This is a genomic window from Streptomyces sp. NPDC027663, assembly GCF_055566415.1.
Genome location: NZ_JBVHSK010000015.1, coordinates 114,666 through 170,529 on the forward strand (window position 1 = coordinate 114,666; position 55,864 = coordinate 170,529).

At 72.0% G+C, this 55,864-nt stretch carries 53 protein-coding genes (2 of these 53 only partly in view); 31 read left to right on the forward strand and 22 right to left on the reverse strand.

What is annotated here, in order from left to right:
- The 4 genes from folB to ACZ4SF_RS30930 form a co-directional block, all read right to left on the reverse strand.
- Positions 1–94, reverse strand: the start of a protein-coding gene (gene folB / locus ACZ4SF_RS30915; protein ID WP_468390802.1) for a dihydroneopterin aldolase. It extends 266 nt beyond the left edge of the window; only the first 94 of its 360 coding nucleotides appear in the window; the start codon lies at positions 92–94; its stop codon lies beyond the left edge, outside the window.
- A gap of 282 nt (positions 95–376) precedes the next feature.
- A complete protein-coding gene (locus tag ACZ4SF_RS30920; protein ID WP_468390805.1) occupies positions 377–913 on the reverse strand; it encodes a nuclear transport factor 2 family protein in 537 nt (178 codons plus the stop codon).
- Positions 910–1,887: a dihydropteroate synthase gene (folP, locus tag ACZ4SF_RS30925; RefSeq protein WP_468390808.1), complete on the reverse strand. Its 978-nt coding sequence runs from the start codon at positions 1,885–1,887 to the stop codon at positions 910–912. The genes ACZ4SF_RS30920 and folP overlap by 4 nt, the downstream gene beginning before the upstream one ends.
- A 73-nt stretch (positions 1,888–1,960) precedes the next feature.
- Complete coding sequence (locus tag ACZ4SF_RS30930) at positions 1,961–3,775, reverse strand: phosphatidylglycerol lysyltransferase domain-containing protein (protein ID WP_468390810.1); 1,815 nt, start codon at positions 3,773–3,775, stop codon at positions 1,961–1,963.
- A 228-nt stretch (positions 3,776–4,003) separates the two neighbouring features.
- Here ACZ4SF_RS30930 and ACZ4SF_RS30935 point away from each other — a divergent pair, with 228 nt between their 5' ends.
- Both ACZ4SF_RS30935 and ACZ4SF_RS30940 read left to right on the forward strand, forming a co-directional pair.
- Positions 4,004–5,131 (forward strand): alpha/beta hydrolase, encoded by a 1,128-nt coding sequence (locus tag ACZ4SF_RS30935; RefSeq protein WP_468390813.1) that lies wholly within the window; start codon positions 4,004–4,006, stop codon positions 5,129–5,131.
- Between the two features lie 99 nt (positions 5,132–5,230).
- Positions 5,231–6,799 (forward strand): hypothetical protein, encoded by a 1,569-nt coding sequence (locus tag ACZ4SF_RS30940; protein WP_468390816.1) that lies wholly within the window; start codon positions 5,231–5,233, stop codon positions 6,797–6,799.
- 288 nt (positions 6,800–7,087) lie between these two features.
- On the opposite strand, the gene ACZ4SF_RS30945 is transcribed toward ACZ4SF_RS30940, so the two are convergent.
- Both ACZ4SF_RS30945 and ACZ4SF_RS30950 read right to left on the reverse strand, forming a co-directional pair.
- On the reverse strand, positions 7,088–8,485 hold the full coding sequence (locus ACZ4SF_RS30945) for a PH domain-containing protein (RefSeq protein WP_468390977.1): 1,398 nt from the start codon (positions 8,483–8,485) through the stop codon (positions 7,088–7,090).
- 128 nt (positions 8,486–8,613) lie between these two features.
- Positions 8,614–9,117, reverse strand: a complete 504-nt coding sequence (locus ACZ4SF_RS30950; protein WP_468390819.1) for a PH domain-containing protein — start codon at positions 9,115–9,117, stop codon at positions 8,614–8,616.
- 31 nt (positions 9,118–9,148) lie between these two features.
- Between ACZ4SF_RS30950 and ACZ4SF_RS30955 the strand changes: the two genes are divergently transcribed.
- The gene (locus tag ACZ4SF_RS30955; RefSeq protein ID WP_468390822.1) at positions 9,149–10,300 is read left to right on the forward strand and encodes an NADH-quinone oxidoreductase subunit D; all 1,152 of its coding nucleotides are present in this window, start codon (positions 9,149–9,151) and stop codon (positions 10,298–10,300) included.
- Positions 10,301–10,459: 159 nt separating this feature from the next.
- On the opposite strand, the gene ACZ4SF_RS30960 is transcribed toward ACZ4SF_RS30955, so the two are convergent.
- Entirely contained in the window at positions 10,460–11,533 is a 1,074-nt protein-coding gene (locus ACZ4SF_RS30960) for an SAM-dependent methyltransferase (protein ID WP_468390825.1), read from the reverse strand.
- A gap of 118 nt (positions 11,534–11,651) precedes the next feature.
- Here ACZ4SF_RS30960 and ACZ4SF_RS30965 point away from each other — a divergent pair, with 118 nt between their 5' ends.
- Both ACZ4SF_RS30965 and ACZ4SF_RS30970 read left to right on the forward strand, forming a co-directional pair.
- The gene (locus tag ACZ4SF_RS30965) at positions 11,652–12,857 is read left to right on the forward strand and encodes a sensor histidine kinase (RefSeq protein WP_468390828.1); all 1,206 of its coding nucleotides are present in this window, start codon (positions 11,652–11,654) and stop codon (positions 12,855–12,857) included.
- Positions 12,858–12,960: 103 nt separating this feature from the next.
- Positions 12,961–13,632, forward strand: a complete 672-nt coding sequence (locus tag ACZ4SF_RS30970) for a response regulator (RefSeq protein ID WP_468390831.1) — start codon at positions 12,961–12,963, stop codon at positions 13,630–13,632.
- A gap of 88 nt (positions 13,633–13,720) precedes the next feature.
- Here ACZ4SF_RS30970 and ACZ4SF_RS30975 read toward each other — a convergent pair whose 3' ends face one another.
- Complete coding sequence (locus ACZ4SF_RS30975; protein WP_468390835.1) at positions 13,721–14,827, reverse strand: DUF5937 family protein; 1,107 nt, start codon at positions 14,825–14,827, stop codon at positions 13,721–13,723.
- A gap of 193 nt (positions 14,828–15,020) precedes the next feature.
- Here ACZ4SF_RS30975 and ACZ4SF_RS30980 point away from each other — a divergent pair, with 193 nt between their 5' ends.
- The gene (locus ACZ4SF_RS30980) at positions 15,021–15,230 is read left to right on the forward strand and encodes a hypothetical protein (RefSeq protein WP_468390838.1); all 210 of its coding nucleotides are present in this window, start codon (positions 15,021–15,023) and stop codon (positions 15,228–15,230) included.
- A gap of 88 nt (positions 15,231–15,318) precedes the next feature.
- Here the strand turns inward: ACZ4SF_RS30980 and ACZ4SF_RS30985 are convergent, their stop codons facing one another.
- A complete protein-coding gene (locus tag ACZ4SF_RS30985) occupies positions 15,319–16,503 on the reverse strand; it encodes a threonine aldolase family protein (RefSeq protein WP_468390841.1) in 1,185 nt (394 codons plus the stop codon).
- 185 nt (positions 16,504–16,688) lie between these two features.
- Here ACZ4SF_RS30985 and ACZ4SF_RS30990 point away from each other — a divergent pair, with 185 nt between their 5' ends.
- From ACZ4SF_RS30990 to ACZ4SF_RS31035, 10 genes are all read left to right on the forward strand, one after another.
- The gene (locus tag ACZ4SF_RS30990) at positions 16,689–17,714 is read left to right on the forward strand and encodes a Rossmann-like and DUF2520 domain-containing protein (protein WP_468390844.1); all 1,026 of its coding nucleotides are present in this window, start codon (positions 16,689–16,691) and stop codon (positions 17,712–17,714) included.
- Entirely contained in the window at positions 17,711–18,706 is a 996-nt protein-coding gene (gene panC, locus ACZ4SF_RS30995) for a pantoate--beta-alanine ligase (RefSeq protein ID WP_468390847.1), read from the forward strand. The genes ACZ4SF_RS30990 and panC overlap by 4 nt, the downstream gene beginning before the upstream one ends.
- A complete protein-coding gene (locus ACZ4SF_RS31000; protein ID WP_468390850.1) occupies positions 18,703–20,424 on the forward strand; it encodes an L-aspartate oxidase in 1,722 nt (573 codons plus the stop codon). The genes panC and ACZ4SF_RS31000 overlap by 4 nt, the downstream gene beginning before the upstream one ends.
- Positions 20,425–20,429: 5 nt before the next feature.
- On the forward strand, positions 20,430–21,416 hold the full coding sequence (gene nadC / locus ACZ4SF_RS31005; RefSeq protein ID WP_468390853.1) for a carboxylating nicotinate-nucleotide diphosphorylase: 987 nt from the start codon (positions 20,430–20,432) through the stop codon (positions 21,414–21,416).
- A 5-nt stretch (positions 21,417–21,421) separates the two neighbouring features.
- Complete coding sequence (locus tag ACZ4SF_RS31010; protein WP_468390856.1) at positions 21,422–22,219, forward strand: type III pantothenate kinase; 798 nt, start codon at positions 21,422–21,424, stop codon at positions 22,217–22,219.
- A 158-nt stretch (positions 22,220–22,377) separates the two neighbouring features.
- Positions 22,378–23,043 (forward strand): hypothetical protein, encoded by a 666-nt coding sequence (locus ACZ4SF_RS31015; protein ID WP_468390980.1) that lies wholly within the window; start codon positions 22,378–22,380, stop codon positions 23,041–23,043.
- Positions 23,044–23,160: 117 nt separating this feature from the next.
- A complete protein-coding gene (locus tag ACZ4SF_RS31020) occupies positions 23,161–23,337 on the forward strand; it encodes a hypothetical protein (RefSeq protein WP_468390859.1) in 177 nt (58 codons plus the stop codon).
- 208 nt (positions 23,338–23,545) lie between these two features.
- Positions 23,546–23,968 carry a BlaI/MecI/CopY family transcriptional regulator gene (locus ACZ4SF_RS31025; RefSeq protein WP_468390983.1) on the forward strand — a complete coding sequence of 141 codons (423 nt, stop codon included), beginning with the start codon at positions 23,546–23,548 and terminating at the stop codon, positions 23,966–23,968.
- Positions 23,969–23,977: 9 nt separating this feature from the next.
- Entirely contained in the window at positions 23,978–24,511 is a 534-nt protein-coding gene (locus ACZ4SF_RS31030; RefSeq protein WP_468390862.1) for an amino-acid N-acetyltransferase, read from the forward strand.
- Between the two features lie 204 nt (positions 24,512–24,715).
- Complete coding sequence (locus ACZ4SF_RS31035; protein WP_059251614.1) at positions 24,716–25,051, forward strand: histone-like nucleoid-structuring protein Lsr2; 336 nt, start codon at positions 24,716–24,718, stop codon at positions 25,049–25,051.
- On the opposite strand, the gene ACZ4SF_RS31040 is transcribed toward ACZ4SF_RS31035, so the two are convergent.
- Positions 25,030–25,638, reverse strand: coding sequence for an SCO3374 family protein (locus ACZ4SF_RS31040; protein WP_468390865.1), 609 nt, complete (start codon positions 25,636–25,638; stop codon positions 25,030–25,032). The genes ACZ4SF_RS31035 and ACZ4SF_RS31040 overlap by 22 nt on opposite strands.
- Before the next feature lie 448 nt (positions 25,639–26,086).
- Between ACZ4SF_RS31040 and ACZ4SF_RS31045 the strand changes: the two genes are divergently transcribed.
- The gene (locus ACZ4SF_RS31045; protein WP_468390868.1) at positions 26,087–28,612 is read left to right on the forward strand and encodes an ATP-dependent Clp protease ATP-binding subunit; all 2,526 of its coding nucleotides are present in this window, start codon (positions 26,087–26,089) and stop codon (positions 28,610–28,612) included.
- A gap of 345 nt (positions 28,613–28,957) precedes the next feature.
- On the opposite strand, the gene ACZ4SF_RS31050 is transcribed toward ACZ4SF_RS31045, so the two are convergent.
- Positions 28,958–29,110: a hypothetical protein gene (locus ACZ4SF_RS31050; protein ID WP_468390989.1), complete on the reverse strand. Its 153-nt coding sequence runs from the start codon at positions 29,108–29,110 to the stop codon at positions 28,958–28,960.
- A gap of 39 nt (positions 29,111–29,149) precedes the next feature.
- Positions 29,150–29,773, reverse strand: coding sequence for an HAD family acid phosphatase (locus ACZ4SF_RS31055; RefSeq protein WP_468390871.1), 624 nt, complete (start codon positions 29,771–29,773; stop codon positions 29,150–29,152).
- Positions 29,774–30,227: 454 nt separating this feature from the next.
- Between ACZ4SF_RS31055 and ACZ4SF_RS31060 the strand changes: the two genes are divergently transcribed.
- The gene (locus ACZ4SF_RS31060) at positions 30,228–30,779 is read left to right on the forward strand and encodes a M23 family metallopeptidase (RefSeq protein ID WP_468390874.1); all 552 of its coding nucleotides are present in this window, start codon (positions 30,228–30,230) and stop codon (positions 30,777–30,779) included.
- A 1-nt stretch (position 30,780) separates the two neighbouring features.
- Here ACZ4SF_RS31060 and ACZ4SF_RS31065 read toward each other — a convergent pair whose 3' ends face one another.
- Positions 30,781–31,380: a TetR/AcrR family transcriptional regulator gene (locus tag ACZ4SF_RS31065; RefSeq protein ID WP_468390877.1), complete on the reverse strand. Its 600-nt coding sequence runs from the start codon at positions 31,378–31,380 to the stop codon at positions 30,781–30,783.
- A gap of 126 nt (positions 31,381–31,506) precedes the next feature.
- Here ACZ4SF_RS31065 and ACZ4SF_RS31070 point away from each other — a divergent pair, with 126 nt between their 5' ends.
- The 3 genes from ACZ4SF_RS31070 to ACZ4SF_RS31080 all read left to right on the forward strand — a co-directional run bounded on the left by ACZ4SF_RS31070 (position 31,507) and on the right by ACZ4SF_RS31080 (position 34,216).
- On the forward strand, positions 31,507–33,078 hold the full coding sequence (locus tag ACZ4SF_RS31070; RefSeq protein WP_468390880.1) for an MDR family MFS transporter: 1,572 nt from the start codon (positions 31,507–31,509) through the stop codon (positions 33,076–33,078).
- 230 nt (positions 33,079–33,308) lie between these two features.
- Positions 33,309–33,785, forward strand: a complete 477-nt coding sequence (locus ACZ4SF_RS31075) for a helix-turn-helix transcriptional regulator (RefSeq protein WP_468390883.1) — start codon at positions 33,309–33,311, stop codon at positions 33,783–33,785.
- Positions 33,782–34,216, forward strand: coding sequence for a VOC family protein (locus ACZ4SF_RS31080; RefSeq protein ID WP_468390886.1), 435 nt, complete (start codon positions 33,782–33,784; stop codon positions 34,214–34,216). The genes ACZ4SF_RS31075 and ACZ4SF_RS31080 overlap by 4 nt, the downstream gene beginning before the upstream one ends.
- A 310-nt stretch (positions 34,217–34,526) precedes the next feature.
- On the opposite strand, the gene cseC is transcribed toward ACZ4SF_RS31080, so the two are convergent.
- From cseC to ACZ4SF_RS31105, 5 genes are all read right to left on the reverse strand, one after another.
- Entirely contained in the window at positions 34,527–35,879 is a 1,353-nt protein-coding gene (cseC, locus tag ACZ4SF_RS31085; protein WP_468390889.1) for a two-component system sensor histidine kinase CseC, read from the reverse strand.
- A gap of 13 nt (positions 35,880–35,892) precedes the next feature.
- Entirely contained in the window at positions 35,893–36,594 is a 702-nt protein-coding gene (gene cseB, locus ACZ4SF_RS31090) for a two-component system response regulator CseB (RefSeq protein ID WP_468390892.1), read from the reverse strand.
- A gap of 39 nt (positions 36,595–36,633) precedes the next feature.
- Positions 36,634–37,290: a hypothetical protein gene (locus ACZ4SF_RS31095; RefSeq protein WP_468390895.1), complete on the reverse strand. Its 657-nt coding sequence runs from the start codon at positions 37,288–37,290 to the stop codon at positions 36,634–36,636.
- Positions 37,278–37,817 (reverse strand): SigE family RNA polymerase sigma factor, encoded by a 540-nt coding sequence (locus ACZ4SF_RS31100; RefSeq protein ID WP_055703482.1) that lies wholly within the window; start codon positions 37,815–37,817, stop codon positions 37,278–37,280. Before ACZ4SF_RS31100 ends, ACZ4SF_RS31095 begins: the two co-directional genes overlap by 13 nt.
- Before the next feature lie 276 nt (positions 37,818–38,093).
- Positions 38,094–38,969 (reverse strand): HhH-GPD family protein, encoded by an 876-nt coding sequence (locus tag ACZ4SF_RS31105; RefSeq protein ID WP_468390898.1) that lies wholly within the window; start codon positions 38,967–38,969, stop codon positions 38,094–38,096.
- Positions 38,970–39,150: 181 nt separating this feature from the next.
- Between ACZ4SF_RS31105 and ACZ4SF_RS31110 the strand changes: the two genes are divergently transcribed.
- Entirely contained in the window at positions 39,151–39,960 is an 810-nt protein-coding gene (locus ACZ4SF_RS31110; RefSeq protein ID WP_468390901.1) for a hypothetical protein, read from the forward strand.
- A 141-nt stretch (positions 39,961–40,101) separates the two neighbouring features.
- On the opposite strand, the gene disA is transcribed toward ACZ4SF_RS31110, so the two are convergent.
- On the reverse strand, positions 40,102–41,226 hold the full coding sequence (gene disA, locus ACZ4SF_RS31115) for a DNA integrity scanning diadenylate cyclase DisA (protein ID WP_073901036.1): 1,125 nt from the start codon (positions 41,224–41,226) through the stop codon (positions 40,102–40,104).
- 80 nt (positions 41,227–41,306) lie between these two features.
- Positions 41,307–42,716 (reverse strand): DNA repair protein RadA, encoded by a 1,410-nt coding sequence (gene radA / locus ACZ4SF_RS31120; RefSeq protein WP_468390904.1) that lies wholly within the window; start codon positions 42,714–42,716, stop codon positions 41,307–41,309.
- Between the two features lie 219 nt (positions 42,717–42,935).
- On the opposite strand from radA, the gene ACZ4SF_RS31125 reads away from it, so the two are divergent.
- Complete coding sequence (locus ACZ4SF_RS31125; protein ID WP_468390907.1) at positions 42,936–44,663, forward strand: BACON domain-containing protein; 1,728 nt, start codon at positions 42,936–42,938, stop codon at positions 44,661–44,663.
- A gap of 284 nt (positions 44,664–44,947) precedes the next feature.
- Here ACZ4SF_RS31125 and ACZ4SF_RS31130 read toward each other — a convergent pair whose 3' ends face one another.
- Positions 44,948–45,787, reverse strand: coding sequence for a DUF3109 family protein (locus ACZ4SF_RS31130; protein ID WP_468390910.1), 840 nt, complete (start codon positions 45,785–45,787; stop codon positions 44,948–44,950).
- A 71-nt stretch (positions 45,788–45,858) separates the two neighbouring features.
- Here ACZ4SF_RS31130 and ACZ4SF_RS31135 point away from each other — a divergent pair, with 71 nt between their 5' ends.
- The 4 genes from ACZ4SF_RS31135 (at position 45,859) to ilvD (ending at position 50,408) form a co-directional block, all read left to right on the forward strand.
- Complete coding sequence (locus ACZ4SF_RS31135; protein WP_468390912.1) at positions 45,859–46,791, forward strand: Ppx/GppA family phosphatase; 933 nt, start codon at positions 45,859–45,861, stop codon at positions 46,789–46,791.
- 191 nt (positions 46,792–46,982) lie between these two features.
- On the forward strand, positions 46,983–47,804 hold the full coding sequence (locus ACZ4SF_RS31140; protein WP_468390915.1) for a sugar phosphate isomerase/epimerase family protein: 822 nt from the start codon (positions 46,983–46,985) through the stop codon (positions 47,802–47,804).
- The gene (locus ACZ4SF_RS31145) at positions 47,801–48,409 is read left to right on the forward strand and encodes a TetR/AcrR family transcriptional regulator (RefSeq protein ID WP_468390918.1); all 609 of its coding nucleotides are present in this window, start codon (positions 47,801–47,803) and stop codon (positions 48,407–48,409) included. Before ACZ4SF_RS31140 ends, ACZ4SF_RS31145 begins: the two co-directional genes overlap by 4 nt.
- 145 nt (positions 48,410–48,554) lie before the next feature.
- A complete protein-coding gene (gene ilvD / locus ACZ4SF_RS31150) occupies positions 48,555–50,408 on the forward strand; it encodes a dihydroxy-acid dehydratase (RefSeq protein ID WP_468390921.1) in 1,854 nt (617 codons plus the stop codon).
- 289 nt (positions 50,409–50,697) lie between these two features.
- Here ilvD and ACZ4SF_RS31155 read toward each other — a convergent pair whose 3' ends face one another.
- Entirely contained in the window at positions 50,698–52,806 is a 2,109-nt protein-coding gene (locus tag ACZ4SF_RS31155) for a protein kinase domain-containing protein (RefSeq protein ID WP_468390924.1), read from the reverse strand.
- Between the two features lie 153 nt (positions 52,807–52,959).
- Between ACZ4SF_RS31155 and ACZ4SF_RS31160 the strand changes: the two genes are divergently transcribed.
- From ACZ4SF_RS31160 to ACZ4SF_RS31175, 4 genes are all read left to right on the forward strand, one after another.
- Positions 52,960–53,277 carry an SH3 domain-containing protein gene (locus ACZ4SF_RS31160; RefSeq protein WP_468390927.1) on the forward strand — a complete coding sequence of 106 codons (318 nt, stop codon included), beginning with the start codon at positions 52,960–52,962 and terminating at the stop codon, positions 53,275–53,277.
- Between the two features lie 72 nt (positions 53,278–53,349).
- Positions 53,350–53,907, forward strand: coding sequence for an EamA/RhaT family transporter (locus tag ACZ4SF_RS31165; protein WP_468390930.1), 558 nt, complete (start codon positions 53,350–53,352; stop codon positions 53,905–53,907).
- 411 nt (positions 53,908–54,318) lie between these two features.
- Positions 54,319–55,113, forward strand: coding sequence for a class I SAM-dependent methyltransferase (locus ACZ4SF_RS31170; protein WP_468390932.1), 795 nt, complete (start codon positions 54,319–54,321; stop codon positions 55,111–55,113).
- A 222-nt stretch (positions 55,114–55,335) separates the two neighbouring features.
- A protein-coding gene (locus ACZ4SF_RS31175; RefSeq protein WP_468390936.1) for an ABC transporter ATP-binding protein crosses the window boundary here: on the forward strand, positions 55,336–55,864 show its 5' portion. Its footprint extends 299 nt past the window's final position; the window shows 529 of its 828 coding nt (coding positions 1–529); it begins with the start codon at positions 55,336–55,338; its stop codon lies off the right edge, out of view.

Consider the following 55,864-nt stretch of genomic DNA (forward strand, 5'->3'; position numbering starts at 1 on the left):
GGTCCACGATGAAGGTCTGGCCCTCCTCGCGCTCCTTGGGGAACACACCGTGGTGCCCGCGGGCCTTCAGGCCGCGCAGCGCGACACGATCCACGCGAATCACTCCTGCAATCGTCGGGAACGGCCGAGGCGTACCGCGTGCGGGCGGCACGCCGGCCTCAGACGAATCTACCTGCGGACACTGACAAAGCCGGGTCATGGCGGCGTGGGGCCGGGCGGGGTCCTGGAGGGTTCACCGGGTGTTTCCCCTGGGGAACCCGGCCGTGTCATGGACTGGTAGCCGCTCGTACCCGCGGGTAGGTGATTCCAACCACTCCTCCGGTCCTCGCTCGGTCCTCGACCGCCTCTGTGCTGCGGCTGTGGTGTGTCTACCCGGTCAGGCGAGGGGGCCGTCGTCCGGATTCACGCCATTCACGCCGGTGTCGTCCTCGTCGCCGTCGTCGCTCTCGGCCAGCACCGGGGAGGCGTGGTGCGACCAGATCTTCCAGCCGGAGGGAGTACGCCGGAACACGTTCGTGGCGACCACGAGCTGCCCGACCAGCGGGCCCAGCTCCGCGCCGTCCTGCGGGGCGGGGCCACCGCTGAGGATGTTCTCCGTGCAGGTGACGAGTGCGGTGTCGCCGGTGACCGAGACGTGCACGTCGGTGAGGAAGAACTGGATGTAGTCGGTGTTGGCCATGATCAGGGCGTACGACCGGAGGACCTCGCCGCGGCCGGTGAGCACGGGCCAGCCGGGGTGCACGCAGGAGATCACGCCGACGTCCGCCGGGTCGTGGTAGGTCTCGTCCACACCAAGGTCGGCGGGGGTGAGCCAGAGTGAGGAGACCTCTTCGAAGTCGCCGCGTTCCAGTGCCTCGTAGAAGGCGGTGTTGGCAGCCTCCACCTGCTCGACGTCGGTGTGTGGGGCGCTCACCGGTCTCCTTCCGCCCGGCGCTCGTTCCCGGCGCCCGGCGCGTTGCCTGTTCCGTGCGCCTCGTGCCCGCTCTGTGACCCGCGCTCGCTGTCCGTGCCGGGTGCCGGTACCGCCGTCCGCGCCCCTTCCACGGCCCGTGCGACCCGCACCGCGTCGGCGGTGGCACGTACCTCGTGCACGCGTACCGCCCATGCGCCGGCGTGCGCCGCGAGTGCGGAGACGGCCGCCGTGGCCGCGTCGCGCTCCCGGGCGGGCGGGGGCGCCGCTTCGGGGCCGGCCAGGACGCGGCCGAGGAACCGCTTGCGGGAGGCAGCGACCAGGAGGGGGTGGCCGAGTGCGTGCAGGCGGTCGAGGTGGGCGAGGAGGGCGAGGTCGTGGTCGGCGTCCTTGGAGAAGCCGAGACCGGGGTCGACGACGACGCGGTCGGGGGCGATGCCGCCCGCGAGAACGGCCTCCACGCGCGCGTGCAACTCGTCCATGACCTCGGCGACGACGTCCTCATAGGCGCCCCGGACGTTGCCGCCCTGCAGGAAGCCGCGCCAGTGCATGACGACGAAGGGGGCGCCCGCGTCGGCGACCACCGGGATCATCGCGGGGTCGGCGAGGCCGCCGCTGACGTCGTTGACAAGGGCGGCACCGGCCGCGAGGGACTGTTCGGCGACGCAGGCGCGCATCGTGTCGACGGAGACGACGACACCCTCGGAGGCGAGGCCGCGTACGACGGGGATCACCCGGCGCAGTTCCTCGGCCTCGTCCACGCGCGTGGCGCCGGGCCGGGTGGACTCGCCGCCGACGTCGACCAGATCCGCGCCCTCGGCGACGAGGTCCAGGCCGTGCTTGACGGCGGCGGTCGTGTCGAACCAGTGGCCGCCGTCGGAGAAGGAGTCCGGGGTCACGTTCACGACGCCCATGACGGCACACCGGTCCCATGCCGGAAGGCCGGCCACTCGGCCCCGCCCGCTGTGGTTGTTCATACGTTCAGCGTAGGCCCAGGGCGGTGCCGGGAACGCGCGGCAGCCGGGGTGCCGCACGGGTCCGGCCGTCCGGTCAGGCCGCTCGGACGTCCCGTTCACCCATGGCGTGGGCACACGGGCGCTGGGCGGCGGCCCGGCGCCGGCGCAGGAACCGAGGCAGCGGCAGGGCGAGGTCGACGAAGCCCTCCGCCTGCATGGCGGCGAAGCCGATGCGGGGCAGGTCCCCGGAGGCCCGGTAGACCACGAAGCGCGGCTCCCAACGCGGCTGGAACTTGGCGTTGAACTTGTACAGCGACTCGATCTGGAACCAGCGGGAGAGGAACACCAGCAGCCCGCGCCAGGCACGCAGCACCGGGCCGGCGCCGATCTTCTCGCCGCGGGCGAGGGCGGAGCGGAACATGGCGAAGTTCAGCGAGACCCGGTTGATGCCGAACTTCGGGGCGGCCTGCAGGGCGGCGACGATCAGCAGCTCGTTCATGCCCGGGTCGGCGGAGCGGTCACGGCGCATCAGGTCCAGCGAGACGCCGTCCTTGCCCCACGGAACGAAGTGGAGGATCGCCTTCAGGTCGCCGTACTCGCCCGGCTCGTCGTCGGCCTTGTGTGCGGTGGCGATCAGGCAGTCGCCGTCGGCGGCGTCGCCGATGCGGCCGAGCGCCATGGAGAAACCGCGCTCGGTGTCGGTGCCGCGCCAGTCCTCCGCCGCCTCGCGGATCCGCTCCAGTTCGGCGTCGCCGAGGTCACGGATGCGCCGTACCCGGGTTTCGTAGCCGGCTCGCTCGATGCGCTTGACCATCTGGCGCACGTTGCGCATCGCGCGTCCGGCGAGCGAGAAATCCGCCACGTCCACCACCGCCTCGTCGCCCAGTTCCAGGGCGTCCAGACCGGTCTCGCGGGTCCACACCTCGCCGCCGGTCTCCGAGCAGCCCATGACCGCGGGGGTCCAGGAGTGGGCCCTGGCCTCGTCCATGAAGCGCTCGATGGCGCCCGGCCAGGCCTCGACGTCGCCGATCGGGTCACCGCTGGCGAGCATCACGCCGGAGACGACCCGGTAGGTGACCGCGGCCTTGCCGCTCGGCGAGAAGACGACGGCCTTGTCGCGGCGCAGCGCGAAGTGGCCGAGCGAGTCGCGCCCGCCGTGCTTCTCCAGCAGGGCACGCAGCTTGACCTCGTCGTCCTCGGTGAGGCGCGCGGCCGGGTGTTCGGGGCGGAAGGCCAGGTAGATGGTGGTGACGGCGGTGATCCAGCCGAGGGCGCCGAGGGAGAAGGCGACCGTCCAGGAGGTGTTGCCCTGGTAGTCGACCGGGCCCTCGAAGCCGAACAGGCCGTAGACGACGTGGGTCAGCCGGTCGGCCACGCTCGGGTCACCGATCGTCCGGTGCGGGTGGACGCTGACGATGACCAGTCCGAGGGCCAGGGAACCCGCGCTCATCAGCACGAAGTTGGCGAGCGCGCGCCACCTGCTGCGCGGATCGGGCAGAGCCGCGAACTGGTCCCTGTGGCGCAGCAGCGGCACCAGCAGCGCGACCGCGATGAGCACTCCGATGAGCGAGTGCCGGTACGCGAACTGCGCCGCCGCGCCCGCCGGCAGCAGCGCCACCGCGGCGCGCCATGCCCGGCGCTTGCGTCGCTTCAGCCCGTGCGCCAGCAGCAGCAACAGCACGCCGGCGCTGAGCGAGAGGGCCGCGGCGAAGGGCCCGAAGGAGCCCGGCAGCACCTCGGCGATGGCGTGCATACGGCTGTGACGGAAGCGCGGGAACACGCCCGCGGCAATGTCCAGGAGGCCCACGAGAGCGGCCGCCCTGCCGACCAGAGCGGGCACGGCCTCGGGGCGCGGGCCGCGCATCATGCGCCGCGCCCGGCTTGATCGGCCCGGAACCCCGCCCGACATTTCCCCATCTATCCTGACAGACATCGCATCCCGTAGTTCTGCGAGAGACCTTGAACCCGGTGCCGATCGGGGCATCCGGCGACATTGCGCCCTCTAGGACGGTGTCTTGGGGAAAGAGGTTCACTCCCCACCGGAAAGTCGGGTCAAAGGCCAAGGAAAGCCCCGGGCAAACCCTCGCGACGAAGCGTGGGCGCGGCACGGGCGGAAAGCGCAGGCAGGAAGCAGCCCATGGGTCTCACGAGCAACAAAGTGCTGGTGCTGGCGATTGCGATCGCCGCCGTGCTGTTCATCGGCACGGTGTGGCTGTGGCCGCGCCTCGCCCGGCAGAGCTGGCGGGCCGTCAGCGGCCGGGTCGGCCTGCTGCTGTCCACCCAGTTGACACTCTTCGCCTCCCTGGGTCTCGCCGCCAACCAGGCCTTCGGTTTCTACGCCAGCTGGGCGGACCTGTTCGGCAAGGAGACCGAGCAGGGCATCGTCGTCGACCACTCGGCCAACGGCAGCACCGCCGGCCCGCTCCAGGTGGTCTCCACCTCCGACGTGCCGGGCGCACCGACCGCGCGGCCGGAGACGGGCGGGCAGATCCAGAAGGTCGACATCGTCGGCCGTACGAGCCACATCGGCACTCCCGCGTACGTCTATCTGCCGCCGGAGTACTTCCAGCCGCAGTACCGCACGCGTACGTTCCCCGTCGCGGTCGTGCTGACCGGCTACCCGGGCACCGCGCGGTCGCTGGTGGACAAACTGAACTACCCGAGCACGGCGCAGAAGCTCGCCAAGGACGGGCGGATGCAGCCGATGATCATGGTGATGCTGCGGCCGACCTTGGCGCCGCCGAGGGACACCGAGTGCGTGGACGTCCCGGGCGGCCCGCAAGCGGAAACGTTTTTTGCCAAGGATCTGCCGGAGGCGGTCCTGGCGCACTACCGGGCCGGCAAGCGACCGGGCAGCTGGGGCGTCATCGGCGACTCCACGGGCGGCTACTGCGCCCTCAAGCTCGCCATGCACCACCCCGGCGTGTACGCGGCCGGCGCCGGCCTGTCGCCCTACTACAAGGCGCCGATCGACCCCACGACCGGTGACCTCTTCCACGGCGACAAGAAGCTGCAGAATCGTGCCGACCTGTGGTGGTACCTCAAGAACGAGCCCGCGCCCGACACCTCGCTGCTCGTCACCAGCAGCAAGGTGGGCGAGCACAACTACAACGACACGATGAGGTTCATAGAGCGTGTGCAGGCCACGAACCTGACCCGCATCTCGTCGATCATCCTCGAGAGCGGCGGCCACAACTTCAACACCTGGCGGCGCGAGATCCCGCCGACCCTCCAGTGGATCAGCGGCCGGCTCACCGACCGCTGAGCCGGCGTGGCCCCTGACGTCCCGTGAAACCTCCCGTAGGACTGTTGTTTTTGCGGGGCGGGGGTCCGCGATTCGCCTACGCGCGGTAAGTTTCTGGCCATGCCACGTGGACGCCACCGCCATTCCCCCCCTCTGCACCGGCTGTTGCCTCCTTCGGCGATCGCCGGCGTCTCCGTCGTCTGCGCGCTGGGTCCTTGGGTGTTCTCCGAGGCCACGGTGTTGCGCACGCTGGCCGCCGCGGCCGCCGCGACGGCGGTCCTCGGCGCGGTCGTGATGCGCCGCTGGGACGTGCAGGCGGGCAAACAGGTCGCCGAACTCACGCGCGCGCGTGCCGGCGACGAATGGCGCTACGAGGAACGGGTCGCCGAACTGGAGACCGACCTCGAGGAGTCCCGCGAACTGCGCGCCAAGCTGGAGCAGCGGCTGCGCGCCAAGCGGGCCGAACTGGCCGGACTGCGCAACGAGCACGCGGCCCTGCTGCGCCGGTACGCCACGGCGGAGACCGAGCGCGCGAGCGCCCTGGAGGGACGCCGGCTGCTGGAGATCGAGTCGGCGCCCGACTCCGCGTCGTCGTCCGTACCGGCCCTGCCGCCCGCGCGGCGCGCCGAACCGGAGCAGACGGCCACCGCGGGCCCTGAAGCGTCCCGGGGGACCGAGGGCGCCGATGACATCGTTGACATCGATGACGCCGAGGGCGCCGACGCCACCGATTCCGCCGAGGCTTCCGCGGGCTCGGAGGCCGCCGCGAGCCGGCCGGCGGCGCAGGCTGTGTTCTCGCCCGATGGTGCCCGGCTGTACGGGCGGGCCCTGACGGCCCTGGCCCGGTTCGACCGGGGGGACGCTGCTGCGGATCCGGAAGCAGAGACCGCGCCCGAAGCGGACGCCGAGGTTCAGGCCGAGGCCGAGCCGGAGACAGCCACGGCGACCGGGGCCGAGGTGCCCGAGTCCCAGGTGTCCGAGGGCGAGGTGCCTGAGTCCGAGGTGTCGGGGGCCGAGGTGCCTGCGTCCGAGGTGTCGGGGGCCGAGGAGCCGGAGTCCGAGGTGTCCGGGGCCGAGGAGCCTGAGTCCCAGGTGTCGGGGGCGGAGGAGCCGGAGCCTGATGTGTCCGCGGCCGAGGTTCCCGGCGCCGGGCCGGTCGGGGCCGAGGCTGCCGAGGACCGGGCCGCCGCGCAGCCCGGGGCGGTCGGGATCTCCGAGCCCGTCGAGGACGCGGCCGCGGCGCCGGAGGCTGCCGCGAGCGAGGTGGCCGAGGCCGGGACCCACGCCAAAGGAGAAGACACCGCGGCGGGCCTGACCGACGGGGCCGGCGTCGCGCCGGCGGCCCAGGTCGCCACGCGCGCGGGGCAGGCGTCCGCCGGGCACTTCACGGTGCCGACCGCGGTGGCCGTCGTACCGGCCGCGCCCGCGCGGCGCCCGGTGGTCGAGGGCGGCTTCGACTTCTTCGGCACCCAGAAGGGCGGCTCGAAGGACCCGCTGGACTCCGTGCAGAACGAAGACCTCGCCGACGTGGTCGGCCCGGAGGCCCTCGCCGTGCACAAGGCCGAGACCGAGGCCGCGTTCAAGCCCGCCGACGCGCAGTCCCGGGGCGTCGGCCAGGTCATCGACCTGACGGCGCACGACGAGACCGAGCAGATCGACATCCAGGGGCTGCGCAGCGCGGCCTCCTGAGCCGCCGTCAGCCGTACATCCGCAGTCTCGGGCCCGGCCTTCCCACGTGGGGGCCGGGCGCGCTGCGTCGATGCCCAAGTGCGTCGATGCTCAGGTGCGCCGGTGTCTGGACGTGCCGGTGTCTGGATGTGCCGGTCTCCGGGCGCGTTGGTGCCTCGATGCGGAGTCCGGATGCGGAGTCCGGCCGGCGGGCGGTCGACGGTCAGCCCGGGTGGGGCCTGCGGTCAGCCTGGTGCGGTTTGCGGTCAGTCGGGTGGGGCCTGCGGTCAGCCTGGGTGCGGTTCGCGGTCAGCCCGGGGCCGGCCCGCGGTCGACCCGGGTCGGCCCGTCGTCGGCCCGGGGGCGGCCCGCGGTCATCCAGCGGTCCGGCGGGGCGTCCCGGCGGCCCGTCCGGGACCGCTCCGCCTGCTCGGCCAGCAGCCGCGTGGCCTCCTCGGCGCCCCGTAGACGGGCCGTGACGGTCTTGTCGGCCCCGGTGTCCACGTGAACGCCGGCGAGCCCCCAGCGGCGCTCCCAGGGCCCCTGGGTGAGCCGTACGCTCTGCACCTTGGCGTGCGGCACCAGCGAGAGCCTGCGGCACAGCAGGCCGCTCCGGGCGGCGAACACCGCGCCGGTGACCGCGAGCCGATGCCCTCGCCACCAGAGGGGCACGCACCACCGGGCCCGGCGCGGCGCCCGCGACAGCTCCCGCGGCACCGTCACGCCCGGCAGCACGCGCGCGACGACCGCTTCGGCCGCCGCGCGCGGGGCCACCGGTATCAGCACCGAGTTGGCAGACCCGGCCACGTCCAGTTCCACCCGCACCCAGCCTCCCCCACTCTCGGCTCCGCTCGAGCGGGGGGACCCCCATCGCCGCCACAGCAGCGGTTCCACGATCCGTACGGTCTGCACCCGGCCGGGCGGTACCGTCTCGTGCGTTCGGTCGAGCAGCCCGTGGTCGATGCGCAGTCCGTCCGGGGATTCGCTCACCGTCCAGTCGAACTCGGTGACGAACCGGCCCACGCCGCTCGCGCCGGCCGCGCCGAGCAGCGGCAGCGCGGTGACGAGGACCGTCCACGCGTTGTGGGTGGTGAGCCACAGCAGGGTCGGTACGACGAGCGCGCCGCACAGCGTGCCCCAGGTGGCACCCGTCAGTGCCAGGGAGCGCGCCAGCTCGCGCGGGGGCACCCGCAGCAGAACCTGTGCCGGGGCCTCTCCGATTTCGCGCGCCGTCTCGGGCGCGAATCCCGCGGCGCGCGCGAGCAGCTCCGCGCGCAGGGCGCTCGCCTCCCGTTCGCCCAGGAAAGCCAGCTCGTCCTTGTCGTCGGCGCCGACGACGTCGATCCGCAGCTTCGCGACGCCCGCCACGCGCGCGAGGAGCGGGCGGGAGACGTCCACGGCCTGGATGCGCTCCAGCCGGATGTGCGCGGTGCGCCGGAACAGCAGTCCGGTCCGGATGCGCAGCTCGGTGTCGGTCACCGCGAAATGCGTGAACCACCAGGAGAGGAACCCGTAGAGGCCGGCGACCGGCACCAGCACCGCGAGCCCCAGCAGGAGCATCGTGGTGGTCAGCCGCGCCAGCTGCTGCTGGGTGCCGTTCGGGTCGTGCACCGCCCAGCCGGCCAGCACGGCGAGCGGCGCCCAGGCGCGACGGAAGGGCGTGACCGGATGCAGCCGGCGCTCGGCGACGGGCGGACGCTCCGGTATGCCGCTGTCCGCTGCGCCAGTGCCAGTGCCAGTGCCACTGCCGGTGCCAGCGCCGGTGCCACTGCCGGTTCCGGCCTCGGCGTCGATGCCGGACTCGGTGCCCGTGCCGTCGGCACCGTCCGGGGCCGTCACAGGCCCGCCGATCGTGACTCGCCCAGCTCGGTGAGCCGGTCGCGCAGCCGTTCCGCCTCGGCCGGGTCCAGGCCGGGGATCGTCGCGTCGGTGGCGGCGGCGGCCGTGTGCAGCTGCACGGTGGCCAGCCCGAAGCGCCGCTCGACGGGCCCGGAGGTCACCTCCACCAGCTGCATCCGCCCGTACGGCACCACCGTCTCCTCGCGCCACAGCACACCGCGGCTGATCAGCAGGTCGTCGGCGCGCTCGGCGTACCGCCAGGAGCGCCAGTTGCGCTCCACCAGCCACCAGCACCAGGCGGCCGACACCGGCGGCAGCAGCGCCCAGGCCGCCCACGCGGGGCCGGCCAGAAGCCCCGGCAGCAGCCCTGCGGCCACTGTGAGCACCGCCGTCCACACCAACAGCAGCAGCCGGCGTACACGCAGCAGACCGGGCTGCAGTCCCCGCCACACCGGCTCGCCCGCCGGCGCCTCGGTCCCTTCCGGGCTCCCCGTTTCCATGCGCCCAGCGTACGTAGGGGAAACTGGGGCCATGACTCCTACGACGGAGACCACGGTCGGGATCGGCGGCGCAGCGGAGAGCACCGACATGGTGCTCAACATCGGGCCACAGCACCCCTCCACGCACGGCGTGCTGCGGCTCAGGCTCGTGCTGGACGGAGAGCGCATCATGCATGCGGAGCCGGTGATCGGCTACATGCACCGGGGCGCCGAGAAACTCTTCGAGGCACGCGACTACCGGCAGATCATCGTGCTCGCCAACCGCCACGACTGGCTGTCGGCGTTCTCGAACGAGCTGGGTGTGGTCCTCGCCGTGGAGCGGATGCTCGGCATGGAGGTTCCGGAGCGGGCGGTGTGGACGCGCACCCTGCTCGCGGAGCTGAACCGGGTGCTCAACCACCTGATGTTCCTCGGCTCGTACCCGCTGGAGCTGGGTGGGATCACACCGGTGTTCTACGCGTTCCGGGAGCGCGAGGTGCTCCAGAACGTCATGGAGGAGGTCTCCGGCGGGCGCATGCACTACATGTTCAACCGCGTCGGCGGCCTCAAGGAGGACCTGCCCGCCGGATGGACCGCACGCGCGCGTGAAGCGGTCGCCGCGGTGCGCTCGCGCATGGACGTCTTCGACGACCTGGTCCTCGGCAACGAGATCTTCCGGGGGCGCACGCGCGGGGTCGGGACGCTCGCGCCCGAGACGGTGCACGCCTACGGCGTGAGCGGGCCCATCGCGCGCGCCTCGGGCGTCGACTTCGACCTGCGCCGCGACGAGCCGTACCTGGCCTACGGCGACCTGCAGGACACCCTGAAGGTCGCCACCCGCAGCGAGGGCGACTGCCTCGCCCGCTTCGAGATGCTGCTGGAGCAGACCCACAACGCGCTGGACCTCGCCGACGCCTGCCTGGACCGGCTCGCGGAGCTGCCGCCCGGGCCGATCAACCAGCGGCTGCCGAAGGTGCTGAAGGCGCCGGAGGGGCACACGTACGCGTGGACCGAGAACCCGCTCGGCATCAACGGCTACTACCTCGTCAGCAAGGGCGAGAAGACGCCGTACCGGCTGAAGCTGCGCTCGGCGTCCTACAACAACATCCAGGCGCTGACCGAGCTGCTGCCGGGGACGCTGGTGGCGGACATGGTGGCGATCCTGGGCTCGATGTTCTTCGTGGTCGGCGACATCGACAAGTAGGCGTCCAGGACGGCCGAACGGTCCGGCGGAGCACGGCTCCGTCCCGCGGGTACGGCTGTCAGGTGATGCTTCCGGGCCTCGGCGAGTACGGCTCACGGGACCGGTGAGATGCGGCTCAGGGGCGCCGGCGGATGCGGCTCACAGCGCGGCGGATACGGCTCACGGTTCCGGTGGGTGCGGTGACCCCGGCTCCAGCAGGTCCGGGACGCCGACCGGCTGGAGCAGCCAGCCGAAGTCGCCCAGGCCGCCCGGCGCCGTCAGCTCGGCGGCCTCGCCGGCGCCCGCCAGGGCGCGCACGTAGGCGGCGGGGTCCGTGGAGGCCAGCGTGAGCGGGGGGCGTGCGCCGGTGATGTCGAGGGCGTGCAGGGCGGCGCGTTGCGTGAGCAGGCGCGCGGTGGGAAGCTCGCGCGCTGTTCCGGCGGGCTCCTGTACCGCCGCCGCGCACGCGTCCAGGGCCACATGCGCCGTGATGTCGCACGATCCGTCCGGCACGGGTGCCGTCTCGCGGCCCTCACGGAAGCCGGTGAGCGTGCCGAACAGGGGGCGCGCGTCCATGGTGTGCGCGTAGTCCACGGCCACCGCCAGCCCCCGTTCCACCCGGTCCACGGCCGCCGCCCAGGCCCGGTCGCGGGGCAGTCCGATCTCCGCGCGGGGCCCCTCCTCGGCCGGCAGCGGCCACCAGCGTGCGAGCCAGTCGGCCTCCGCTCCCGTCACGGGCTCCCCGAGCCGCTCGGAGCCGTCCTGAGCGACGAGCACCAGCCGGGGCACGCCCGCGGCGTCCACCTCGACGACGTCCACGGGCACGTTGTCCAGCCACTCGTTGGCGAACAGAAGTCCGGTGACCGCGTCCGGGATTTCGCTCAGCCAGGTGATCCTGTCGTCCAGGCCGGCCGGTCGGCCGGCGATCTCCACGGCGTACGCACGCGCGCGTGCGGCCACGTCGGGTGGCAGTGCGGCGAGCACCCCGCGGACCAGTTCGCCCCGGCCCGCGCCCATGTCGACGAAGTCCAGCGTGGCGGGCCGTCCGAGCGCCGCGTCGACGCGGCACAGCAGCCTGGCCACGGCACGCGCGAACAGCGGTGAGGCGTGCACGGACGTACGGAAGTGACCGGCCGGGCCCTCCGGGCGCCGGTAGAAGCCCCCGGGCCCGTACAGGGCCGCCTCGGCCGCCGCGCGCCAGCCGCGGAGGCCGGGATCATCGCGGAAACCGTCCGCCGTCGTCTCGTCCGTCACCGCAACAGACTAGGCGCACAGATGATCACGGTCTCCACCTTGCGGAGTATGCGCGGCGGGCACGGATCGGCCCTCCGGTTGACCCCTGCACGCATCCGGTTTCCCTACTCTGGGTTACGTGCAGCGCCTCTACGACTTCCTCCGCCGCCACCCGACCTGGGTCGACACCTTCTGGGCCGTCGTCCTGTTCGGGCTGTCCGGGGTGAGTGTGGTCAACCTCGACGGGGTGCAGGGCCACCGCGGGACGGTCCCCCTGGGGATGGCCGTGTCCGCCGTCCTGTCCGCCGTCGTGGCGCTGCGCCGCCGTCTCCCGGAGGCGATGCTGCTGGTCGCCCTCGTCACCGGGCTGGCCCAGCTGGTCCTGGACGTCGAGCCGGTCGTCGCCGACTTCGCCATGCTGGTGATCACCTACACGGTCGCGGCGGTCGGCGCGCGCTGGGCCTCCCGGCTCGCGCTCGCCGTCAGCCTCTGCGCGGCCACCGTGGCCCAGATCCGCTGGCCGCAGGAGAACACCGCCTTCCTCGGGCAGGTCGCGATAGCCGTCTTCCAGACGGTGCCCTTCGCCCTCGCCTGGGTGCTCGGCGACTCCATCCGCACCCGGCGCGCGTACTTCGCCCAGCTGGAGGAGCGAGCGGCCCGCCTGGAGAAGGAGCGCGAGGCGCAGGCGAAGGTCGCCGTCGCCGCCGAGCGCGCCCGGATCGCGCGCGAGCTGCACGACGTCGTCGCGCACAACGTGTCCGTGATGGTGGTGCAGGCCGACGGCGCCGCCTACGTCCTGGACGCCGCCCCCGACCAGGCCCGCAAGGCCCTGGAGACGATCTCCTCCACCGGCCGGCAGGCCCTCGCCGAGATGCGCCGCCTGCTGGGCGTGCTGCGCACCGGGGAGCACCAGGAGAGCGGGGAGTACGTCCCGCAGCCCGACGTCGAGCAGATCGACGACCTCGTCGAGCAGTGCCGCCGCTCCGGCCTGCCCGTCGACTTCAAGGTGGAGGGCACCCCGCGCCCGCTGCCCAGCGGAGTGGAGCTGACCGCGTACCGGATCGTGCAGGAGGCGCTCACCAACACGCGCAAGCACGGCGGGCCCAACGCGGGCGCGAGCGTGCGGCTGGTCTACTTCGACGACGGTCTGGGCCTGCTGGTCGAGGACGACGGCAAGGGCGCCCCGCACGAGCTGTACGAGGAGGGCGGCGCCGACGGCCAGGGCCACGGTCTGATCGGCATGCGCGAGCGGGTCGGCATGGTCGGCGGCACTCTGGACGCAGGCCCGCGCCCCGGCGGAGGATTCCGCATCAGCGCGCTGCTGCCGCTCAAACCGGCGCACTGACCGCGCCCGCGCCCCTGTTGACCCCCGCAACATCGCTGCCGACGGCGGCCGGAGACGGCGCCCGACGGCAGGGACGGCAACCGAAGACACGGAAGAGGACCCGATGACGATCCGCGTGATGCTCGTCGACGACCAGGTGCTGCTGCGCACCGGGTTCCAGATGGTGCTCGCCGCCCAGCCGGACATGGAGGTCGTCGCGGAGGCGGGCGACGGCGTGGAGGCCCTCCAGGCGCTGCGGTCCACCGCCGTCGACGTCGTCCTGATGGACGTCCGTATGCCGAAGCTGGACGGCGTGGAGACCACCCGGCGGATCTGCATGGAGCCCGGCGCGCCGAAGGTGCTCATCCTGACCACGTTCGACCTGGACGAGTACGCCTTCTCCGGGCTGAAGGCCGGCGCCTCCGGCTTCATGCTCAAGGACGTGCCGCCCGGCGAGCTGCTGACGGCCATCCGCGCCGTGCACAGCGGTGACGCGGTCGTGGCGCCCTCCACCACCCGGCGTCTGCTGGACCGCTTCGCCCCCATGCTGCCGTCCGCTGCCAAGGAGCCGCAGCACAAGGAGCTGGAGCGGCTCACCGAGCGGGAGCGCGAGGTGATGGTGCTGGTCGCGCAGGGTCTGTCCAACGGCGAGATCGCGGCCCGGCTGGTGCTGAGCGAGGCGACGGTGAAGACCCATGTGGGCCGCATCCTGACCAAGCTCGGCCTGCGTGACCGGGTGCAGGTGGTCGTGCTGGCGTACGAGACGGGGCTGGTGCGTGCGGGCGGCCACGGCTGACCGGACACAGTGCGTGCGGGCGGCCCTGGTTGACGACGCGGTGCGTGCGGGCGGCGCCGGTTGACCGGGCGCGGTGCGGGCGGGACCGCTAGCGGAGTATGCCCTCCAGGAAGTCGCTGCCCAGCCGGGCGACGACGGTGACGTCCAGCTGGTGCAGCGCGTACCGGCCGCGGCGGCGGGTGGAGACCAGCCCCGCTTTCCGCAGGACGCCCAGGTGCCGGGAGATCTCGGGAGCGGTCATCTGGTGGAACTCGGCCAGCTCACCGGTGGTGTAGGCGCTGCGCGCCAGATGACGGCACAGCCGCATCCGCACGGGGTGGGACAGCGCGGTCATCCGCAACGCGAGCTGTTCCACCGAGGGCGGGGCCGCAGGTTCGGGTGAGCCGACCGGGTAGTGCAGGACCGGCTGCCAGCCGTAGCGGTGCAGGACCGTCAGGTGCGGCCGGCCCAGGCTCGTCGGAAGGAGCAGGAGGCCGCCGTCCGCGGTGGCCGAATGGCCGATGCCCAGCTTGTCGACCGTGATCGTGGCGGCTTCCTCGTCGAGCGTCACGGTGGGCGACACCGCCGCCAGCGCCTCGGCCAGCCCCCGGCGCAGCAGGAGATCCGTCTTGTGCCGGGCGTCCGCGGCGAGCTGGTGCCGCAGCCTGGCCCACGTCTGGGCGAAGAACGCCTCGTCGCAGTCCTGCACGAACTGCCGTAGCCAGGCCCTGGTACTCGGCGGGTCGGTCAGCAGGCGCTCGGCGAACCGCACCTGGCGGGGTCCGCGCGCGGCGGCCAGGTCCAGCGCCCGCCCGCGCAGCCCGGCGTCGGAGAGCACGGAGGGGCCGCGCGAGCCGTACGGCGATGCGCAGGTGAACTCCATCGCGGCGTCCACGAACTGCTCGTCCGACAGCTTGTCCAGCAGGTCCAGGTCCTCGGCGAGGGTGGCACCGGGCAGCGTGTTCCGGCCCGGGAGGCCCGCGAACGGCAGGAACAGATCCGAGAAGGTCGAGCGCCAGAGAAAGTCCGCCTCGCTCATCCGGTCGGCCAGATGCGAGTCCAGCCGGGCCGTCACACCGGTCACCCAGCCTTGCAGACCCGGGTGGTGCCCGGGCTCCGACAGCGCGTGCAACGCCATGCACAGCTCGGCCAGGGGCGAGGGGACGACGGCGACCCGCTCCGGCCGCAGCCCCCTGATGTCGATGCGCACGCTCATGCCCCCATGGTGCCTGCCACCACCGACAACCAGGCCTGGATTGACGGGTGCTGTCAATCCACGCGACTTCCCCTGCACAGCGGCGCAACCTGGAGGACCTGGGCAGCCGCGGAGCCCGGTCAGTCGACGAGCGGTCTTTGACCGGTCGGAGACCAGTCAGCGATCACTCGACGTCCCGAGAATGCGATCCGCCATGAGCATCATCCAGCAGTACCTCCTCGACAGCTACCGTGCCCGCCGGCACGGCGAGCCCGAGCCGCCCGCGCCGGGCAGCCACGACGTCGCTCTGGTCCGCGAGCTGCGCGACTACCGCCGCTTCCGCGCGGTGATGGCCGAGCGCCCGGCGCGGGGACGCCTACGGCACGCCCTGGCGCGCCGGCTGCGCGCCCGCGCACTCGGCTGAGCCGTGCGTCCGGCGCATACGCGCAGGCGCTGCGCCCCGGACCCTGCGCTCCGCACACCGGCCCGGGCCCTGCGCTCCGCGCCCGCGGCTACGCCCGGCCCGGCAGGCGCTCCACGAAGTCCTGTACGGCCGCGCGGACGTCGTCGGCCGTCCACTCCAGGCCCGCCGCACGGACGCCGACCTCGGTGAACGCCATGCCGGGGCCTGCCGCCTCCCAGGCGTTGGCGAAGAGCAGCACCGAGGTCTCCTCGCCCTGGCGCACGGCCGCCTCGGCCGCCACCTCGGGCTCGCACGGCAGCCAGACCTGGAACTCGTGGGTGTGCGGCTCCTCCGGGTGGACGCGGGCCCAGGGCACCCCGGCTGCCGCGAAGCCCTCCCGCAGTGCGGTGGCCACCACGCGCGCGTGCCGGACGTACTCGGGCAGCCGGGGCAGCTCGCGGTCCAGGCCGACGAGCGCGGACAGCACGGTCGGGAACTGCTGGAAGACCATGCCGCCGTACCTGTGCCGCCAGGTCCTCGCCTCCTCGATCAAGGTCTTCGGGCCGGCGAGCGCGGCGCCGCCGAAGCCGTCGAGGGACTTGTAGAACGACACGTAGACGGTGTCGGCGAGGCTCGCGATCTCCTCCAGGGAGCGCCCGAAGTGCTCCGTGCACTCCCACAGGCGCGCGCCGTCGAAGTGCACCACCGCGTCACGCTCCCGCGCCGCCTGGACGACGTCGGTCAGCTCCTCCCAGGTGGGCAGCACGAAACCGGCGTCCCGGAGGGGCAGTTCCAGCATCAGCGCCCCGAAGGGTTCCGCGAACTCGCGTATCTCGGCGGCCGTGGGAAGCCGGGGGTCGTAGCCCACCCTGACCGGACGCAGGCCGCTGACCTGGCTGAAAGCATGCCGCTCGTGCACCTCGGGGTGGGACAGGGCGTGCAGAGCGACCGTCGGGTTGCCGGTGCGGGCCGCCCAGCAGCGCAGCGCCACCTGCTGGGCCATCGTGCCGGTCGGGAAGAAGGCGGCGGCCTCGGTGCCGAGCAGCGCGGCGACCCGTTCCTCCAGGCCGGACACGATCCCGTTGCCGTAGACGTCGGCCGGCTCGTCCAGGCCGTGCAGGTCGGCCGCCGCCTCCGTCAGATGGGCGAGGCGTTCGCGGATGGTGTTTCCCCAGTTCGCGCGGGACAGGGTGCGCCGCGCCTGCCGCCGGGCCGCCGCGCGCCGGTCCCGCAGCAGTTCCTGTGCCGATCGTTGCGCGTCCTGTCCGATGCCCTGCTCAGCCGTGTCCGTCATGGAGCGGATCATGCCGTGGCCGGCCGCACCGGGGCACCCCGGTTTCCGTATCGCGGGCCCGCTGGACGGGGCGTGGCGTAACCCACAGCCTGTGGACAACCGGCCGCCGCGCCCCCCGATAGCGTTAACATGACGAGAAATCGTCCGGTACCCAGAGCGGACTGGAACGGGAAGGCCGCCGTCGCGTGAGTACAGTCCACCAGCCAGACCTCAAGGACCGCCCCGCGCGGCTCACCGTAGGCGTCGTCGGCGCCGGTCGCGTGGGCCCCGCACTGGCCGCGTCCCTCCAGCTCGCCGGGCACCGCCCGGTGGCCGTCTCCGGAGTCTCCGACGCCTCCCGCAGGCGCGCCGAGGCCATGCTCCCGGACGTCCCGCTGGTGCCGCCCGCCGAAGTCCTCCAGCGCGCCGACCTGGTGCTGCTCACCGTCCCCGACGACGCCCTGCCCGACCTGGTCGCCGGGCTCGCCGAGACCGGCGCCGTACGGCCGGGGCAACTGCTCGTGCACACCTCCGGCCGGTACGGCACCAAGGTCCTCGACCCCGCCCTGCGCGCGGGCGCCCTGCCCATGGCGCTGCACCCGGCGATGACCTTCACCGGCACTCCCGTGGACGTCCAGCGGCTGGCCGGCTGTTCGTTCGGCGTCACCGCGCCCGAGGAACTGCGGCTGGCCGCCCAGGCGCTCGTCATCGAGATGGGCGGCGAGCCGGAGTGGATCAGTGAGGAGAACCGCCCGCTCTACCACGCGGCCCTCGCCCTGGGTGCCAACCACCTCGTGACCCTGGTCGCCCAGTCCATGGAGCTGCTGCGCACCGCCGGTGTGGAGGCGCCCGACCGGATGCTCGGCCCGCTGCTCGGCGCCGCCCTGGACAACGCCCTGCGCTCCGGTGACGCCGCCCTGACCGGGCCCGTCGCGCGTGGGGACGCCGGCACGGTCGCCGCGCACGTCAGCGAGCTGCGCCGGCACGCCCCGCAGACCGTGGCGGGCTACCTGGCGATGGCCCGCGCGACCGCCGACCGGGCCCTCGCGCACGGCCTGCTCAAGCCGGAACTCGCCGAGGACCTGCTCGGGGTACTCGCCGACGGGAGCCCCGCAGGCCACGGCGGCGGCCCGAACGGCACCGACGGCCCGAACGGCACCGGCGATTCGAACGGCACCGACGGGACCAACGGCACGACCGGCACGACCGGCACCGAGGGGGACGACCGATGACCACCGCCCTGCTCAGCACCGCCGGAGAACTGCACGCGCGCGTGCGTCACGGCCGCCGTGCCGTCGTGATGACCATGGGCGCCCTGCACGAGGGCCACGCGACCCTGATCCGCATCGCGCGGGAGATCGCCGGCCCGGACGGCGAGGTCGTGGTCACGGTCTTCGTGAACCCGCTGCAGTTCGGCGCGGGCGAGGACCTGGACCGCTATCCGCGCACCCTCGACGCCGACCTCAAGCTCGCCGAGCAGTCCGGCGCCGACGCCGTGTTCGCCCCCTCCGTGGACGAGGTCTACCCCGGCGGCGAGCCCCAGGTGCGCATCACGGCCGGCCCCATGGGCGAGCGCCTGGAGGGTGCCTCGCGGCCCGGGCACTTCGACGGGATGCTCACCGTCGTCGCCAAGCTGCTGCACCTCACCCGCCCCGACGCCGCCCTGTTCGGCCAGAAGGACGCCCAGCAGCTCGCCCTGATCCGGCGCATGGTGCGGGACCTGAACTTCGGCGTGGACATCGTCGCCGTGCCGACCGTGCGCGAGGAGGACGGGCTCGCCCTGTCCAGCCGCAACCGCTACCTCTCGGCCCAGGAACGCCGTACCGCGCTCGCGCTGTCCCGCGCGCTGTTCGCCGGCCGGGACCGGCACGCGGCGCAGGAGGCGCTGCGCGCGCGGGCCCGGGAAGTGCCCGCCACGCACGCGCGTGCCGAGGCACTGAGCGCCATAGGGGAGTCCCGCGCGGCGGCCGACGCCCATGCGGTGGCGGCCACCAGCGCGCCCGGCGGCCCGGCGGCCGTCCGTGCCGCCGCCCGTCAGGTCCTGGACGAGGCCGTCCGCGCCGACCCGCCGCTGAAGCTGGACTACCTCGCCCTCGTGGACCCGTCCGACTTCACCGAGATCGGTGACGACTTCACCGGCGAGGCCGTCCTCGCCGTCGCCGCCCGGGTCGGCACGACCCGGCTGATCGACAACCTCCCTCTCACCTTCGGAGCCGCCTCGTGACCAGCACAGGCATACGACTGCACGCACCCGCACCCGGCTGGGCCATCTCCGCGGACGTGGTCGTCGTCGGCTCCGGGGTGGCCGGCCTGACCGCGGCCCTGCGCTGCGAGGCCGCCGGGCTCACCACGGTCGTCGTCACCAAGGCCCGCCTGGACGACGGCTCCACCCGCTGGGCGCAGGGCGGTATCGCCGCCGCTCTCGGCGAGGGTGACACGCCCGAGCAGCACCTGGCCGACACCCTGGTCGCGGGCGCGGGCCTGTGCGACGAGGAGGCCGTACGGATCCTCGTCACCGAGGGCCCCGACGCGGTCCGCCGGCTCATCGACACCGGCGCGCACTTCGACGAGTCCTCCGAAGGACGACTGGAACTCACCCGCGAGGGCGGTCACCACCGCCGCCGCATCGCGCACGCGGGCGGCGACGCGACCGGCGCCGAGATCTCCCGTGCCCTCGTCGAGGCCGTACGCGCGCGCGGGCTGCGCACCATCGAGAACGCGCTGGTCCTGGACCTGTTGACGGACGCCGAGGGCCGTACGGCCGGGGTCACCCTGCACGTGATGGGCGAGGGCCAGCACGACGGCGTGGGCGCCGTGCACGCCCCCGCGGTGGTCCTCGCGACCGGCGGCATGGGCCAGGTGTTCTCCGCGACCACCAACCCGTCCGTGTCCACCGGCGACGGCGTGGCGCTGGCGCTGCGCGCGGGCGCCGAGGTCAGCGACCTGGAGTTCGTGCAGTTCCACCCGACCGTGCTGTTCCTCGGCACGGACGCCGAGGGCCAGCAGCCGCTGGTCTCCGAGGCGGTGCGCGGCGAGGGCGCCCACCTCGTCGACGGCGACGGCGTGCGCTTCATGGCCGGGCAGCACGAGCTGGCCGAACTGGCGCCGCGGGACATCGTCGCCAAGGGCATCATGCGGCGGATGCAGGAGCAGGACGCCGAGCACATGTTCCTGGACGCCCGGCACTTCGGCGCCGACATGTGGGAGCACCGTTTCCCGACCATCCTGGCCGCCTGCCGGGCCAACGGCATCGACCCGGTCACCGAGCCCATCCCGATCGCCCCGGCCGCCCACTACGCCTCCGGGGGCGTCCGCACCGACGCGCAGGGCCGGACGACCGTCCCCGGGCTGTACGCGTGCGGCGAGGTCGCGTGCACCGGCGTGCACGGCGCCAACCGGCTGGCCTCCAACTCGCTCCTGGAAGGGCTCGTCTACGCCGAGCGGATCGCCGCCGACATCGCCTCCACGCGGGCGGAGAACGGCCTGGACGCGCGCGTGCCCGCTGCGGTCCCGGAGCCCGAGAAGCCCGCTCACCCGCTGCTCGCCCCCGAGACCCGGTTCGCCGTCCAGCGGATCATGACCGAGGGCGCCGGCGTGCTGCGTTCCGAGGAGTCCCTGGCCACGGCCGCGGACCAGCTCCAGCGGCTGCACTCCGAGGCCCGGGAGGACCTGGAGGAGAACGGCAAGACCGCCGAGCCCGGCGTGGACACCTGGGAGGCGACGAACCTCCTGTGCGTGGCCCGGGTCCTGGTCGCCGCCGCACGGCTGCGCGAGGAGACCCGCGGCTGCCACTGGCGCGAGGACCGCGCCGAGCGCGACGACGGCAACTGGCGGCGCCACATCGTCGTACGGCTCCATCCGGACCGCTCGCTGGCCGTACGCACCACGGACACCGCAGACTTCCCCCCTACCCGGCAATCCCAGCGTCCCCAGGAGCAGTGACAGACGTGAGCACCGACGACCTTCCTCTCGCCACGACCGGCGGCTGCGGCGAAGGCTGCGCCTGCGGCGCCGAGGGCGACGGGGAAGCCGCAGAATACGCAGTGTGCGGGCTCGACCCCGCGCTCGCCGAGCTGCTGGCCGCTGCCGGACTCGACCCCGTCGAGGTCGAGGACGTCGCCAACGTCGCCATCCAGGAGGACCTGGACGGCGGTGTGGACGTGACCACCGTCTCGACCATCCCCGAGGACGCGGTGGCCACCGCCGACTTCACCGCGCGCGAGGCGGGCGTCGTGGCCGGCCTCAGGGTCGCCGAGGCCGTGCTCTCCGTGGTGTGCACGGACGAGTTCGAGGTCGAGCGGCACGTGGAGGACGGCGACCGGATCGAGGCCGGGCAGAAGCTGCTGTCGGTCACCACGCGCACGCGTGACCTCCTCACCGCCGAGCGCAGCGCCCTGAACATCCTGTGCCGGCTGTCCGGCATCGCGACGGCCACGCGCGCGTGGGCGGACACGCTGGAGGGCACCAAGGCGCGTGTGCGGGACACCCGCAAGACGACCCCCGGCCTGCGTTCGCTGGAGAAGTTCGCCGTCCGCTGCGGCGGGGGCGTCAACCACCGCATGTCGCTGTCCGACGCGGCCCTGGTGAAGGACAACCACGTGGTCGCCGCCGGCGGCGTCGCGCAGGCCTTCAAGGCCGTACGGGAGGCCTTCCCGGACGTTCCGATCGAGGTCGAGGTGGACACCCTGCACCAGCTGCGCGAGGTCGTCGACGCGGGCGCCGACCTGATCCTGCTGGACAACTTCACGCCCGGCGAGTGTGCGGAGGCCGTGGGCATCGTCGGCGGGAGGGCGCTGCTGGAGGCGTCCGGGCGGCTGACGCTCGCCAATGCGCGCGCGTACGCCGACACCGGCGTGGACTTCTTGGCCGTCGGCGCGCTCACCCACTCCTCGCCGATCCTGGACATCGGCCTGGACCTGCGCGAGGCGGAGTAACGGCCATGCTGCTCACGATCGACGTCGGCAACACGCACACCGTCCTCGGCCTGTTCGACGGCAAGGACATCGTCGAGCACTGGCGCATCTCCACCGACGCCCGCCGCACGGCGGACGAGATGGCGGTGCTGCTGCAGGGCCTGATGGGCATGCACCCGCTGCTCGGCGAGGAACTGGGCGACGGCATCGACGGCATCGCGATCTGCGCGACCGTTCCGTCGGTGCTGCACGAGCTGCGCGAGGTCACCCGGCGGTACTACGGCGACGTCCCCGCCGTCCTGGTGGAGCCGGGCGTGAAGACGGGCGTGCCGATCCTCACGGACAACCCCAAGGAGGTCGGTGCGGACCGGATCATCAACGCCGTCGCGGCGGTCGAGCTGTACGGCGGTCCGGCGATCGTCGTGGATTTCGGTACGGCGACCACGTTCGACGCGGTCTCCGCGCGCGGGGAGTACGTCGGCGGGGTGATCGCGCCCGGCATCGAGATCTCCGTGGAGGCGCTCGGCGTGAGGGGCGCGCAGCTGCGGAAGATCGAGGTGGCCCGGCCGCGCAGTGTGATCGGCAAGAACACGGTCGAGGCCATGCAGTCGGGCATCGTGTACGGCTTCGCCGGGCAGGTCGACGGTGTGGTCGGCCGGATGGCGCGGGAGCTGGCCGACGACCCGGACGACGTGACGGTGATCGCCACCGGCGGGCTCGCACCGATGGTGCTGGGGGAGTCCTCGGTGATCGACGAGCACCAGCCGTGGCTGACGCTCATCGGCCTGCGCCTGGTCTACGAGCGGAACGTCTCGCGGATGTGACCGGACGGCCGGCGCCCTGCGGGGTGCCGGTCCCGTCCGTGGCCCCGGACGAGGGAAACCGGGAGCGACACGCGTCGAAATAACATCCAGTTCCGTCACTTTTGTCCGATTAGCGGTAGCGTCGCCGCATGCCCACGCCATTCGGATCCCGCGGCGGCATGGCGTTCGGAGTGGAGGAGCTGCGTGTGCTCCGCCGCGCCCTCGCCCTCGCCCTTCACCCCGGTCACGCCTCCGCCGAGGACGTGCAGGACTGCTTCCGGCTCTCCGAGTCGCTCGACGAGGCGATGTGCGAGGGGGCCAGACTCCGCGCCTTCCTGGTGGCCGATCTCGGCCGGTACCGGAGCGCACTGCCGGGTACCGCCGCCGGTTATCTGAGTCTCCTGGAGGAAGCGCTGGGCGCAGGGCACCGGCCGACGCCGGACGACCTCGCCGCACTCCGGGCGCTGCGCGGGAACCCCGCGGCCGCGGCGCTGCTGGACCGCTGCCAGGCGCTGGCCGAGCAGGACGTGCGGGCCCGGTTCGCGCAGGGCGGGCGCAAGATGCCGGCGCCCGCCGTGCCGCCCGCACGGACGCGCCTGATGGCCCTTGCGGGCGGCGCGGCGGAGGCGGGGGTCCACCAGGGCGAGGGGCAGGCCGAGGAGCCCTCCAAGCCCCCGCAGGAGCCCGCGCCGAGGCCGGGGCCCGCGGACCGGCCCGCCGGCCGGCCGGACGGCGAGCCGGCCGCGCCGAAGCGGCCCATCCCGACGCCGGGCGAGGTCTTCCCGCGGCGCAAGCCGACACCGCCCGCCGAGCAGACCGAGTCCCGGCAGCTGGCCGCCGGCTAGCCGCGGCTCGGCCGCAAGGTGTCCGGCGGAAGGGGTCCGCCGTGAGGGGTCCGGTGCGCTCCGCCGTTCGGCGCACCCCGCCCCTTTCGCCCCTTCCGCCGTGGCTACTCTGGACGCATGGACTACGTCTCGGCTCTCGTGCCCCCCATCGTCATGGCCGTCTTCTTCATCGGTGTGGTCCGGGTGATCGTGAAGACCCAGGGCGGGGCCGCCAAGGCCAAGGAGGACGCGGCCGTCGACGCCGCCCTCGCGCGCGTGGAGGGTGCACACAAGGCCTCTGCCGGCGACGCCTGAGCGGACCTGCGGCGCGCCCCGGCGAACGCCGGTCCCCAGGCGTACGACTCAGGCGTACGACTCCCCGCGCCATGCGGCGCTTTCCGAGTCGTACGCCCTTTTTGTTCGCTTTCGTAGTCTTACCGCACGTTCGGCACGCCATTGCCGGGATCTCCCACTATTATTCTGAGCTGTGCCTCGCCCATTGGGAGAACTCGAAGACGCGGTCATGACGCGGGTGTGGAAGTGGAACCGCCCGGTGACCGTTCGAGAAGTCCTGGAAGACCTGCAGCAGGAGCGCTCCATCGCGTACACCACCGTGATGACCGTTTTGGACAATCTCCATCAGAAGGGCTGGGTCCGCCGCGAGGCGGAAGGGCGGGCCTATCGATATGAGGCCGTGTCGACGCGAGCCGCCTACGCCGCCGCCCTCATGAACGACGCCTGGTCGCAGAGCGACAACCCGGCCGCCGCTCTCGTCGCCTTCTTCGGGATGATGAGCGAGGAACAGCGTCAGGCCCTCAGGGACGCCGTACGCATCGTGCAGGGTCCGGAAGAAACCAGGGAAGCCCCTGAAGCCCGGCAACAGGAAGCCGCTGGAGCCCGGCAAGAGGAGAACCCCGGCTCGGCCGAGGGCGCGGACGGGCGATAGCGTCCGCTCATGGCAGCAGAGCGTCCCGAAGTCCCCGCAAAAGCCATCACCCTCCGGCGGGCCCGGACCAGCGATGTCCCCGCCGTGCGCCGCCTCCTCGATGCCTACGTGCGTGACAGCATCCTCCTCGACAAAGCCACGGTCACCCTTTACGAGGACATCCAGGAGTTCTGGGTCGCGGAACGCGACGACAACGCCGAGGTGGTCGGCTGCGGTGCGCTGCACGTCATGTGGGAGGACCTCGCGGAAGTCCGCACTCTGGCGGTGAAGCCCGGCCTCAAGGGCGTCGGCGTGGGCCATCAGTTGCTGGAGAAGTTGCTCCAGACCGCGCGCTGGCTCGGCGTTCGCCGGGTTTTCTGCCTGACCTTCGAAGTGGACTTCTTCGGGAAGCACGGCTTCGTCGAGATCGGGGAGACTCCGGTCGACACCGACGTCTACGCGGAGCTCTTGCGTTCCTATGACGAGGGCGTCGCGGAGTTCCTCGGTCTCGAACGAGTGAAACCGAACACCCTGGGCAACAGCCGGATGCTTCTGCATCTGTAGATCGTCATTGCCCGGGTTCCCTATGTCCGAAACGCGCATGTTTCCGGAGGGGATCCGTCCGCTCGGTCACTCCCAGGGGTTTGTGTTTTTCCGGCAAAAGCGGTTTGCTTTCCGACGTACTGCAGTACTGCATATAACAGGGGCGGCGAAACGGCGGACGCCGCACACCCCTGACCCTCAACGTTATCGATGAAAGGAAATGCGGTGGCACAGAAGGTTCAGGTCCTTCTTGTCGACGACCTCGACGGCGGCGAGGCGGACGAGACTGTGACGTTCGCGCTGGACGGCAAGACGTACGAGATCGATCTCACGACTGCCAATGCGGACAAGCTGCGCAGCCTTCTCGACCCCTATGTGAAGGGTGGTCGGCGTACCGGGGGCCGTGCTTCCGGCGGACGTGGAAAGGCGCGTGCCGCTTCGGGCGGCAACCAGGACACCGCGGCGATCCGCGCCTGGGCGAAGGAGAACGGTTACGAGGTCAACGACCGCGGCCGTGTTCCCGCGTCCATCCGTGAGGCCTACGAGAAGGCCAACGGCTGATCCGGCCGGCAGGCGGTCGGCCCGGCGCACGCGCGCCGCAGCCGGACCCGGTGACACTGCGCTGCCACGGTGTCCACCAGTCGTACGAGATCGGGGACGCTCCCCTCGCGTCCCACGGCCGGCATCGCCGGAAGCGAGGCTTCGAGCCCGCGTCCCGGCCCGGGGGGCCGCAGCCACACGGCGGCCCCCTGCACGGCATCGGCCCCCGTCGGCGGCCCCGGGGCCTCCAGGACGCCGCCCGCCCCCAGGATCCGTAGGTCCAGCGTCACGGCGCCCCACTCCAGCCAGTCCAGCAGCCCCGGCAGCTCCTCCGCACTGCCCGCGGCCACCAGCACCTCCATCCGGCCGCCCCGAAGGGCCACCGGAGAGCCCGGCGCGAGATGCCGGAGCGCCCCTGCGCCCGCCTCGGCCGGTACGTCCAGCACGTCGAACCGCACCCCGGTGCACAGCCTCAGCGGCCTGCCGGGCACTGTCGGCCACCCCAGATCGTTCTCGTACCAGTGCCGGACCCGGGCGTCGGGGCCGGCGGAGAGATCGTCGGCGCCCGGATCGACGGACCGGCGGGGAAGGGGGACCGTGGAGGTCATGGAGACCGAACCAACCATGACAACTGCAACCGGCACATCGGGACGCGGGTTACGCTGGGTGCCCTAACGACTGCACACAGTGTCGAAAAAGGGGGCGCTTGAGGCTCGGGGGAGGCGCAAGGTTGTTCGCCCATAGCGGAGGGAACCGGTGCGCGCGGCATGGAGTGTCAGTCCCTGCGGGTAAGACATGCCTAGTGGGAGGGGGCGACACGCAGGGCAGGGCGTCTCACGTTCGCCATCGGCGTACTGGCGAGTGGGGTAACTGCCTGGCCTGCGGGAACATCGTCTCGCACCATCGGGTTGGAGCAGATGTCGGCGTTCGGGGTCAGGAGGCCATCGACGGTGTCGGCAGTTGGAATGAGCGGTCCCCGCTTGCGGGACTAAGCTGCGGAAGGACAGGGAGGGGAAGTTCCCCCCACTGCCTGACCGCTCTGAGGAGCGATTAACGATGTTCGAGAGGTTCACCGACCGCGCGCGGCGGGTTGTCGTCCTGGCTCAGGAAGAAGCCCGGATGCTCAACCACAACTACATCGGCACCGAGCACATCCTCCTGGGTCTCATCCACGAGGGCGAAGGTGTCGCCGCTAAGGCCCTGGAGAGCCTCGGCATTTCGCTTGAGGCGGTCCGCCAGCAGGTGGAGGAGATCATCGGCCAGGGCCAGCAGGCCCCGTCCGGTCACATTCCCTTCACCCCCCGTGCCAAGAAGGTCCTGGAGCTGTCGCTCCGCGAGGCCCTTCAGCTGGGCCACAACTACATCGGCACGGAGCACATCCTGCTCGGCCTGATCCGTGAGGGCGAGGGCGTCGCCGCCCAGGTCCTGGTCAAGCTGGGTGCAGACCTCAACCGGGTGCGGCAGCAGGTCATCCAGCTGCTCTCCGGTTACCAGGGCAAGGAGACCGCCACCGCCGGCGGCCCGGCCGAGGGCACCCCCTCGACCTCCCTCGTCCTCGACCAGTTCGGCCGGAACCTCACCCAGGCCGCTCGTGAGTCCAAGCTCGACCCGGTCATCGGGCGCGAGAAGGAGATCGAGCGGGTCATGCAGGTGCTGTCCCGCCGTACCAAGAACAACCCGGTGCTGATCGGTGAGCCCGGCGTCGGCAAGACCGCCGTCGTCGAGGGCCTCGCCCAGGCCATCGTCAAGGGCGAGGTGCCCGAGACGCTGAAGGACAAGCACCTCTACACGCTGGACCTCGGCGCCCTGGTCGCCGGCTCCCGCTACCGCGGTGACTTCGAGGAGCGCCTGAAGAAGGTCCTCAAGGAGATCCGCACCCGCGGCGACATCATCCTGTTCATCGACGAGCTGCACACGCTGGTCGGTGCGGGTGCCGCCGAGGGCGCCATCGACGCCGCTTCGATCCTGAAGCCGATGCTGGCCCGCGGTGAGCTGCAGACCATCGGTGCGACCACCCTGGACGAGTACCGCAAGCACCTGGAGAAGGACGCGGCCCTGGAGCGCCGCTTCCAGCCCATCCAGGTCGCCGAGCCGTCCCTGCCGCACACGATCGAGATCCTCAAGGGTCTGCGCGACCGGTACGAGGCGCACCACCGCGTCTCCATCACGGACGAGGCCCTGGTCCAGGCGGCCACCCTGGCCGACCGGTACATCTCGGACCGCTTCCTGCCGGACAAGGCGATCGACCTGATCGACGAGGCCGGCTCCCGGATGCGCATCCGCCGGATGACCGCTCCGCCGGACCTGCGCGAGTTCGACGAGAAGATCGCCGCCGTCCGCCGGGACAAGGAGTCCGCGATCGACTCGCAGGACTTCGAGAAGGCCGCTTCGCTGCGCGACAAGGAGAAGCAGCTCCTGGCCGCCAAGGCCAAGCGGGAGAAGGAGTGGAAGGCCGGCGACATGGACGTCGTCGCCGAGGTCGACGGCGAGCTGATCGCCGAGGTCCTCGCCACGGCCACCGGCATCCCGGTCTTCAAGCTGACCGAGGAGGAGTCCAGCCGCCTGCTCCGCATGGAAGATGAGCTGCACAAGCGGGTCATCGGCCAGAACGACGCCGTCAAGGCGCTGTCGAAGGCGATCCGCCGTACGCGTGCCGGTCTGAAGGACCCGAAGCGCCCGGGTGGTTCGTTCATCTTCGCCGGCCCGTCCGGCGTCGGTAAGACCGAACTCTCCAAGGCACTCGCCGAGTTCCTCTTCGGCGACGAGGACGCGCTGATCTCCCTCGACATGTCGGAGTTCAGCGAGAAGCACACGGTGTCGCGTCTCTTCGGTTCCCCGCCCGGATACGTGGGCTACGAAGAGGGCGGCCAGCTGACCGAGAAGGTCCGCCGCAAGCCGTTCTCCGTCGTCCTCTTCGACGAGGTCGAGAAGGCGCACCCGGACATCTTCAACTCGCTGCTGCAGATCCTGGAGGACGGTCGCCTGACCGACTCCCAGGGCCGGGTCGTGGACTTCAAGAACACGGTCATCATCATGACGACCAACCTCGGCACCCGGGACATCTCCAAGGGCTTCAACCTCGGCTTCGCCGCCGCGGGTGACACGAAGACCAACTACGAGCGCATGAAGAACAAGGTGTCGGACGAGCTGAAGCAGCACTTCCGCCCCGAGTTCCTGAACCGCGTCGACGACGTGGTCGTGTTCCCGCAGCTGACGCAGGCGGACATCCTGCGGATCGTCGACCTGATGGTCGGCAAGGTGGACGAGCGCCTGAAGGACCGGGACATGGGCATCGAGCTGTCCCAGTCCGCCAAGGAACTGCTGGCCAAGAAGGGTTACGACCCGGTGCTGGGCGCGCGACCGCTGCGCCGCACGATCCAGCGCGAGGTCGAGGACACGCTGTCGGAGAAGATCCTCTTCGGCGAGCTGCGCCCCGGTCACATCGTGGTCGTGGACACCGAGGGCGAGGGCGACGCCCAGACCTTCACCTTCCGGGGTGAGGAGAAGTCGGCGCTGCCGGACGTCCCGCCGATCGAGCAGGCGGCCGGCGGTGCCGGGCCGAACCTGAGCAAGGACGCGTAAGCCTCCGGCGATCAGCCGAGTGAGGGGCCGGTGCCTTCGGGCGCCGGCCCCTTCCGGCGTCTTCAGCGCCGGTGCAGGGTGACTTCCGCCTCAGGGAAGTGGTCCGAGACGCGGAAGAGGGGCAAGTAGTGCCCGGGTTGGCTCTCGACGATCACTGAGCGCACATGCGGCAAGCTGCGCGCCAGCCGGGAGAAATCCTCGGTGCCGAGCAGCATAAGAGTGCACAGGTGCTCCAGACCCTATGCAGCCCGGCAGTTGTCGACCCACAGCCGAGACAGTGAGCCGAACGGCGACAGGGCGCTCAGATCGCATCCGCAGCACCGCCAACGCTCCATCCGGCTCCTCCTACACGAGCGCCGCCAGCCTGACCGGCCTGTCGGCCGGTCCCGCGCCCGGCCGGTCCTGCGCGAACAGCTTCTTCACCAGCGGGCCGATCAGGCTGGAGAACAGCTTGCTGCCCGGTACGGCCGGCTCCATCCGCCACGCTCGTGTGCGCACGACGTACGGATGGAGCCCGACCAGCGGTCCCGGTCCGCGTTACGACAACTGCCCGTTGTAGTCGGGCAGCTTGAAGGCCTTCTCGGCGTGGCCGCCGGAGAGGTCCGTGGGGCTGTTGCCGATGTTCGCGATGATCGTGTAGCCCTGCTTCTCGATGTCGACGCGCTGGGCGGTCTTGTAGGCGGCGACATCCTTGAAGAGGTCGAACAGGCCGCGCACGCGGAGGCCGGAGACGTCGTACCCGTCGTGCTCGAGGTTGTACTCGGTGGGCCAGTACAGGATGCCCGGGCGGGCGGTGACGAAGAAGAGGGAGACGCCGTGCTCCTGGGCGTACTCGGCGACGTTCAGGACGGGCTTGTTGGCCGGCTGGGGGTAGCTGAAGCCGAAGTCGGTCTCCAGCGTGGTGTTGTCGATGTCGAAGACGATGGCCTGCTTCTCGCCCGGCCTGGCGGCGGCGATGCGGTCCTTGACGTACGGCAGGGCCTGGTTCATCACCGCCTGGCAGTCCTGCTGCCAGGTGGCGTAGTCGACCTTGGCGGCGGCGGTGGAGCCGCTGGCGGCCGCCGTGGTGTCCGCCGCCTGGGCCGGGGCGGCAAGCGCGGCGAAGGCGGCCACGGATACGGCGGTCACGGTGATGCTGCGCGCCCAGGGGCGTGTGGTCATCGGTGGGGGGTCCTCTCACGTCGATGTGCGTCCGTACGCGTCCTGAAATGTCAGGAGCATGATCTGAGGTGAGGGTGGCGCGAGGGGAACCGTAGGGTTACCGGACGGTAGGTGCCTAGAGGCCTGCGTCACATTTCTGTGATCGTCGGCTTGGTGTGCCCGTGATATGGCCCATAGGGCGTACGTCACCTACTAAGGGGGGTAGTGAGATCAAATAGGTGGATAAAAGGGACTTTAGGTTCCGTGTCTCCCCGGGGAAAAAGGCGTCGTCAGGGGCGGTGGCCGAGGGGTGCAGGGTCTGCGGAGAAGCGGACGGCGTCGCGCTCGTCTACTAACCGACGCCGTAGAGAGGGGGGTTCCGCACCGGCGGGCTGCTCGGTTACCAAGGAATGGCCGCTCTGGTGGACGTCTGTGCGCCGGGTGGCTGATCTGTTCCCGAGTCCACGAGGTCCCGATGTTCCGACGCTTCACGTCCCGCTCCGCCCGTCCGTCCTCGCACCGCAACCGCGTGGCCGTCCTGGCCGCCGGAATCGGCGCCACGGCCGTACTGGGGACCGGGGTCGCGAGCGCCGCCGCTCCGTCCGCCGCCTCCTGGGTCGACCCGGTGGGCAAGTACACGCTCTCGGCGAGCTTCGCCCAGGCCGGCAACCACTGGGCCGCCAAGCACAGCGGCCAGGACTTCGCCGTGCCGACCGGCACCGAGGTCGTCGCCGCGCACGGCGGCACCGTCGTCAAGGCCGGCCCCAACGGCGCCGGTGACGGCCCGGCGTACGGCAACGCCGTCGTCATCGAGCACGGCAACGGCACGTACTCGCAGTACGCGCACCTGTCGCAGGTCGACGTCAAGATCGGCCAGGTCGTCAAGACCGGCCAGCACATCGCCCTGTCCGGCTCGACCGGCAACTCCACCGGCCCGCACCTGCACTTCGAGATCCGTACGACCCCGAACTACGGCTCGGCCGTCGACCCGGTCGCGTTCCTGCGCGCCAAGGGTGTGAAGGTCTGACCTAGTCCTTCCCGCGGGTGCGCTCGTGCGCCTGCGTGACCAGGTCAAGGGCGACCTCGAGAACGGCCTCGCGCTTCTTCTCGGGGTCGCCTTCCAGGTCCTGCATCACGAACATCCCGGCGTGCAGCGTGAACAACGCACTGACGGAGCGCACCTGGTCCACCAGTTCCGCCTCCGGGTTCATCAGGATGTCCCGCAGGTTGCGCATGCGGTCCTTGAAGGCGTCGCCGATGCGCAGTTCCCGTACCGTCGCCTGGTTCTCCTGCATGAACCGGAAGAGCGGTTCCGCGCCGGACAGCGCCTCGCTGTAGCGCCGTACGATCTCCTGCTTCGTCTCCAGCGTGTGCGGCTGCTGCCTGCCCCACTCGATGAGGTTCTCGATCGGCTTCGTCAGGTCCTCGAAGAGGCTGACGATGATCTCTTCCTTGGTCTTGAAGTGGTAGTACAGGGCCGCCTTGGTGACGTCGAGTCGCTCGGCGATCTCGCGCAGGGAGGTCTTCTCGTACCCCTGCTCCGCGAAGAGCTCGAGCGCCACGTCCTGGATGCGCTGGCGGGTGTTGCCGCGGCGCTGCTGCTTGGTGCCGTCCATGGTGACGCCCATCCTCGTACTCCTCGCGCTCCCGCGGAAACTTACTTGACGACCGGCTAGTGACAGGTCTACCTTCCCGCAGTGTAGTCAACTAGCCGGGCGGCAAGTAAGTGGCCGCGACGGGGGAGTGAGAAGACGATGGCGGACAGGGCCGGAAACGTCACGGAGAGTAAAAAGCCCGCGAGTGTGCGCGTGATTCTGCTCGCGCTCATGATCGCGATGATGCTCGCGATGCTCGACAACATGATCGTGGGTACGGCGATGCCGACGATCGTGGGCGAACTGGGCGGCCTGCAGCACCTGTCGTGGGTCGTCACCGGGTACACCCTGGCCACCGCGGCCTCGACCCCGATCTGGGGCAAGCTCGGTGACATGTACGGGCGCAAGGGCGCCTTCCTCAGCTCGATCGTGATCTTCCTGGTCGGCTCGGCGCTGAGCGGCATGGCCCAGGACATGGGCCAGCTGATCGGATTCCGGGCCGTGCAGGGCCTCGGCGCCGGCGGTCTGATGGTCGGCGTCATGGCGATCATCGGCGACCTCGTGCCGCCGCGGGAGCGGGGCAAGTACCAGGGCATGATGGCCGGCGTCATGGCGCTCGCCATGATCGGCGGCCCGCTGGTCGGCGGCACCATCACCGACAACTGGGGCTGGCGCTGGGCCTTCTACATCAACCTGCCGCTCGGCGCCGTCGCCCTCGCACTGGTCACCGCCGTGCTGCACCTGCCGAGGAAGCGGGCCGAGGCGGGCATCGACTACCTCGGCGTCGTCCTGCTGACCGTCGGCATCACCTCCATCGTGCTGGTCACCACCTGGGGCGGCAGCGAGTACGCCTGGACCTCGGCGCGGATCATGGAGCTGACCGGCATCGGCGTGGCCTCGCTGGTCGGGTTCGTGTTCTGGCAGACCAGGGCCGCTGAACCGGTTCTGCCGCTGCACATCTTCAAGAGCCGCAACTTCACCCTGATGTCACTCATCGGCTTCATCACCGGCTTCGTGATGTTCGGCGCCACCCTGTTCCTGCCGCTCTACCAACAGGCCGTGCAGGGTGCCTCCGCGACCAACTCCGGTCTGCTGCTCCTGCCGATGCTCGGCGCGATGCTGGTGACGTCGATGGTCGCCGGACGCGTCACCACCGGCAGCGGCCGCTACAAGGTCTTCCCGATCGCCGGCGGTGCGCTGATGATCGTCGGCCTCTATCTGCTGTCGATCATGGACACGGAGACCACCCGGGTCACCTCCGGCCTCTACATGGCCGTCCTCGGCGCCGGCATGGGCTGCCTGATGCAGATCACCATGCTGGTCGCGCAGAACAGCGTGCAGATGAAGGACATGGGCGTGGCGTCCTCCTCCACCACCCTGTTCCGTACGCTCGGCTCCTCCTTCGGCGTGGCCATCATGGGCGCCCTGTTCAACCACCGGGTCCAGGACGTGATGGCCGAGCGGGCCGGCGCGCTGGGCAAGAACATCACCGAGAAGTCGGCGCAGCTGGACGCGGAGAGCCTGAGCAAGCTGCCGCTGCCGGCCCGGGAGGCCTACCAGCACGCGGTGTCCGCGGGCACGCACTCCGCCTTCCTGCTCGGTGCCGGCATCGCGGTGCTGGTGCTGATCGCGGCGCTGTTCGTCAAGGAAGTGCCGTTGAAGGGCGGGCCGCAGAAGCCCTCCACCGAGGGCGCGGATGCGGTGCCGCCGGCCGTGGTCGAGGCCGTCTGACCTCCGACCGAGTCCGAAGGCCCCGGTGCGTGTCCGCCACCGCGGGCCTTCGGCCGTTCGCGGCTCACCCGCCCGCCTGCCCGCCTCGCTTGCCCCGGAAGCTCGTGCCCGTGTCGCTCGCCCGGAAGCGCGCGCCTCTCTCGCTCGCCCGGAAAGCGGGTGTACGAGGCTGCCGTACCGGCCGACACCGGTCCGGCCCCGTTGTCAGACCCCCGTGTCACCATCGGCCCATGGACAAGTTGCGCCAGTTGCGCCTGGCCAAGGACGCCATGGACCGCGACTGGGCCGACCCCGGGCTCGACCTGGACGCGGTGGCGGCTCATGCCGGGTACTCGCGGTATCACTTCCTGCGCGCCTTCAAGGAGGCGTACGGCGAGACGCCCGGCCAGTACCTGACCCACCGGCGCATCGAGCGGGCCGAGGAACTGCTGCGCAGCGCCAACCTCACGGTGACCGAGATCTGCACACTGGTCGGCTTCAGCAGCCTCGGCACGTTCTCCGCCCGGTTCAAGGCACGCACCGGGCTCACCCCCAGCGAGTACCGCACCAAGCACGTGGGCCGCGGTGCCGCACTCATACCCGGCTGCTACGCCATGCTGTGGGCCGGCGGCTTCGGCACCGCAACATCGAAGAAGCGCCCCGCGCCCGGCCCTGCCTACGGTGACGAGCAGGAACAGCAGCCTCACGACAGGAGAGCGGAGCCATGATCAAGGGCCTGGGCATCACCACCGTATGGACCACCGACCAGCAGCGGACGAAGGCCTTCTTCACCGAGAAGCTGGACTTCGAGGTGCGCAGTGACCTCGCCGTGGGCGACATGCGCTGGGTCACCGTCGGCGCCAAGGAGCAGCCAGGGGTGGAGCTGGCGCTGATGAGCCTGGACGGGCCGGGTCTGGACCCCGAGTCCGCCGAGGCGCTGAAGAAGCTGGTCGCCAAGGGGGTGCTGGGGGCAGGGGCGTTCCACACGGACGACTGCCGGGGGGACTACGAGACGTTCCGCGCGCGGGGGGTGGAGTTCCTCCAGGAGCCGAAGGAGCGGCCGTACGGCGTCGAGGCCATCTTCCGCGACGACAACGGCAACTGGTACTCGCTGACCGAGCGTAGCGAGGAGCTGGACTTCTCCAAGGACTTCGGGTGACCACGGACTTCGGGTGACCACGGACTTCGGTGACCGCGGACTTCGGTGACCGCGGACCTCGGGTGACCGCGGACTTCGGCTGACCGCCGCACCCGCGGTGCTGACCGCCGTACCCATGGTGCTGACCGCCGCACCCGCGGTGCTGGCTGACCACACGGCCGTGCGGGTGGCCCTGTGCCGGGCGCTGTGCGTCCGTGCCGGTTCGCCGCCGCACGTCGGCGAGGACGAGGTGGGGCTGCGGCCGGCGGCACCGGGGGAGGGCCGGCACACCCGGCTCGCCCTCTCCGCCTGCCCGGTCCGGGGCCGTCGTTCAGTGGCCGCCCGACACCGGCAGCATCGGATAGCTGCCTGTGCTGGTGGGGGCATGTTCCGGGAGCCACAGGACGGCCACCGCGCCCTCGGCGGGGACATGAGCGGGCGCGCCCGGGGAGCGTACGTTGCGGAACGTCAGCCGGGCGCCGAGCACGCGGGCCTGTCCGGCCGCGATGGTCAGGCCCAGCCCGTGGCCCTGGCCCGCGCGGTCCATGCTGCCGGTGCGGAACCTGCTCGGCCCCTCGGCGAGCAGTTCCTCGGGGAAGCCGGGCCCGTGGTCGCGGACCCGGATGACCCGGCCCTCGACTGTGACCTCGATGGGCGGCCGGCCGTGCCGGGCCGCGTTGGCGAGCAGGTTGAACAGCACCCGCTCCAGGCGCCGCGGGTCCGTGGTGACCTCCGACTCGTGCACCACCCGCACGGCGATCTCCGGGTCCTTGGCGGCCACACGCCGGCTCACGAACTCGCCCAGCATGATGTCCTGCAGCTCGGCCCGCTCCGAGGCGCTGTCGAGGCGGGCCACCTCCAGGACGTCCTCGACCAGGGTGCGCATCGCCTTGGCCCGGTCCAGGACCAGCTCGGTCGGCCGGCCGGGCGGCAGCAGCTCGGCCGCCGTCAGCAGACCCGTCACCGGGGTGCGCAGCTCGTGCGCGATGTCGGCGGTGACCCGCCGCTCGGCCTCCAGGCGCTGCTGCAGTGCGTCCGCCATGGCGTCCACCGCGCGCGCGAGGTCGTCGGTCTCGTCGCGCACCACCCCGCCGATGGCCTCGCGCACCCGGACGTCGGTCTCGCCCCTGGCGACCTGGTTCGCGGCGGCCGCCGCCTTGCGCAGCCGGCGGGACAGCTGGCCGCCGATCAGCACCCCGAGCGCGCTGCCCCCGAGCACGACCGACACCGAGCCGATGACCAGGGCCTGGTCGAGGTCGTCCAGCATGTCGGTGCTGCGGTCCGGCAGATGGATGTGCACGGACAGCACTCGCCCGTCCTTCACCGGTACGGCCGCCCAGATGTCCGGGATCCCGCCGCGCTCGGAGACGTCGCTGGCCCGGCGGCCCCGTTCCACGCTCTCGCGCAGCGCGGCCGGCAGCTCCGGGTCGTCGATCTTGACGTACGGGAAGACCGGGCCCCGGTTCAGTTCGTAGTTGCGCTGGGCCAGCAGCAGGCGGTCGTTGGCCAGTTCGCGCGCGTTGTCCAGCATCGAGACGCGGGCGGCGTTGTGCACGACCAGGCTCAGCACGATCGCCACCAGACCGGCCACGAGTGCGATCGCCGCGCTCAGCTTCCATCTGAGCCCGGTGCGCAGCTGCGCCTGCTCCACCCGCCGGACCGGGCGCCGAAGAATCCCCCGCATACCGCCGCTCCGCTCAGGCCTTCAGCTTGTAGCCGAAGCCGCGGACCGTCTCGATCCGGTCCTGGCCGATCTTCTGCCGCAGCCGCTGCACATGCACGTCGACCACCCGGGTGTCCCCGCCCCAGCCGTAGTCCCACACGCGCTCCAGCAGCTTGTCCCGGGAGAGCACGCTGCCCGGCGCAGAGGAGAACTCCAGCAGCAGCCGCATCTCGGTCGGGGTGAGCGCCACCGGCTGCCCGGCCCGGCACACCTCCATGCCGTCGGTGTCGATCTCCAGCTCCCCGAAGACCAGCGTGCCGGCGACCGCGGACGCGGACTCCTCCGCCTGCGCCGCACCGGCTGCGTGCCCGAACCGGCGCAGCACCGCACGGATCCGGGCGACCAGCACGGCACCGTCGAACGGCTTGGTCACGTAGTCGTCGGCGCCCGCCTCCAGCCCGAGGACGACGTCGATGGAGTCGGCGCGAGCCGACAGCATGATCACCGGCACGGTCGACTCGTCGCGGATCCGGCGGCACAGGCTGACCCCGTCCAGTCCCGGCACCATGACGTCCAGCAGCGCGATGTCGGGGCGGTTCGCACGGAACGCCTCCAGGCCCGACAGGCCGTCGGGCATCGCGGTGACCGCGAAGCCGTCCCGCTCCAGGGCGAGCTGGGTGGCCTCGCGGATGACGTCGTCGTCCTCGACGAACAGAACGTGGGTCTGGTCTGCCATCCCAGGTGCTCTCAGTCCTCGTGGTGTGCGTATGGGCGATCAGTTGTCGGGCGCGGCCTGTGCGCCGTCGTCGGGGGCGTTGCTGTACTCGTTGCGGATGGGCTTGCCGGCGACGAACCGTCCCGCCTTCCAGGTGTACGGGGTGAGGACGTCACCGGACGGGGTCGAGATCGGGTCACCCTTCTCGTAGTACTGGCGGAACACCGACAGGGTCCCCCGGTCGATCTCCGAGTAGACCGGGGAGTCCTCGCTCTTGAAGACGTTCTTGAACGCGCCGTCCTCGTCCCGGTACACGTACGAGGCGATACCGACCCAGTCGGCACAGGTCATCACGTTGATGACGACGTCGTCCACCGCGGCGCCGGTCAGATCGCCGTACTTGACGTCGACCTGGTACTTGCCGCCGTCGCACGGTTTCAGCTCGGCCTTGACCGCCGTCGACACCTCGGGGTCGCTCCTGAGCAGTGCCACGGCGTCCACCTGGCGGTACCGCTCGGAGGCGCTGGGGGAGGGGGAGGTGACGGACCCTGCCACCGCCGAGCCGTGCGCCGGGCCCTCGTCCCGGGCGCCCGTGCCCCCGCTGCCGCACGCGGCGACGGCCAAAAGGCCGAGGGCGGCGAGCACGGCCCCCGCCGCGATCACCGCCTGTGTACTGCCTCGGACCCGTTCGGGCCCGGCCCCGGTCAGGCCGCGCAACGCTCCCGCTCCTCACGCTCCAGCGCGCGTGCGTCCAGATCGCGGGCTTCCAGCTCCTCGCGGAGCCGGGCGAGCGCCCGGTGCAGCGTGCTCTTGACCGTACCGGCCGACATGCCGAGGGCCGCGGCCGTCTCCTCTGTGGACATCTGCTCCCAGTGTCGCAGCACCACGACACTGCGCTGCTTCGGAGCCAGCACCTTCATGACGTCCATCAGCAGGGCCCGGTCGGCGTGCTGCTCGGTGGAGTCCTCCACGGAGGCGTCCGGCAGCTGCTCGGTCGGTACCTCCTCGAGCTTGCGCGCCCGCCACCACTCGGTCCGCGTGTTGATCATGACCCGGCGCAGATAGGCGTCGGCGAGCCGCTTGTCGGCGATGCCCTCCCAGCGGCCGTACGTCCGTACCAGCGCGGTCTGCAGCAGGTCCTGGGCGTCGACGGGGTCCGGCACCAGCCGGCGGGCGCTGCGCAGCAGCGCGTCCTGCCGGGTGCGGACGTACTCCTCGAACTCGAGCACCTCGCCCTGCGCCATGATCAACCGCCTCCGTTCCCCGTAGTGCTTCCGGCTCTCGTGCCGGAAGTCCCGCTGTCCCCGTGGCCCGTGGTCTGCCGGGCACGGAGAAGAAACTACGGAGCGGTTGTCACGGGGCTGTGCGGACCAGCCTGCGGCTGGCAATCGGCTATCCGTCGGTTGTGTAACGGAAGTAGGAACGGGGTAAAGCGAGCAGCCTTTATGTCCAGGTTCGGGGCGGTTTAAGCGTGCCGATGCTCTGTAACGTGCCCCCATCGGCTGTGATCTGGCTGTCCGTCAGCTGAGCGGCAGCCGATACAGACCGCCCGGCAGCGGCTCCACCAGACCGTCCGCCACCAGCCCGTCGAGCGCCCGGGCGCGCTGCACCGGCTCGTGCCACACCCGGTCCAACACCGTCTGCGGCACCGGCGCGTGCGCCTCCCGCAGTACGGCCAGCAGCTTGCCGCGCACCTGCCGGTCGGTGCCGGCGTACGTCTGTCCGCGGCGCGGCGGCCCCGAGTGCTCCGGCTTGCCCGCCAGCCGCCAGGCGCACTGTGCGGCGATCGGGCAGCGCAGGCAGCCCTCGTTCTTCGCCGTGCACACCAGTGCACCCAGCTCCATGGAGGCGGCGGCCCACCGCGCGGCGGTCGAGTCGTCCTGCGGCAGCAACTCCCGCGCCAGCCGACGCTCCGCGGCCGTCGTCGCGTTCGGCGGGTACTGCACGCCCGTCACCGCCCGGGCGAGGACCCGGCGGACATTGGTGTCCAGCACCGCGTGCCGCTGCCCGTACGCGAACGAGGCCACCGCTGCGGCCGTGTACTCGCCGATCCCGGGCAGCGCCAGCAACTGCGCGTGCTCCGTCGGTACGTCCCCGTCGTGCCGTTCCGTTATGGCGACCGCGGCGCCGTGCAGGCGCAGGGCGCGGCGCGGGTAGCCGAGCCGGCCCCAGGCGCGCACCGCCTCGCCCGGCGCCTCCTTCGCAAGGTCGGCGGGGCGCGGCCAGCGGGCCAGCCACTCCTCGTAGACGGGCAGTACCCGGCTCACCGGTGTCTGCTGAAGCATGAACTCGCTGACCATCACGCCCCAGGGGCCCGCTTCCGGGCGGCGCCACGGGAGGTCGCGGGCGTGGACGTCGAACCAGGCGATCACGGGGGCGTGGAGCATCTCAGTCATGGCATTCCCGATCCTGCCACGGGTTGCCGGGCATGGTGTGTGATGGCGCGATCACTGAGCGTGGCGAATGGCGAAAAACCGTGTTCGTGGCGGCAGTTACCGGGATGATGATCCGGAAAAGTTGGTGCTCGCGCGGCGGGTGGGGCGAGCAAGCGCGGTGATCTCTCGTACAGTTTGCGCCGTGGGATCTCTGCGCAATCCGGTCGGGCCGCTTCCCTCCTCCATCTACTGGCGTCGGAGGGCCGTACTGCTGTCCGTGCTCGCCCTGACGGCGCTGGTGATCACGTGGATCGTCATCGCCGGCGGCGGGAGCGGCAAGAACGACGCCGACGGATCCAACGACAAGAACCCCACGCACACGATCACTCCCGGGCCGTCCGAGTCCGGTCCCGCCTACAGCCAACCCCCCGGCGGACGCGACGAGTCGGGCGACGAGAACTCCGGCGGTTCCGGCTCGGGTTCCGGCGGGAACGGCGACTCGGGCGGTTCGGCCGACGGCTCCGCAGGGTCCGCCGGGTCCGGCGGCGGCTCGGGCTCCGGCGGCGGTCGGGTCGGCGCGGGCGACGCGCTCCCGGCGTCCTCCACGCTGCCCGACTGCACGTCCGGCGCGCTGGAGTTGAGCCTGCGCAGCAAGCACAACTCCTACTCGCCGGACCAGACGCCGACCTTCGAACTCACCGCCAGGAACGGTTCGTCGGCCGACTGCAAGGTCGATCTCGGGCCGAAGCGCGCGGTGTTGACGATCACGCCGGCGGACGGCGACGACACGTACTGGTCGTCGGACGACTGTCCCGAGGGGGCGGGGAGCCTGGTCTTCCGGGTGCCGTCCGGTCAGACCATCACGTACACCGTCAAGTGGGACCGGAAGCCGAGTGCCGCGCACTGTGCGACGCCGCCTGCCGGCTCGGCCAAGGCGGGCACGTACCTGCTGGAAGCCAAGGCCCCCGGGCTCGGGAAGGCCCAGGCCTCGTTCGTACTGTCGGCGGACTAGACGACGGACTGGACGGCGGCACGACGCAGCCGACGGCACTGCAACACCCCAGGGGCGCGGGGAACTGCGCGACCAGCCACGACGGACACGCAGTCGCCCGACGACACCTGGCCCCGCCTCAATGGGCGCCCGGCCCCGAACTCAGACGTACCGCTCCAGGATGGACGACTCGGCCAGGCGCGACAGTCCTTCCCGCACGCTCCGCGCCCGGGCCTCGCCCACACCGTCCACGGTCTGCAGGTCGTCCACGCTGGCGGCAAGAAGCTTCTGCAGACCGCCGAAGTGCTCCACCAGCCGGTCGATGATGGCGCCCGGCAGGCGCGGAACCTTGGCGAGCAGCCGGAAGCCGCGCGGCGACACCGCGGAGTCGAGGGTTTCGGGCGAGCCCGTGTACCCCAGTGCACGTGCGACGGTGCCGAGTTCGAGAAGCTCCGCGTGCGTCAGGGCGTCCAGTTCGGCCAGGGCCTCGTCGACCGTGCGAGAGCGCTTCGCCGTCGGCTCGGGCACGTAGTCCCGGACGACCAGTTCGCGGTCGGGCTCGACCCCGGCGATCAACTCCTCCAGCTGGAGGGCGAGAAGCCGGCCGTCCGTGCCCAGTTCGACCACATATTCAGCGATTTCGGTGGCGATGCGGCGGACCATCTCCAGCCGCTGTGCGACCGCCGACACGTCCCGGACCGTCACCAGGTCCTCGATCTCCAGCGCCGACAGCGTGCCCGCGACCTCGTCCAGGCGGAGCTTGTACCGCTCCAGCGTGGCCAGCGCCTGGTTCGCGCGGGAGAGGATCGCCGCCGAGTCCTCCAGGACGCGGCGCTGACCGTCGACGTAGAGGGCGATCAGCCGCATCGACTGGGAGACGGAGACCACGGGGAAGCCGACCTGCTTGCTGACCCGGTCCGCAGTGCGGTGCCGCGTGCCCGTCTCCTCCGTGGGGATCGTCGGGTCCGGGACCAGCTGGACGCCCGCGCGCAGGATCTTCGACAGGTCCGACGACAGCACGATGCCGCCGTCCAGCTTGCACAGCTCCCGCAGCCGGGTTGCCGCGAATTCGACATCCAGTACAAAACCGCCCGTGCACATCGCTTCGACCGTCTTGTCGGAGCCGAGGACGATGAGCCCACCGGTGTTGCCGCGCAGGACCCGCTCCAAGCCGTCCCGCAGAGCCGTACCGGGTGCCACGGCGCTCAGCGAGGCGCGCATCAGGCGATCGGAACCGGCACTCCCACCGGACTTTCCGGGAGCTGCTGCCCGGTCGTTGGCTGCCACTGCACTCCTCCGGTCGCAGGTTCTGACGCGCTTCCGTACCCGCACTCGGTTCGTACGGACGGGCGAGACCTGGGCAAAGTCTACCGGCGCTCCTCCGCCTCCCGTGGGGCCTCTCGGCGACGGGAGCGCGGCAGCACGCTGAGCGCATCCCCTATGTCGGCGACTTCCAGGACCTTCATGCCGGGCGGCACCTTCCCCGGATCGGCCGGTACGAGCGCGTGCGTGAAGCCCAGCCGGTGCGCCTCGGCGAGCCTGCGCTGCACGCCCGTGACCCGTCTCACCTCGCCCGCCAGCCCCACCTCGCCGATGGCCACCAGGTTCTTCGGCAGCGGGGTGTCGCTGGCGGCGGAGGCGAGGGCGAGCGCGACGGCGAGATCGGCGGCCGGCTCCGACAGCTTCACGCCGCCCACCGTCGCCGAATAGATGTCTCTCTTGCCGAGCGCGCTGATCCGGCCGCGCTGTTCCAGGACGGCCAGCATCATCGACACACGTGAGGTCTCCAGACCGGACGTCGTGCGCCGCGGGGAAGGGATCTGGGAGTCGACGGTGAGCGCCTGCACCTCGGCGACCAGCGGGCGGCGGCCCTCCAGGGTGACGGTCAGGCAGGTGCCGGGGACCGGCTCGGCACGGCGGGTCAGGAACAGGCCGCTGGGGTCGGCGAGGCCCGTGATGCCCTCGTCGTGCAGCTCGAAGCAGCCGACCTCGTCCGTCGCCCCGTAGCGGTTCTTCACTCCGCGCACCAGGCGCAGGCGGGCGTGCCGGTCGCCCTCGAAGTGCAGCACGACGTCCACCAGGTGTTCCAGCAGACGAGGTCCGGCGATGGCGCCGTCCTTGGTGACGTGTCCCACGAGGAGCGTGGACATGCCGCGCTCCTTGGAGGCGCGGATCAGGGCGCCGGCCACCTCCCGGACCTGGGCCATGCCGCCGGGGGCGCCCTCGATCTCCGGGGAGGCGACGGTCTGCACCGAGTCGAGGATCAGCAGGGACGGCTTGACCTCGTCCAGGTGCCCGAGGACGGCGGCCAGGTCGGTCTCGGCGGCCAGATACAGGTGGTCGTCGAGGGCGCCGATGCGGTCGGCGCGCAGCCGCACCTGGCTCGCCGACTCCTCGCCGGTCACATAGAGCGTGCGGTGCTCGGCGCCGGCGGACTTGGCGGCCACGTCCAGCAGCAGGGTGGACTTGCCGACTCCCGGCTCGCCGGCCAGCAGCACGACCGCGCCCGGTACGAGGCCGCCGCCGAGCACCCGGTCCAGCTCGGGCACGCCGGTCGTGCGGGCGGTGGCCCGGCGGCCGTCGACCTGGCCGATGGGCAGCGCGGAGGAGGTCACGCGGCCGGGTGCGGTCGTCCTGACCGCGGGCGCGCCGTACTCCTCGACCGTGCCCCAGGCCTGGCACTCGGGGCAGCGGCCGAGCCACTTGGCCGTCTGCCAGCCGCATTCGGTGCAGCGGTAGGACGGTCGGTCCTTGGTGGTCTTCGTACGGGCAGCCATGCGGAAACCGTAGCCCGCGGCACTGACAACGGGGCCGGGGGCGGTGCCTGAGGGGGCGGGGGCTCACGTACGAGTGGTCCGCTGTCGGCCACCACCCCTCGGGAATCGGCCGCGGAATGAAAGGTTCCTGTCCCCTTATGAGGGATCGTTTCACCCGTACGGATTAAAAGTGCTCAAGGTTCCAGAAGGGGCACTCCGCCGCCGCCTACGGTCGCACGGGTGATGAGCAGCAGTCCGGAGACCACCACCCGCACGACCGGCGCGCATCGGGCGCACCGCGAGTCGCGTGAGGCGCGTGAAGCCCGCCGTGAGGCCCGCGAGGCGCGTGACCGCGCCGCCGCGCGCACCCTCGCCCAGCGCACACCGGCGCGCTACGAGCCGTATCTGGACGGTCTGTTCACCTACTGCCTGTCGGTGCTCTGCGACCACGACACGGCCACCGCCGCCCTCGGCGACGTCATCGCCCTGGCCGAGCGGCGCGGGCACCGGATCCCCGGGGCGGCCGACGACCGCAGGGCCTGGCTCTACGCGCTGGCCCGCTGGGCCTGTCTGCGCAAGCTCGCCGAGGCCAAGCAGAAACGTCAGGCCACGCACGCGGCGGGCCGCACCGTGGCCGTGCGAGGAGCCGGGAAGCCGGCATCCCGGCCGCCCGTCGCGCCGGAGGCCCAGGAGCGGCATCGCCGGGAACTCGCCCGGCTCGCCTGGCCTGAGGCGGCCGGCACCACGCCCGAGCAGCGCGAGGCCCTGGAACTCGCCGTCCGTCACCGTCTCGCCGCCCACGAGGTCGCCCGCGTCCTCGGCATGGAACCCGCCGCCGCGCGCGAACTGCTCGCCAGCGCCGCCTGCGAGGTCGAGCGCACCCGCGCGGCCCTCGCCGTGGTGGAGACCGGCGGCTGCCCGAGCGTGGCCCACCTCACCGGCGACAGCCAGATGGTCCTCAGCGCGGCCGTGCGCGGCGAGCTGGTCCGGCACGTCGACGAGTGCCCGCGCTGCCGCCGCACCGCCGAGCGCGCCGTCCCGGGCCGCTGGCCGGGCGCCACGGTCACCCCCGCCGAGCTGCCCGTCCTGGAGGCCCCGCGCGCGGCCCTGCACATGACGCTCGCGCACCACCCGCGCGCGCGGGGCGGTGCCGTACCGCGCTTCGACCAGCGCGGCTTCCCGATGGACCCCAAGGACCGCGCGGCCCGCCGCGACCGCCTCCGCGCGCGTGCCGTCACGACCACGGTCGTCGCCACGGTCGTCGCCGCGCCGGTCCTCGCGCTCTGGGCCGCCTACCGCGGCGGGCCGGCCGGTGGGGACGACGGCCACTCGGCGACCGCGCGCGAGGCACAGGGCCCGGACGTGCTCGGCAGCGATGCGGCGGGCGGCTACGAGAACGCGGGGAACGCCAGCGTGAAGCCGGGGGCGCGGGCCGGCAAGGACGGCAAGGCGGACGTCTCCGTGGAGGTCGTCAGCGTCGGCGGGGCGGACCAGAAGGGCGCCGGAAAGCTGGCGGTCAGCGCGGCCGTCGACGGAGACACGACACTGATCGTCCTCACGGCCGCCGGCTCCGCCGACGTCGACTGGTCGGCGTCCACCTCGGCCGGCTGGCTCTACTTCAGCCAGTCCTCGGGAACCCTCGCGCCCGGCGAGACGTTGACGATCAAGGTGTACGTCGACCATCTGCGCGAGCCGTCCGGCCACTGGCACGCACAGGTGGCGGTGGCCCCGGCGGGCGCGGTGGTCACCATCGACGGCTACGGCACGGCTCCGAGCCGTCCGACACCCCACCCGTCCTCGACACCGCCGTCATCCCCGCCCAGCACACCTCCCACCGAGCCTCCCACGTCCCAGTCCCCGCCCCCCACAGAACCGACTCCGACCCCGACGACCCCACCCCCCTCGGACACCCCGGCCCCGACTCCCACCCCGACGGACAGCGAGACGCCGACCCCGTCGGGGAGCTGAGGGGCGCCGTCGGCTGTCGCGCCGTCGGCTTTCGGGCGCCGGGTGCCGGGTGCCGGATGTCGATGTCGGGTGCTGGGGGTGCCGTCGGCTTCAGGGGCGCCGGTTGCCGGTTGCCTGCAGTGACCGGTGGCCGTTGCTGGTCGCCGAGCGCCGAGCGCCGAGCGCCGAGCGCCGAGCGCCGAGCGCCGAGCGCCGTGGGTGCCGGGTACCGGATGGCGGTCGGTGCCTCGGGGGCCTTCACGGGCACGCGAGGCGGGTGGCCGGCGGCAGACGGCGTGTGCCGGTTACGGTTCCGGGTCCGCCGGGTGGGGGGCCAGCAGCGGCAGCTGGGACGCCAGCCGCTGCTCGCACAGCTCGACGAGACGGTCGTACCCCGCCTTGCCCATCAGCTCGGTCAGCTCGGCGCGGTACGAGACGTACACCGGCTCCCCGGCGCCGTGCGCGGAGGTCGCCGAGGTGCACCACCAGTGCAGGTCATGGCCGCCCGGACCCCAGCCCCGGCGGTCGTACTCGCCGATCGACACCTGCAGCACGCGCGTGTCGTCCGGCCGGTCGATCCAGTCGTACGTCCGCCGGATCGGCAGCTGCCAGCAGACGTCCGGCTTGGTCTCCAGCGGTTCCCGGCCCTCCCGCAGGGCGAGGATGTGCAGCGAGCAGCCCGCGCCGCCCGCGAACCCGGGCCGGTTCTGGAAGATGCAGGACCCCTGGAAGGGCCGGGTCTGCCGGGAGCCGTCCTCGTCCTTCGAGACCCACCCGTTGCGCGTGCCCTCGTCGTGGTGCTGCCAGATCTCGGGGGTGAGCCGTGCCACATGTTCGGCGACCCGCTTCTCGTCGTCCTCGTCGGAGAAGTGCGCCCCCAGCGTGCAGCACCCGTCCTCCGCGCGGCCCGCCTGAATGCCCTGGCAGCCACTGCCGAAGATGCAGTTCCAGCGAGACGTCAGCCAGGTCAGATCGCAGCGGAACACCTGCTCGTCGTCCGCCGGGTCAGGAAACTCCACCCAGGCGCGCGCGAAGTCGAGCCCCTTCTCGTCGCTCACCTTCGCCCCCTTGGACGCTTTGGCGGTCTTGCGAACCTTGTCCGCCTTTTCGGTTTTCCCGGATTTCGCCTTTTTCGTCTTTGGCACCCGTCCAGGGTAAGTGGCCCGAGCCCGGTCCGGGGACCGAGGACAGACGTTCTGGCAGTAGCGTTCCGCATATGAGACTCGGTGTCCTGGACGTGGGTTCGAACACGGTGCATCTGCTGGTGGTGGACGCTCACCCCGGCGCGCGCCCGCTGCCCGCGCATTCGCACAAGGCCGACCTTCGGCTCGCCCAACTCCTCGACGACAGCGGTGCCATCGGCGACGACGGCATCCACAAGCTGACCGACGTCGTGCGAGAGGCGCTCCAGGCCGCCGAGGACAAGGGCGTCGAGGACCTGCTCCCGTTCGCGACCTCCGCGGTCCGCGAGGCCACCAACGCCGACGACGTCCTCACGCGCGTGGAGGCCGAGACCGGCGTACGGCTCCAGGTCCTCACCGGCGAGGAGGAGGCCCGGCTCACCTTCCTCGCCGTACGCCGCTGGTTCGGCTGGTCCGCCGGGAAGCTGCTCGTCCTGGACATCGGCGGCGGCTCCCTGGAGATCGCCTACGGCATGGACGAGGAGCCGGACATCGCCGCTTCCCTCCCGCTCGGCGCCGGCCGCCTCACCGCCGGCTGGCTGCCCGGCGACCCGCCCGACCCGGAGGCCGTCCGCGGCCTGCGCCGGCACGTGCGCGCGGAGATCGCGCGCACGTGCGGCGAGTTCAGTCGCTTCGGCGCCCCCGACCACGTGGTCGCCACCTCCAAGACCTTCAAGCAGCTCGCCCGGATCGCCGGCGCCGCCCGCAGCGCCGAGGGCCTCTACGTCCAGCGCGAACTCAAGCGCGAGTCCCTGGAGGCCTGGGTCCCCCGTCTGGCAGGGATGACGGCCGGCCAGCGTGCCGAGCTTCCCGGCGTCTCGGAGGGCAGGTCGAGCCAGCTCCTCGCCGGCGCCCTGGTGGCCGAGGGCGCGATGGACCTGTTCGGCGTGGAGAAGCTGGAGATCTGTCCCTGGGCCCTGAGGGAAGGCGTCATCCTGCGGCGCCTCGATCACATGGGCGGCGACTAGCGCCCGTCAGGGGCGCGGTGCCGTAGGGGCGCGGGGCCGTGCCGTCATACGGCTCCGCCGCGTGGGCGCGATCGGCCTGGCGCACCCGCACCGCACCCGCACCCGCGCGCGGGCGCACCCCTGGTCGCGCAAATGGGGAAAGTCACAACGGCGAACAGGCACCCAACACCGGCACCACCCCACGCCGTAAGGTGACGGACGTGGCTGAACCAACGGACGTGCGCATCGCGCTGTCGACGGCCTCCGTGTACCCGGAGTCGACGGCGACGGCTTTCGAGATCGCTGCGCGCCTCGGCTACGACGGAGTCGAGGTCATGGTGTGGACCGACCCGGTCAGCCAGGACATCGAGGCCCTGCGCCGCCTGTCGGACTACCACGGCGTCCCGATCCTGGCCGTCCACGCCCCCTGTCTGCTGATCACCCAGCGGGTCTGGTCCACGGATCCCTGGGTGAAGCTCCAGCGGGCCCGGGTCGCGGCGGAGAAGCTGGGGGCCTCCACGGTCGTCGTACACCCGCCGTTCCGCTGGCAGCGGCAGTACGCCCGGGACTTCGTCGACGGCATCTGGCGGATGGCGGACGAGACGGACGTACGGTTCGCCGTCGAGAACATGTACCCGTGGCGCTACCGCGACCGCGAGATGCTCGCCTACGCCCCCGACTGGGACGTCACCAACCACGACTACCGGCACTTCACGATCGATCTCAGCCACACGGCGACGGCCCGTACCGACGCCCTGGACATGATCGGCCGCATGGGGGACCGGCTCGGGCACGTCCATCTGGCCGACGGCCGCGGCTCGGCCAAGGACGAGCACCTGGTGCCCGGCCGCGGCACCCAGCCCTGCGCCGAAGTACTGGAGCGCCTCGCGCTCACCGGCTTCGACGGCCATGTCGTCATCGAGGTCAACACCCGCCGGGCGATGTCCGGCGCCGAACGTGAGGCCGACCTCGCCGAGGCCCTGGAGTTCACGCGCAAGCACCTCGCCTCGGCGGTACGGGTCCCCCGGCGATGACGACCCAGCCCGCCCCCCGCCGCCGCGGCCGCCCGCCGCGCACCGAGTCCGCCGACACCCGCGACCGGATCCTCACCTCCGCCCGTGAGGAGTTCTCCGCGCGCGGGTACGAGAAGACGTCCGTCCGCGGGATCGCCAAGGCCGCCGGCGTGGACTCGGCACTGGTCCACCACTACTTCGGCACCAAGGAGCAGGTCTTCGAGGCGGCCATCGAGGTCGCCTTCGCCCCTGCCCTGAACGCGCCGGCCGCGGTGGCCGCCGGCCCGGTGGAGGGTGTGGGGGAGCGGCTGACCCGGTTCGTCCTCGGCGTCTGGGACAACCCCGCGACCCGTGCGCCGCTCCTCGCCATCCTCCGCTCCGCCGTGACCAACGAGACCGCCGCCGCCGTCTTCCGCCGCCTCGTCGCCACCCAGCTGCTGCGCCGCGTCGCCGCCCAGCTGGACCTTCCGGACGCGGAGCTGCGCGCCGAACTGGCGGCCGCGCAGATCGTCGGTACGGCGATGATGCGCTACGTGATCAAGCTGGAGCCACTGGCCTCGGCGGACCTGGAGCAGATCATCGCGCGCGTGGCGCCGGTGGTGCAGGCCCACCTGACGCAGCCCTGACAGCACCGTCCGTGAAACGCGCGTCCCGCATTCCGGACACGCATGTCCAGCCCTTGGAGCACCGGCGTACGCTCGACCGTACAGTCAGAACTCTCCGGACTCTTCGCCTGAAGGTCCCGGAAGGTCTCCGAAGGAGCGAGCGACGATGCCCGAGCTGAGGTCCCGCACAGTCACCCACGGCCGCAACATGGCGGGCGCCCGCGCCCTTATGCGTGCCTCCGGTGTACCCGGCGCGGACATCGGCCGGAAGCCGATCATCGCCGTCGCGAACTCCTTCACCGAGTTCGTGCCGGGCCACACCCACCTCCAGCCGGTCGGCCGGATCGTCAGCGAGGCGATCAGGGAGGCGGGCGGCATCCCGCGCGAGTTCAACACGATCGCCGTGGACGACGGCATCGCCATGGGCCACGGCGGGATGCTCTACTCCCTGCCCTCCCGCGACCTGATCGCGGACTCGGTCGAGTACATGGTCGAGGCCCACTGCGCCGACGCCCTCGTCTGCATCTCCAACTGCGACAAGATCACCCCGGGCATGCTCAACGCCGCCCTGCGGCTGAACATCCCTACGGTCTTCGTCTCCGGCGGCCCCATGGAGTCCGGCCGCGCCACCCTCGTGGACGGCACGGTCCGCACGCTCGACCTGGTCGACGCGATCTCCGACGCCGTCAACGACAAGATCTCCGACGAGGACATCCTCCGCATCGAGGAGAACGCCTGCCCCACCTGTGGCAGCTGTTCCGGCATGTTCACCGCCAACTCGATGAACTGCCTCACCGAGGCCATCGGCCTCTCCCTGCCCGGCAACGGCTCGGTCCTCGCCACCCACACCGCCCGCCGCGCCCTCTACGAGAACGCGGCCCGCACGGTCATGGACCTCACCCGCCGCTACTACGAACAGGACGACGACACGGTCCTGCCGCTCAACATCGCCACCTTCCAGGCCTTCGAGAACGCCATGGCCCTGGACATCGCGATGGGCGGCTCCACCAACACGATCCTGCACCTGCTGGCCGCCGCCCAGGAGGCCGGTGTCCCGTTCGGCCTGGACCAGATCGACGCCGTCTCGCGCCGCGTCCCCTGCCTCGCCAAGGTCGCCCCGAACGTCGCGAAGGACCGCACGTACTACATGGAGGACGTGCACCGCGCCGGCGGCATCCCCGCCCTCCTCGGTGAACTGCACCGCGCGGGCCTGCTCAACGAGGACGTCCACGCCGTCCACAGCCCCTCCCTCGCCGACTGGCTGAAGACCTGGGACGTCCGCGGCGGCTCCCCGTCCCCCGAGGCGGTCGAGCTGTGGCACGCGGCCCCCGGCTGCGTCCGCTCCGCCGAGGCCTTCTCCCAGTCCGAGCGCTGGGAGGCCCTGGACGAGGACGCCGAGAACGGCTGCATCCGCTCCGCCGAGCACGCGTACTCCAAGGACGGCGGCCTGGCGGTGCTCCGCGGCAACCTCGCTGTCGACGGCTGCGTGGTGAAGACGGCCGGCGTGGACGAGTCGATCTGGACGTTCGAGGGCCCGGCGGTCGTCTGCGAGTCCCAGGACGAGGCCGTCCAGCGGATCCTGACCCAGGAGGTCAAGGACGGCGACGTCGTCGTCATCCGCTACGAGGGCCCCAAGGGCGGCCCCGGCATGCAGGAGATGCTGTACCCGACCTCGTACCTGAAGGGCCGCGGCCTCGGCAAGACCTGCGCCCTGATCACCGACGGCCGCTTCTCCGGCGGCACCTCGGGCCTGTCCATCGGCCACGCCTCCCCCGAGGCGGCCTCCGGCGGCACCATCGCCCTGGTCCAGGACGGCGACCGCATCCGCATCGACATCCCGGGCCGCTCGATCGAGCTGCTCGTGGACGAGGCGGAGCTGGCCCGCCGGGAGCAGGAGCTGAACGGCGTGTACGCCCCGAAGAACCGCGACCGCAAGGTCTCCGCCGCCCTCCGCGCCTACGCGGCGATGGCGACGAGCGCCGACAAGGGCGCGGTGCGCGACGTGTCCCGGCTGGGCTGACCGGCCACACGGTGCGGCTGTACGACCCGGCCGCACTTTGCGGCGGCTGTACGTCCTGGCCGTGCGACCCGGCCGCACTGTGCCGCTGTACGTCCCGGCTGTGAGTCCCGGCCGCATTTTGCGGCTGTACGACCGGCCGCAGGATGCGGCCGCGGGACCGGGTCCTTCGCCGGGTCCCCGGAGCCGGCCGTTCGCTCGGCCCGATCCGGTCGCAGGATCCGTGCCGTGTGCGGGGCCGCCTCCCCTGGGGGCGGCCCTTAGCCGTATCGCCGGGCCGGGTCGCGGGACCTCACCACCGCGCGGGCGAGCGGCCGTCCACGGCGAAGACGGTGCCGTCGGGCGCGGTGGCGCAGATGCGGGTGCCGACGATCAGCGGCGCGGGCGGTGTGCTCATGACCTGGGCCGAGTTCGCGCCCAGACGTGCGGGCGTCTGCCCGACGAGCCGCCCCTTCCCGGCGTCGACGGCGAGCAGCCGGCCGTCGCTCGCGGTGAAGTAGACCCGGCCGCCCTCCACGACGGGGGCGGAACCACGGCTCACGGACGTCTCCAGATGCCACAGATACCTGCCCGACCCCAGGTCCACGGCATCGAGGGAACCGCCGGTGGCCAGTACATAGGCCACCTCCCCCTGCACGGCCATGTGCGCGCCGTCGAGCACGGCGGGCAGCGCGAGGCGCCGCGTCGCCCCGGTCGCTGGGGAGTAGCGGACGATCTCCTTGGCGCCGTAGCCACTGTCGACGGCCAGGAAGTACACAGAACCGTCCTTGCCCGCGGCGACGGGCTTCAGCCATCCCTCCAGCCGGGCCTCCCACCCGGCCTTGCCCGTGCCCGGATCCACCGCGGTCACCTGGGTGCTCCTGCCGTCGGCGGACGTACGCGTGGCATACGCGGACCCGCCCGCCTCTCCCGGGAACGAGGCGAAGGACGGCACACCCTGGCCCGGCACCGCGCTCCGCCAGCGCGTGGTACCGGTCGCGCCGTCCACGCCGGTGACCGCTCCGCCGGCATCGGCGAGCAGGGCCGTGCCGCCGGCGTACCGCACCGTCGTCCCCGTCGGCAGGCGGCGGTGCCAGACGTCCTTGCCGGTGGCCGGGTCGAGCCCCGCGAGCCGCGAACCGCCGTCGGTGTACGGCTGCACCAGTCCGCCGGAGACGGCCGGCGGGCCGCTCGTGGTCCGCGTGTCGACCGAGCGCCGCCACAGCAGCCTGCCGTCGGAGGCGGAGAGCGCGAAGACGACACCCGGCCGCGCACAGAGCAACCGGCCCGCGCTGCCGGCACATTGCGGCATGCCCTCGCCCCCGGGCACGGACCGGGCCGTCCAGGGGCCGGCGGCAACCGTCCGGGCCGGCCCGCTCTCCCGCCGGGGAGCCGGGTCGTCGCCGAGCGCCCAGACCCAGGCGAGGGAACCCACCAGCGCCAGCGCGAGGGCTCCGGCACCAAGGAGCAGCGGCCTGCGGCCCGGGCGCCTCGCCGGGGTCCGACCGGCCGGCTCAGGGCCCGGTGCCACCGCCGGTGCGGGCCCGTCCTCACCCGTCCGCTGCGCCGGTATGAACGCCTGCGTGTCGAACGAGGCCGCCACCGAGCGCAGTTCCCGCATCAGTTCGTCCGGCGTGGGCCGGTCCTCGGGCTCCTTGGCCAGGCAGCGCCGGATCAGCGGCGCGAGACTGTCCGGCACACCGGTCAGGTCGGGTTCGTCGTGCACCACCTGGTACGCGACGACGTACGGGCTGTCGGAGTCGAACGGCCCACGGCCGGTGGCCGCGTGCACCAGGACCGACCCGAGCGCGAAGATGTCGGCCGCGGGCCCCACTTCCCGGGGGCGCCGGAACTGCTCGGGCGCCATGAACGGCGGTGTCCCGATCAACTTGCCCGTCTCGGTCCGCAGTTCGCTGTCCTTCGGCCGCGAGATGCCGAAGTCGATGACCTTCGGCCCGTCCTCGGCGAGCAGCACGTTGCTCGGCTTCAGATCACGGTGCACCACGCCGACCCGGTGGATGTCCCGCAGTGCCTCGGCGAGCCCGGCCATCAGCCTGCGCAACTGCGCAGGCGGCAGGGGACCCTTCCGCTTTACCTGATCGGAAAGGGTCGGACCGGGAATGAACAGCGTGGCCATCCAGGGCCGTTCAGCCTCCGGATCGGCGTCCACGACTGGCGCGGTGAAGGCACCGCTGACCCGCCGCGCGGCGGCCACTTCCTGTCGGAAACGGCCTCTGAACTCGGGGTCCCGGGCGAACTCGGCATGTACGACCTTCACCGCGAGCTTCATCCCCGAGGTGCTCCGGGCAAGGTGCACGACCCCCATGCCACCGGACCCCAGACAGGACTCCAGCCGGTAGTGACCGTCGTATTCGGGAAGTTCCGCTTCCGCGCCCGCTCCGGTGTTGCGCTGTGGCGTCATGGCCCCCCCGTGCTGTTCGTCCGCGCGCGCGACGCACGGAGCCTAGTCGATGACTCGTACGAGACCGAGGCGGCTTGCTAGCGTCTGCGTGCGGGTTGCGCACATGCGTTTCGCGCCGAGTTCCAGGCAAGCAACGGGGGAGGGCCCACTTACATGTCAGTTGAGCGCACACAAGAGGCCGAGGCCATCGAGGACACCGCCGCGCAGCAGGCGGCGGCAGCCGTCCGCACCTACGCCGTCGCCCCCGGCGTCCGGCTGAACGTCCGCAGCGGCCCCGGCACCGGCTACAACCTCGTCCGCGTCCTGCCGGAGGGCGTCCGGGTGCCGATCTACTGCCAGTCGCCCGGTACGAAGGTGTCGGGCCCCTACGGCACGACGAACATCTGGGACCTCATCGACAGCGGTGAGTACGTCTCGGACGCCTTCGTGCACACGGGCAGCGACGGCTACGTCGCCCCCCGCTGCGGCTGACGCCCCGGGGCGCCCGGCGAGAGACGGACCCGCCCCGGTCCCCGCAGGAAATGCACACCCCATAATCGTCCCGTGAGCGACGAAACCGGCACCCCGGACACCCCGGCGGGCTCCACCGCGGGCGCGACCCAGGCCGCCACGGCCCAGGACCCCGGACCCCGCCCCGAGCCCCTGCGCTTCTTCGGCACGTCCTGGGTGGACCACGACAACGGCTACACGGCCCGCCGCGCCGGTGTGGCCGTGGGCTCCCTCGCCGCTGCCGCCGTCTCCTGCCTGGTGCTGCGCTTCGCCTACGAGGGCGTCCAGATCGCCGACACCGGCTCCTTCGTGACCGTGCTGGTCATCGCCATGTTCGCGATCTGCAGCGCGCTCGCCTTCCGCAACACCTGGGAAGGCTTCGGCAAGCGGCACGACCCCGAGCGACAGGCCTCCCTGCGCGGCCTGCTCGCCATCGGCTTCGTCGGCTCCCTCCTCGCCTACTTCGTCCGTTCCCTCACCGAGGCCCCGGGCGAGAAGCTGCACCGCGAGGAGTACGAGAAGGCCCGCGAGGCCCACGAACGCCGCACGACCCGCCGCACCGGCAACCCCTCGAAGAACGGGAAGGGTTCCCGGAACAGGCGTCGCCGGTAGAGCGCGGACAGCACAGCCCGGGGCGCACCGGGACGCGGTGACTCCGGAAGGGCGTGCAGCCACCCGCACGGAGTGCCGCAACCCGGGGGACGCCGGGACGCGGTGACTCCGGAAGGGCGTGCAGCCACCCGCACGGAGTGCCGCAACCCGGGGGACGCCGGGAAGCGGTGACTCCGGAAGGGCGTGCAGCCACCCGCACGGAGTGCCGCAACCCGGGGGACGCCGGGAAGCGGTGACTCCGGAAGGGCGAGCAGCCGGCCGCACGGAGTGCGGGCCCACCCGGGAGGGATGACGTACCGGCACGCCCTCCACCGCAGGCGGTGCAGCAGGAGCGCCCGCTGCAGACCGTGGGCGACGGCGAACTCCGGAAATCGCTGTCCCCGCCCCACCCCGTCCGCCCACGATGACTCCATGACAGCCGCCCAGTCGACGCCCGCCGGTTCACCCGCCTTCCACGCCGCCCGAGCCACCTCCTTCAACTCAGCCGCCGCCCAGTACGCGGCGAACCGCCCCTCCTATCCGCCCGCCCTCTTCGACGCCGTCGAGGAACTGGCCGGCCGCTCCTTGTCCGGTGCCAGGACCGTGGACGTCGGCGCCGGCACCGGTATCGCGACCGCTCTGCTGCACGCCCGCGGAGCCGACGTCCTCGCCGTCGAACCCGGCGCGGGCATGGCCGCCGAGTTCCGCCGAGCACTCCCGCACATCCCGTTGGTCCGCGGCAACGGCAACGCCCTTCCCGTCGCCGACGCCCGCGCCGACCTCCTCACCTACGCCCAGGCCTGGCACTGGACCGACCCGGCCCGCTCGGTGCCGGAAGCCCTGCGCGTGCTGCGACCGGGCGGTGCGCTGGCGCTGTGGTGGAACGGTGATGCCCTGGACGTCCCGTGGCTCGCCGAGGCCGCCGGACGCATCGGCCGCTTCTTCGGTGTGGACGTCGCCGCCCAGCAACGGGACGGAAGCCGCACCGAACTGGCCGACCCGAGCGGCCGCCTCCGCTTCCTCCGTCGCGAGGTCCGCTGGAGCCGCCGCGTCACGATCGACACCCACCTCGCCAACATCGGCAGCCACTCGGCGTTCCTCCTCACGCCCGAGGAGCGCAGGACCGCCTTCCTGGAGGAGGAGCGCGGCCACCTGTTGAAGGTCTTCCCGGACGGCCTCGTCGAGGAGGTGTACGAGGTGCTCCTCCTCGTCGCCCTGAAGCCCTGACCCGGCTCACTCCTCAGCCCTGCCCGGCTGAACAACCGAATCCTGCCCACTGCGAGCGGCGGCCGCCCCCGACCCGGCCGCCGCTCCCGCATGTGCAGCGCTCGCTCTCTCCGCGGACTCGCGGCCGCTACTCCCGCATGTGCAGCCCTCGCTCGCTCTCTCCGCGGACACTCGGCCGCCGCCCCCTTGACGGCTCACGCCCGCGGACCGATTATTCATCGCATGATGAATTATGCGCCGGACCCACCACACCAACCCCTCACCCCCGCCGTCCACGCCGACGGCCTCACCGTCGTGCGCGGCCCCCGCACGGTCCTGCACCACCTCCGCTTCACCGTCCCGCGGGGTCAGATCACCGGCCTGCTCGGCCCCTCCGGCTGCGGCAAGTCCACTCTCATGCGCTCGATCGTCGGCACCCAGGCCAAGGCCACCGGCACCCTCGATGTCCTCGGCCACCCGGCCGGCCACCCCACCCTGCGCAGCCGCATCGGCTACGTCACCCAGGCCCCCTCCGTCTACGACGACCTCACCGTCCGTCAGAACCTCGAGTACTTCGCCGCGATCCTCGACCCCGGCCGAGCCGCCGCCGAACGCCGCCACCAGCACGTCATCCAGGCCATCGCCGACGTCGACCTCACCAGCCGCGCCGACGCCCTCGCCGGCAACCTCTCCGGCGGCCAGCGCAACCGCGTCTCCCTGGCCGTCGCCCTCCTCGGCACCCCCGATCTCCTCGTCCTCGACGAACCGACCG

What these genes read in the sequence shown, in the direction of transcription:
- ACZ4SF_RS31105 (WP_468390898.1), bottom strand. Translation starts at nt 38,969, where the DNA reads ATGACTGAGATGCTCCACGCCCCCGTGATCGCCTGGTTCGACGTCCAC.
- ACZ4SF_RS31075 (WP_468390883.1), top strand. Translation starts at nt 33,309, where the DNA reads ATGGACAAGTTGCGCCAGTTGCGCCTGGCCAAGGACGCCATGGACCGC.
- ACZ4SF_RS31065 (WP_468390877.1), bottom strand. Translation starts at nt 31,380, where the DNA reads ATGGGCGTCACCATGGACGGCACCAAGCAGCAGCGCCGCGGCAACACC.
- ilvD (WP_468390921.1), top strand. Translation starts at nt 48,555, where the DNA reads ATGCCCGAGCTGAGGTCCCGCACAGTCACCCACGGCCGCAACATGGCG.
- ACZ4SF_RS31145 (WP_468390918.1), top strand. Translation starts at nt 47,801, where the DNA reads ATGACGACCCAGCCCGCCCCCCGCCGCCGCGGCCGCCCGCCGCGCACC.
- ACZ4SF_RS31080 (WP_468390886.1), top strand. Translation starts at nt 33,782, where the DNA reads ATGATCAAGGGCCTGGGCATCACCACCGTATGGACCACCGACCAGCAG.
- ACZ4SF_RS31040 (WP_468390865.1), bottom strand. Translation starts at nt 25,638, where the DNA reads ATGACCTCCACGGTCCCCCTTCCCCGCCGGTCCGTCGATCCGGGCGCC.
- ACZ4SF_RS31020 (WP_468390859.1), top strand. Translation starts at nt 23,161, where the DNA reads ATGGACTACGTCTCGGCTCTCGTGCCCCCCATCGTCATGGCCGTCTTC.
- cseB (WP_468390892.1), bottom strand. Translation starts at nt 36,594, where the DNA reads ATGGCAGACCAGACCCACGTTCTGTTCGTCGAGGACGACGACGTCATC.
- cseC (WP_468390889.1), bottom strand. Translation starts at nt 35,879, where the DNA reads ATGCGGGGGATTCTTCGGCGCCCGGTCCGGCGGGTGGAGCAGGCGCAG.
- ACZ4SF_RS30975 (WP_468390835.1), bottom strand. Translation starts at nt 14,827, where the DNA reads ATGAGCGTGCGCATCGACATCAGGGGGCTGCGGCCGGAGCGGGTCGCC.
- ACZ4SF_RS31045 (WP_468390868.1), top strand. Translation starts at nt 26,087, where the DNA reads ATGTTCGAGAGGTTCACCGACCGCGCGCGGCGGGTTGTCGTCCTGGCT.
- ACZ4SF_RS30955 (WP_468390822.1), top strand. Translation starts at nt 9,149, where the DNA reads ATGACTCCTACGACGGAGACCACGGTCGGGATCGGCGGCGCAGCGGAG.
- panC (WP_468390847.1), top strand. Translation starts at nt 17,711, where the DNA reads ATGACCACCGCCCTGCTCAGCACCGCCGGAGAACTGCACGCGCGCGTG.
- ACZ4SF_RS30980 (WP_468390838.1), top strand. Translation starts at nt 15,021, where the DNA reads ATGAGCATCATCCAGCAGTACCTCCTCGACAGCTACCGTGCCCGCCGG.
- ACZ4SF_RS30970 (WP_468390831.1), top strand. Translation starts at nt 12,961, where the DNA reads ATGACGATCCGCGTGATGCTCGTCGACGACCAGGTGCTGCTGCGCACC.
- ACZ4SF_RS30985 (WP_468390841.1), bottom strand. Translation starts at nt 16,503, where the DNA reads ATGACGGACACGGCTGAGCAGGGCATCGGACAGGACGCGCAACGATCG.
- ACZ4SF_RS31015 (WP_468390980.1), top strand. Translation starts at nt 22,378, where the DNA reads ATGGCGTTCGGAGTGGAGGAGCTGCGTGTGCTCCGCCGCGCCCTCGCC.
- ACZ4SF_RS31135 (WP_468390912.1), top strand. Translation starts at nt 45,859, where the DNA reads ATGAGACTCGGTGTCCTGGACGTGGGTTCGAACACGGTGCATCTGCTG.
- ACZ4SF_RS31170 (WP_468390932.1), top strand. Translation starts at nt 54,319, where the DNA reads ATGACAGCCGCCCAGTCGACGCCCGCCGGTTCACCCGCCTTCCACGCC.
- ACZ4SF_RS31100 (WP_055703482.1), bottom strand. Translation starts at nt 37,817, where the DNA reads ATGGCGCAGGGCGAGGTGCTCGAGTTCGAGGAGTACGTCCGCACCCGG.
- ACZ4SF_RS31160 (WP_468390927.1), top strand. Translation starts at nt 52,960, where the DNA reads ATGTCAGTTGAGCGCACACAAGAGGCCGAGGCCATCGAGGACACCGCC.
- ACZ4SF_RS31055 (WP_468390871.1), bottom strand. Translation starts at nt 29,773, where the DNA reads ATGACCACACGCCCCTGGGCGCGCAGCATCACCGTGACCGCCGTATCC.
- ACZ4SF_RS31070 (WP_468390880.1), top strand. Translation starts at nt 31,507, where the DNA reads ATGGCGGACAGGGCCGGAAACGTCACGGAGAGTAAAAAGCCCGCGAGT.
- ACZ4SF_RS31155 (WP_468390924.1), bottom strand. Translation starts at nt 52,806, where the DNA reads ATGACGCCACAGCGCAACACCGGAGCGGGCGCGGAAGCGGAACTTCCC.
- ACZ4SF_RS30930 (WP_468390810.1), bottom strand. Translation starts at nt 3,775, where the DNA reads ATGTCGGGCGGGGTTCCGGGCCGATCAAGCCGGGCGCGGCGCATGATG.
- ACZ4SF_RS31030 (WP_468390862.1), top strand. Translation starts at nt 23,978, where the DNA reads ATGGCAGCAGAGCGTCCCGAAGTCCCCGCAAAAGCCATCACCCTCCGG.
- ACZ4SF_RS30950 (WP_468390819.1), bottom strand. Translation starts at nt 9,117, where the DNA reads ATGGAAACGGGGAGCCCGGAAGGGACCGAGGCGCCGGCGGGCGAGCCG.
- folP (WP_468390808.1), bottom strand. Translation starts at nt 1,887, where the DNA reads ATGAACAACCACAGCGGGCGGGGCCGAGTGGCCGGCCTTCCGGCATGG.
- ACZ4SF_RS30940 (WP_468390816.1), top strand. Translation starts at nt 5,231, where the DNA reads ATGCCACGTGGACGCCACCGCCATTCCCCCCCTCTGCACCGGCTGTTG.
- ACZ4SF_RS31010 (WP_468390856.1), top strand. Translation starts at nt 21,422, where the DNA reads ATGCTGCTCACGATCGACGTCGGCAACACGCACACCGTCCTCGGCCTG.
- radA (WP_468390904.1), bottom strand. Translation starts at nt 42,716, where the DNA reads ATGGCTGCCCGTACGAAGACCACCAAGGACCGACCGTCCTACCGCTGC.
- ACZ4SF_RS31060 (WP_468390874.1), top strand. Translation starts at nt 30,228, where the DNA reads ATGTTCCGACGCTTCACGTCCCGCTCCGCCCGTCCGTCCTCGCACCGC.
- ACZ4SF_RS30935 (WP_468390813.1), top strand. Translation starts at nt 4,004, where the DNA reads ATGGGTCTCACGAGCAACAAAGTGCTGGTGCTGGCGATTGCGATCGCC.
- ACZ4SF_RS31025 (WP_468390983.1), top strand. Translation starts at nt 23,546, where the DNA reads ATGACGCGGGTGTGGAAGTGGAACCGCCCGGTGACCGTTCGAGAAGTC.